This is a genomic window from Duganella aquatilis (assembly GCF_009674565.1).
Classification (GTDB): Bacteria; Pseudomonadota; Gammaproteobacteria; order Burkholderiales; family Burkholderiaceae_D; genus Rugamonas; species Rugamonas aquatilis.
Window position 1 is genome coordinate 55,352 of the sequence record NZ_WKJL01000017.1, and the last position, 56,999, is coordinate 112,350.

50 protein-coding genes (2 of these 50 running past the window's edge) are annotated in these 56,999 nt (G+C 64.1%); 31 read left to right on the forward strand and 19 right to left on the reverse strand.

The features are described from left to right. On the reverse strand, positions 1 to 1,045 hold the 5' portion of the coding sequence (gene argA, locus GJ698_RS20795; RefSeq protein ID WP_154359772.1) for an amino-acid N-acetyltransferase. It extends 266 nt beyond the left edge of the window; the window shows 1,045 of its 1,311 coding nt (coding positions 1–1,045); the start codon lies at positions 1,043 to 1,045; the stop codon falls past the left edge of the window. A gap of 55 nt (positions 1,046 to 1,100) precedes the next feature. Between argA and hrpA the strand changes: the two genes are divergently transcribed. Together hrpA and GJ698_RS20805 are read left to right on the forward strand one after the other, a co-directional pair. Beyond that, complete coding sequence (gene hrpA / locus GJ698_RS20800) at positions 1,101 to 5,141, forward strand: ATP-dependent RNA helicase HrpA (protein WP_154359773.1); 4,041 nt, start codon at positions 1,101 to 1,103, stop codon at positions 5,139 to 5,141. A 45-nt stretch (positions 5,142 to 5,186) separates the two neighbouring features. Further along, the gene (locus tag GJ698_RS20805; RefSeq protein WP_229260098.1) at positions 5,187 to 6,266 is read left to right on the forward strand and encodes an extracellular catalytic domain type 1 short-chain-length polyhydroxyalkanoate depolymerase; all 1,080 of its coding nucleotides are present in this window, start codon (positions 5,187 to 5,189) and stop codon (positions 6,264 to 6,266) included. Here GJ698_RS20805 and GJ698_RS20810 read toward each other — a convergent pair whose 3' ends face one another. Together GJ698_RS20810 and GJ698_RS20815 are read right to left on the reverse strand one after the other, a co-directional pair. Further along, positions 6,267 to 7,193, reverse strand: coding sequence for a TlpA disulfide reductase family protein (locus GJ698_RS20810; RefSeq protein WP_166454916.1), 927 nt, complete (start codon positions 7,191 to 7,193; stop codon positions 6,267 to 6,269). Between the two features lie 145 nt (positions 7,194 to 7,338). Next, positions 7,339 to 8,592 (reverse strand): putative Na+/H+ antiporter, encoded by a 1,254-nt coding sequence (locus GJ698_RS20815; protein ID WP_154359775.1) that lies wholly within the window; start codon positions 8,590 to 8,592, stop codon positions 7,339 to 7,341. Positions 8,593 to 8,779: 187 nt separating this feature from the next. Between GJ698_RS20815 and dctA the strand changes: the two genes are divergently transcribed. Beyond that, positions 8,780 to 10,075, forward strand: coding sequence for a C4-dicarboxylate transporter DctA (gene dctA, locus GJ698_RS20820; protein ID WP_154359776.1), 1,296 nt, complete (start codon positions 8,780 to 8,782; stop codon positions 10,073 to 10,075). 62 nt (positions 10,076 to 10,137) lie between these two features. After that, positions 10,138 to 11,163 carry a porin gene (locus tag GJ698_RS20825; RefSeq protein ID WP_166454917.1) on the forward strand — a complete coding sequence of 342 codons (1,026 nt, stop codon included), beginning with the start codon at positions 10,138 to 10,140 and terminating at the stop codon, positions 11,161 to 11,163. On the opposite strand, the gene GJ698_RS20830 is transcribed toward GJ698_RS20825, so the two are convergent. Further along, positions 11,164 to 12,087: a LysR family transcriptional regulator gene (locus GJ698_RS20830; RefSeq protein WP_154359778.1), complete on the reverse strand. Its 924-nt coding sequence runs from the start codon at positions 12,085 to 12,087 to the stop codon at positions 11,164 to 11,166. It lies immediately after the preceding gene. 110 nt (positions 12,088 to 12,197) lie between these two features. Between GJ698_RS20830 and GJ698_RS20835 the strand changes: the two genes are divergently transcribed. Genes GJ698_RS20835 through GJ698_RS20860 form a run of 6 tightly spaced genes read left to right on the forward strand, consistent with a single transcriptional unit; the run spans position 12,198 to position 17,466 of the window. Further along, positions 12,198 to 13,079, forward strand: coding sequence for an amidohydrolase family protein (locus GJ698_RS20835; protein ID WP_154359779.1), 882 nt, complete (start codon positions 12,198 to 12,200; stop codon positions 13,077 to 13,079). A gap of 2 nt (positions 13,080 to 13,081) precedes the next feature. Beyond that, entirely contained in the window at positions 13,082 to 13,645 is a 564-nt protein-coding gene (locus GJ698_RS20840; protein ID WP_154359780.1) for a LysR family transcriptional regulator, read from the forward strand. 45 nt (positions 13,646 to 13,690) lie between these two features. Beyond that, a complete protein-coding gene (gene imuA / locus GJ698_RS20845; protein ID WP_154359781.1) occupies positions 13,691 to 14,383 on the forward strand; it encodes a translesion DNA synthesis-associated protein ImuA in 693 nt (230 codons plus the stop codon). Next, a complete protein-coding gene (locus tag GJ698_RS20850; RefSeq protein ID WP_154359782.1) occupies positions 14,313 to 15,785 on the forward strand; it encodes a Y-family DNA polymerase in 1,473 nt (490 codons plus the stop codon). The genes imuA and GJ698_RS20850 overlap by 71 nt, the downstream gene beginning before the upstream one ends. Positions 15,786 to 15,845: 60 nt before the next feature. Next, complete coding sequence (locus tag GJ698_RS20855; protein WP_154359783.1) at positions 15,846 to 16,682, forward strand: TlpA disulfide reductase family protein; 837 nt, start codon at positions 15,846 to 15,848, stop codon at positions 16,680 to 16,682. A gap of 25 nt (positions 16,683 to 16,707) precedes the next feature. Then, positions 16,708 to 17,466 (forward strand): alpha/beta hydrolase family protein, encoded by a 759-nt coding sequence (locus GJ698_RS20860; protein ID WP_154359784.1) that lies wholly within the window; start codon positions 16,708 to 16,710, stop codon positions 17,464 to 17,466. On the opposite strand, the gene GJ698_RS20865 is transcribed toward GJ698_RS20860, so the two are convergent. The 3 genes from GJ698_RS20865 to GJ698_RS20875 all read right to left on the reverse strand — a co-directional run bounded on the left by GJ698_RS20865 (position 17,463) and on the right by GJ698_RS20875 (position 20,500). After that, positions 17,463 to 17,801 carry a hypothetical protein gene (locus GJ698_RS20865; protein ID WP_154359785.1) on the reverse strand — a complete coding sequence of 113 codons (339 nt, stop codon included), beginning with the start codon at positions 17,799 to 17,801 and terminating at the stop codon, positions 17,463 to 17,465. The two genes, GJ698_RS20860 and GJ698_RS20865, sit on opposite strands and share 4 nt — an antisense overlap. Before the next feature lie 27 nt (positions 17,802 to 17,828). Continuing rightward, positions 17,829 to 18,467 carry a glutathione S-transferase family protein gene (locus GJ698_RS20870; RefSeq protein ID WP_154359786.1) on the reverse strand — a complete coding sequence of 213 codons (639 nt, stop codon included), beginning with the start codon at positions 18,465 to 18,467 and terminating at the stop codon, positions 17,829 to 17,831. Between the two features lie 161 nt (positions 18,468 to 18,628). Next, positions 18,629 to 20,500, reverse strand: a complete 1,872-nt coding sequence (locus GJ698_RS20875; RefSeq protein ID WP_154359787.1) for a M61 family metallopeptidase — start codon at positions 20,498 to 20,500, stop codon at positions 18,629 to 18,631. Positions 20,501 to 20,722: 222 nt separating this feature from the next. Between GJ698_RS20875 and GJ698_RS20880 the strand changes: the two genes are divergently transcribed. The 5 genes from GJ698_RS20880 (at position 20,723) to coaD (ending at position 26,113) form a co-directional block, all read left to right on the forward strand. Then, on the forward strand, positions 20,723 to 21,181 hold the full coding sequence (locus GJ698_RS20880; protein WP_154359788.1) for an Hsp20 family protein: 459 nt from the start codon (positions 20,723 to 20,725) through the stop codon (positions 21,179 to 21,181). 152 nt (positions 21,182 to 21,333) lie between these two features. Then, entirely contained in the window at positions 21,334 to 22,830 is a 1,497-nt protein-coding gene (locus GJ698_RS20885; protein ID WP_154359789.1) for a Do family serine endopeptidase, read from the forward strand. A 57-nt stretch (positions 22,831 to 22,887) separates the two neighbouring features. Next, complete coding sequence (locus tag GJ698_RS20890; protein ID WP_154359790.1) at positions 22,888 to 23,547, forward strand: response regulator; 660 nt, start codon at positions 22,888 to 22,890, stop codon at positions 23,545 to 23,547. A gap of 8 nt (positions 23,548 to 23,555) precedes the next feature. Then, complete coding sequence (locus tag GJ698_RS20895; RefSeq protein ID WP_229260099.1) at positions 23,556 to 24,932, forward strand: ATP-binding protein; 1,377 nt, start codon at positions 23,556 to 23,558, stop codon at positions 24,930 to 24,932. Between the two features lie 32 nt (positions 24,933 to 24,964). Then, positions 24,965 to 26,113: a pantetheine-phosphate adenylyltransferase gene (gene coaD, locus GJ698_RS20900; RefSeq protein ID WP_154359792.1), complete on the forward strand. Its 1,149-nt coding sequence runs from the start codon at positions 24,965 to 24,967 to the stop codon at positions 26,111 to 26,113. Between the two features lie 91 nt (positions 26,114 to 26,204). Here coaD and GJ698_RS20905 read toward each other — a convergent pair whose 3' ends face one another. The 8 genes from GJ698_RS20905 to GJ698_RS20940 all read right to left on the reverse strand — a co-directional run bounded on the left by GJ698_RS20905 (position 26,205) and on the right by GJ698_RS20940 (position 35,684). After that, positions 26,205 to 26,711 (reverse strand): hemerythrin domain-containing protein, encoded by a 507-nt coding sequence (locus GJ698_RS20905; protein ID WP_154359793.1) that lies wholly within the window; start codon positions 26,709 to 26,711, stop codon positions 26,205 to 26,207. Between the two features lie 103 nt (positions 26,712 to 26,814). Further along, on the reverse strand, positions 26,815 to 27,540 hold the full coding sequence (locus tag GJ698_RS20910; RefSeq protein ID WP_154359794.1) for a tetratricopeptide repeat protein: 726 nt from the start codon (positions 27,538 to 27,540) through the stop codon (positions 26,815 to 26,817). A 1-nt stretch (position 27,541) separates the two neighbouring features. After that, complete coding sequence (locus GJ698_RS20915) at positions 27,542 to 29,659, reverse strand: bifunctional 2',3'-cyclic-nucleotide 2'-phosphodiesterase/3'-nucleotidase (RefSeq protein WP_154359795.1); 2,118 nt, start codon at positions 29,657 to 29,659, stop codon at positions 27,542 to 27,544. Between the two features lie 76 nt (positions 29,660 to 29,735). Further along, positions 29,736 to 31,445 (reverse strand): DUF3443 family protein, encoded by a 1,710-nt coding sequence (locus GJ698_RS20920; RefSeq protein WP_154359796.1) that lies wholly within the window; start codon positions 31,443 to 31,445, stop codon positions 29,736 to 29,738. Between the two features lie 12 nt (positions 31,446 to 31,457). Then, complete coding sequence (locus GJ698_RS20925; protein WP_154359797.1) at positions 31,458 to 31,931, reverse strand: DUF2844 domain-containing protein; 474 nt, start codon at positions 31,929 to 31,931, stop codon at positions 31,458 to 31,460. Between the two features lie 84 nt (positions 31,932 to 32,015). Continuing rightward, positions 32,016 to 32,324 carry a hypothetical protein gene (locus GJ698_RS20930; RefSeq protein WP_154359798.1) on the reverse strand — a complete coding sequence of 103 codons (309 nt, stop codon included), beginning with the start codon at positions 32,322 to 32,324 and terminating at the stop codon, positions 32,016 to 32,018. 55 nt (positions 32,325 to 32,379) lie between these two features. Next, positions 32,380 to 34,764, reverse strand: coding sequence for a TonB-dependent receptor plug domain-containing protein (locus GJ698_RS20935; RefSeq protein ID WP_371865400.1), 2,385 nt, complete (start codon positions 34,762 to 34,764; stop codon positions 32,380 to 32,382). Between the two features lie 122 nt (positions 34,765 to 34,886). Beyond that, entirely contained in the window at positions 34,887 to 35,684 is a 798-nt protein-coding gene (locus GJ698_RS20940) for a PhzF family phenazine biosynthesis protein (RefSeq protein ID WP_154359799.1), read from the reverse strand. Positions 35,685 to 35,941: 257 nt separating this feature from the next. On the opposite strand from GJ698_RS20940, the gene GJ698_RS20945 reads away from it, so the two are divergent. Further along, on the forward strand, positions 35,942 to 39,109 hold the full coding sequence (locus GJ698_RS20945; RefSeq protein WP_154359800.1) for an error-prone DNA polymerase: 3,168 nt from the start codon (positions 35,942 to 35,944) through the stop codon (positions 39,107 to 39,109). A gap of 12 nt (positions 39,110 to 39,121) precedes the next feature. On the opposite strand, the gene GJ698_RS20950 is transcribed toward GJ698_RS20945, so the two are convergent. Further along, entirely contained in the window at positions 39,122 to 39,298 is a 177-nt protein-coding gene (locus GJ698_RS20950) for a hypothetical protein (RefSeq protein WP_154359801.1), read from the reverse strand. Next, on the reverse strand, positions 39,298 to 39,717 hold the full coding sequence (locus GJ698_RS20955) for a PRC-barrel domain-containing protein (protein ID WP_154359802.1): 420 nt from the start codon (positions 39,715 to 39,717) through the stop codon (positions 39,298 to 39,300). Before GJ698_RS20955 ends, GJ698_RS20950 begins: the two co-directional genes overlap by 1 nt. A 168-nt stretch (positions 39,718 to 39,885) precedes the next feature. Between GJ698_RS20955 and pyrG the strand changes: the two genes are divergently transcribed. The 13 genes from pyrG (at position 39,886) to GJ698_RS21020 (ending at position 52,734) form a co-directional block, all read left to right on the forward strand. Continuing rightward, positions 39,886 to 41,556, forward strand: a complete 1,671-nt coding sequence (gene pyrG, locus GJ698_RS20960; protein WP_154359803.1) for a CTP synthase — start codon at positions 39,886 to 39,888, stop codon at positions 41,554 to 41,556. Next, a complete protein-coding gene (gene kdsA, locus GJ698_RS20965; RefSeq protein ID WP_154359804.1) occupies positions 41,553 to 42,407 on the forward strand; it encodes a 3-deoxy-8-phosphooctulonate synthase in 855 nt (284 codons plus the stop codon). Before pyrG ends, kdsA begins: the two co-directional genes overlap by 4 nt. Positions 42,408 to 42,532: 125 nt before the next feature. Next, entirely contained in the window at positions 42,533 to 43,816 is a 1,284-nt protein-coding gene (gene eno / locus GJ698_RS20970; protein ID WP_154359805.1) for a phosphopyruvate hydratase, read from the forward strand. A gap of 42 nt (positions 43,817 to 43,858) precedes the next feature. Next, entirely contained in the window at positions 43,859 to 44,191 is a 333-nt protein-coding gene (gene ftsB, locus GJ698_RS20975) for a cell division protein FtsB (RefSeq protein ID WP_154359806.1), read from the forward strand. An 8-nt stretch (positions 44,192 to 44,199) separates the two neighbouring features. Further along, on the forward strand, positions 44,200 to 45,000 hold the full coding sequence (locus GJ698_RS20980) for a transporter substrate-binding domain-containing protein (protein ID WP_154359807.1): 801 nt from the start codon (positions 44,200 to 44,202) through the stop codon (positions 44,998 to 45,000). A 3-nt stretch (positions 45,001 to 45,003) separates the two neighbouring features. Further along, positions 45,004 to 45,396 (forward strand): VOC family protein, encoded by a 393-nt coding sequence (locus GJ698_RS20985; protein WP_154359808.1) that lies wholly within the window; start codon positions 45,004 to 45,006, stop codon positions 45,394 to 45,396. A 91-nt stretch (positions 45,397 to 45,487) separates the two neighbouring features. Beyond that, entirely contained in the window at positions 45,488 to 46,429 is a 942-nt protein-coding gene (locus tag GJ698_RS20990; RefSeq protein ID WP_154359809.1) for a L,D-transpeptidase family protein, read from the forward strand. Between the two features lie 20 nt (positions 46,430 to 46,449). Beyond that, entirely contained in the window at positions 46,450 to 47,139 is a 690-nt protein-coding gene (locus tag GJ698_RS20995; protein ID WP_154359810.1) for an aspartate/glutamate racemase family protein, read from the forward strand. Positions 47,140 to 47,148: 9 nt separating this feature from the next. Beyond that, positions 47,149 to 47,781 carry a glutathione S-transferase gene (locus tag GJ698_RS21000; RefSeq protein WP_154359811.1) on the forward strand — a complete coding sequence of 211 codons (633 nt, stop codon included), beginning with the start codon at positions 47,149 to 47,151 and terminating at the stop codon, positions 47,779 to 47,781. Positions 47,782 to 47,830: 49 nt separating this feature from the next. Next, the gene (locus tag GJ698_RS21005; protein ID WP_154359812.1) at positions 47,831 to 48,616 is read left to right on the forward strand and encodes a substrate-binding periplasmic protein; all 786 of its coding nucleotides are present in this window, start codon (positions 47,831 to 47,833) and stop codon (positions 48,614 to 48,616) included. 9 nt (positions 48,617 to 48,625) lie between these two features. Beyond that, entirely contained in the window at positions 48,626 to 49,162 is a 537-nt protein-coding gene (locus tag GJ698_RS21010) for a gamma carbonic anhydrase family protein (protein WP_154359813.1), read from the forward strand. 130 nt (positions 49,163 to 49,292) lie between these two features. Beyond that, entirely contained in the window at positions 49,293 to 51,566 is a 2,274-nt protein-coding gene (locus tag GJ698_RS21015; protein ID WP_229260100.1) for a TonB-dependent hemoglobin/transferrin/lactoferrin family receptor, read from the forward strand. Positions 51,567 to 51,576: 10 nt separating this feature from the next. After that, entirely contained in the window at positions 51,577 to 52,734 is a 1,158-nt protein-coding gene (locus tag GJ698_RS21020) for a hemin-degrading factor (protein WP_154359815.1), read from the forward strand. Between the two features lie 105 nt (positions 52,735 to 52,839). Here the strand turns inward: GJ698_RS21020 and GJ698_RS21025 are convergent, their stop codons facing one another. Together GJ698_RS21025 and GJ698_RS21030 are read right to left on the reverse strand one after the other, a co-directional pair. Next, complete coding sequence (locus GJ698_RS21025; RefSeq protein WP_154359816.1) at positions 52,840 to 54,033, reverse strand: glycerophosphodiester phosphodiesterase; 1,194 nt, start codon at positions 54,031 to 54,033, stop codon at positions 52,840 to 52,842. Beyond that, on the reverse strand, positions 54,033 to 56,423 hold the full coding sequence (locus tag GJ698_RS21030; protein WP_154359817.1) for a TonB-dependent receptor: 2,391 nt from the start codon (positions 56,421 to 56,423) through the stop codon (positions 54,033 to 54,035). The genes GJ698_RS21025 and GJ698_RS21030 overlap by 1 nt, the downstream gene beginning before the upstream one ends. Positions 56,424 to 56,542: 119 nt before the next feature. Here GJ698_RS21030 and GJ698_RS21035 point away from each other — a divergent pair, with 119 nt between their 5' ends. Next, positions 56,543 to 56,860, forward strand: coding sequence for a hypothetical protein (locus tag GJ698_RS21035; RefSeq protein WP_154359818.1), 318 nt, complete (start codon positions 56,543 to 56,545; stop codon positions 56,858 to 56,860). Beyond that, positions 56,860 to 56,999: the start of a bile acid:sodium symporter family protein gene (locus GJ698_RS21040; protein WP_154359849.1), read on the forward strand. The gene runs 826 nt beyond the window's last position; the window shows 140 of its 966 coding nt (coding positions 1–140); its start codon is at positions 56,860 to 56,862; the stop codon falls past the right edge of the window. Before GJ698_RS21035 ends, GJ698_RS21040 begins: the two co-directional genes overlap by 1 nt.

Genomic DNA, 56,999 nt, shown 5'->3' on the forward strand with positions numbered 1-56,999 from the left:
ACGGATACAGCGCCGCACAGCCGAAGATCACGCCATCGTGCTCGATGACCGAGAACATTTCGATTTCGCGTTCGATCAGTTCGCGGCCGCGCTTGACCAGCGTGCCGTCGGCTTCCAGCGGTTCGATCAGCTTGATAATCCCGCCAACGTCCTCAATTGTGGCGGTGCGCAGCGATTCCAGGTTCTCGTGCGAGATCATGGTGCCCACGCCATCGTGGGTGAACAGTTCCAGCAGCGCCGAGCCGTCCATGTTGAACGAGACGATGTGCGAGCGCTCCACGCCGTTGTCGCAGGCCTTGATGCAGTGCTTCAGGTAGAAGGCGGTGGCGTCGGGCAGGAAGCCCGCCTGCAGCACTGCTTCCGCCTGGTGCGACGACAGTTCGCGGATTTCGGTGCCGCCGGCGTCGGTCATCATCTCGGTTTCGGTGATGAAGATCAGCTTGTCGGCGTGCAGGGCGATGGCGGTGGAGCAGGCCACGTCTTCCATGGTCAGGTTGAACGCCTCGCCGGTCGGCGAGAAGCCCAGCGGCGACAGCAGCACCAGGCCGTCCGAACCGAGGATGGAGTGGATGGTCTCGGCGTCGACCTTGCGGGTGACGCCGGTCAGTTCCAGGTCCACGCCATCGATCACGCCGAGCGGCTTGGCGGTGATGAAGTTGCCAGAAATGATACGGATGGCCGCGTTGGACATCGGCGTGTTCGGCAAGCCCTGGCTGAACGCGGCCTCGATGTCGAGGCGCAGTTCGCCGGCGGCTTCCTTGGCACACTCCATGGCGGCGGTGTCGGTGATGCGCACGCCGTTGTGGAAGCGGCCTTCGACGTTACGCAGGGCCAGTTGTTCTGCCACCTGCGGCCGCGAGCCGTAGATGACGGTAACGTTGATATCGAGCGCGTGCAGCAGCGAGAGGTCGTGGGCCAGCACCGGCAGGGCGCCGGCGGCCACCAGTTCACCAGGGAAGGCAACCACGAAGGTCTTGCCGCGGAAGGCGTGGATGTATGGCGCGACGGAACGCAGCCATTGGACGAATTGGGTAGGGTTTTCCATTAGCCGCATTATAATTCGGTGCGCGACGTCCGCGCCAAAACCTTTGTAAAAAACAATGTCAGAAGCCAGCAACAAGCCAAAAAGTCAGCCTAGCCGTCCGCAAAACGCTACTCCTCGCCCGCCGCAAGCGCAGAATGCCCGCTCCGGGCAGAAGCCGCCGCGTCCACGTCTGACGCCGGAGCAGCTGGCGGCGCGCGAGGCCGAGCGCAATTTCCGCAATCCGCTGCCGCCAATTACGTATCCGGAAGACCTGCCGGTGTCCGGCCGCCGCGAGGAAATCGCCGAGGCGCTGCGCAACCACCAGGTCATCATCGTCTCGGGCGAAACCGGCTCGGGCAAGACCACGCAGCTGCCGAAGATCTGCCTGGAGTTGGGACGCGGCCAGAAAGGCCTGATCGGCCACACGCAGCCGCGCCGTATCGCGGCCTCGTCGACCGCCAAGCGCATCGCCGTGGAACTGGGCTCGCCGCTGGGCGAACACGTGGGCTTCAAGGTGCGCTTTGCCGACACGCTGCAAAAGGGCGCGTCGATCAAGCTGATGACCGACGGTATCCTGCTGACCGAAACCCAGAGCGATCCGCTGCTCAAGGGCTATGACACCATCATCATCGATGAAGCGCACGAGCGCAGCCTGAACATCGACTTCCTGCTCGGCTACCTGAAACAGCTGCTGCCGCGTCGCCCGGACCTGAAGGTCATCATCACCTCGGCGACCATCGATGCCGACCGCTTCGCGCGCCACTTCGGCACGCCGGAGAAACCGGCGCCGGTGATTGAAGTCTCCGGCCGCCTGTACAAGGTGGAGGTGCGCTATCGCCCGATCGAAAGCGACGTGGTCAATCCGGCCGTCGCCAACGCCGAAGGCAAGGGGGCGCGCACCGCCGCCGCGCGCGAAAAACGCGACCTGATGGACGCCGTGATCGACGGCGTCGATGAAGTGGCGCGCATTGGCTCGGGCGACATCCTGGTGTTCCTGCCGGGCGAACGCGAAATCCGCGACGCCGCCGAGGCGCTGCGCAAGCACCATCCGCCGCACGTGGAAATCCTGCCGCTGTTCGCCCGCCTGTCGGCCGAAGAGCAGGAGCGCGTGTTCAAGACCACCAACGCGCGCCGCATCGTCCTGTCCACCAACGTGGCCGAGACCTCGCTGACCGTGCCGGGCATCCGCTACGTGGTGGACGCCGGCCTGGCGCGGGTAAAGCGCTACAGCTATCGCAACAAGGTCGAACAGCTGCAGATCGAGCCGATCGCGCAATCGGCCGCCAACCAGCGCGCCGGCCGCTGCGGCCGTGTGGCCGATGGCGTCTGTATCCGCCTGTACGACGAGCAGGATTTCATCCAGCGGCCGAAGTTCACCGAACCGGAGATTCTGCGTTCGTCGCTGGCCTCCGTCATCCTGCGCATGAAAACGCTGCACCTGGCGGACGTGGAGACCTTCCCGTTCATCGAACCGCCGCTGGCGCGCGCGATTGCGGACGGCTACCAGCTGCTGCAGGAACTGGGCGCGGTCGATGAATACAATCAGATCACGCCATTGGGCGCCAAGCTGGCCAAGCTGCCGCTGGACCCGCGCGTCGGCCGCATGATCCTGGCTGCGCTGGACAACGTCTGCCTGAACGAAGTGCTGATCATCGCTTCCGCCTTGTCGGTGCAGGACCCGCGCGACCGGCCGATGGAGCACCAGCAGGCCGCCGACGAAGCGCACAAGAAGTTCGCCGACGAGAAATCCGAATTCCTCAGCTATCTGAAAATCTGGCGCTGGTTCGAAAACGCGATTGAGCACAAGAAGACCAACCGCCAGTTGCAGGACAACTGCCGCACCAACTTCCTGTCGCAACTGCGCCTGCGCGAGTGGCGCGACGTGCATTCGCAGCTGCTGACGATCGTCAAAGAGCAGGGCTGGCGTCTGAACGAAGCGCCGGCCACGTATGAAAACCTGCACATGGCGCTGTTGACTGGCTTGCTGGGCAACGTCGGCTTCAAGCAGGAAGACGATCCGGGCTTCCTCGGCGCGCGCGGCATCAAGTTCAATATCTGGCCGGGTTCTTCGCTGAGCAAGAAGCCGGGCAAGTGGATCATGGCGGCGGAGCTGGTGGACACCACGCGCCTGTACGCGCGCTGCATCGCGCAGATCCAGCCGGAGTGGCTGGAAAAGGTCGGCGGCCACCTGCTGAAAAAATCGTGGGGCGAGCCGCGCTGGGAAAAACGTTCGGCGCAGGTCACCGCCTCCGAACGCGCCACCTTGTACGGCCTGGTGGTGTACAGCCAGCGCCGCATCAACTACGGCTTGTTCAATCCGGCCGAAGCGCGCGAAATCTTCATCCGCGATGCGCTGGTTGGTGGCGACTACGACACGCGCGCGCCGTTCTTTGCGCACAACCACAAGCTGATTAAAGAGATCGAGAACCTCGAACACAAGTCGCGCCGCCAGGACGTGCTGGTGGACGATGAGCTGATCGCCGCCTTCTACGACAAGCTGCTGCCGGCCGACGTGGTCAACGGCGCGGGCTTCGAGAAGTGGCACAAGGATGTGGCGGCGCAGGAGCCGAAGCTGCTGTTCCTGAACCGCGATGAGCTGATGCGCCACGAAGCGGCCGGCGTCACCACCGATTTGTTCCCGAAGAAGATGAACGTCTCCGGCCTGGAGCTGGCGCTGACTTATCACTTCGAGCCGGGCAGCGTGCGCGATGGCGTGACGCTGGCGGTGCCGCTGTATGCGCTGAACCAGCTGTCGCGCGAGCGCTGCGAATGGCTGGTGCCGGGCATGCTGAAGGAGAAGGTGCATCTGTTGCTGAAGTCCCTGCCGCAGAAGCTGCGCCGTCATTGTGTGCCGCTGCCGGAGTATGCGGCCAGGTTCTGCGAGCGCGTGGAGGAGAAGCACGCCTTCGGCCGTGGTGAGCTGATCGATGCGATCATCGCCGATATCCGCAAGGAGATCACGGTGACGCCGCTGACCACCGACTTCAAGCCGGAGACGCTGCCTGCGCACCACTTCATGAACTTCAAGGTGATCGACGAGCATGGCCGCCAGCTGGACATGGGCCGCAACCTCGCCACCTTGCAAGCCGAATACGGCATGCAGGCGCGCGAGAGCTTCCAGAAGATGGCGGAAGCTTCCGGCCCGCAGTCGACTGTCGCCGCCCGGCCCGTCGTTCCCGCGCAGGCGGGACGGTCCGGCGCCCCGGCCCATGCTGCACCGGCCAAAGCCGCTGCATCGGGCGCCGCTGCGCCAACCAGCAACATCACGCTGACCAACCTGACCTCGTGGACCTTCGGCGAACTGCCGGAACTGCTGGAAATCGCCCAGGGCAAACTGACGCTGATTGGCTTCCCGGCGCTGGTGGACAAAGGCACGCACTGCGACCTGGAAGTCTTCGACGACCCGACGGTTGCCGCGCGCACGCACCGCATCGGCCTGCGCCGCCTGTTCGCCTTGCAGATGAAGGATCAGATCAAGTTCATCGAAAAGAGCATCCCCAACCTGCAGCAAATGGGCATGCAGTTCATGAGCATGGGCACGCAGGAAGAACTGCGCGAGCAGATCATCAACAAGGCGCTGGACATCGCGTGCCTGCAAGACCCGCTGCCGATCGACGCCGCCAGCTTCGCCAAGCGCAAGGATGAAGGCAAGTCGCGCCTGGTGCTGCTGGTGAACGAAATCGCGCGCCTGTTGTCGCAGGTGCTGACCGAGTTCCACGGCCTGCCGAAGCGCCTGCAAGGCTTGCCGCAGCAGACCGCGCAGGACATGCAGCAGCAGCTGCAAGGCCTGGTGCATAAGCGCTTCCTGCTGGAGAACGACTACAGCCAGCTGTCGCACTTCCCGCGCTATCTGAAGGCGATGAACGTGCGGATGGAAAAACTGCGCGGCGATCCGTCCCGCGATGCGAAACTGATGGCCGAGTGGCAGCAGGCCGCCGCAGCCTATCTGCGCGCGACGCGTGAAAAATCGGCCGGCAAGAACACCGATCCGAAGATGGTCGAGTTCCGCTGGATGCTGGAAGAGTTGCGCGTGTCCCTGTTCGCACAGGAGCTGCGCACGCCAATGCCGGTATCGGCCAAGCGCCTGCTGAAAGTATGGGAGTCGATGCAGCGCTAAACGCGGCGGCTTTCAGGTAGACTGTCGTGACTGGGAGGCGTTTCGATGGTCAAGACCGGAAAGCTGCTGCGTAGTCTGATCCGCGCCGGCACGCGCACGGCGAAACTGTTCGCAGCCGCCGCAACGCCGCCAAAGCCGAAGCGCGCCGCCGCCAGGCCGCGTGCCAGGCCGGCCGCCGCGAAACCTGCCACCAGGCGTGCCGCCACGCCGTCCGCCGTCGCCTCGTCCGCCGTGGCGCCCGGCAAATGGCTATCCGGCCATGCGCCAGCGGCGAGCGGCCAGCGCATGAGCTACTGGCTCTACCTGCCGAACAATCTTCCCGAACGCGCGCAGCGCCAGGGCATGCCGCTGGTCGTCATGCTGCATGGCTGCCACCAGACCGCCACGCAACTGGCGCAAGGCACGCGCATGAACCTGTGGGCGGAAAAAATGGGCTTCGCGGTCCTGTATCCGCAACAGCTGGTCAGCATCCAGCCGCAGCGCTGCTGGAAGTGGTACGACCGCGCCACCCAGGATGGCGGCGGCGACGTGCCCACCATCGTCGGCATCATCCACAAGGTGCTGACGCATTACGCCATCGACCGCACGCGCATTTACGTGGCAGGCATCTCCGCCGGCGCAGGCATGGCGAATATCCTCGCGCTGAATCATCCACGACTGTTTGCCGCTGTCGGCCTGCATTCCGGTCCCGTGTTCGGCGCAGGCCACAGCACACTGGGTGCGCTCGGCGTCATGAAACACGGCGCCGGCCTGCGCGCCGACATGGCCGCGCACGCGGTGCTGCAACGCCATCCGCAGTTCCCCGGCATGCCCGCGATCCTGCTGCAAGGCGAAGGCGATAACGTCGTCCGCCCGATCAACCAGATCCAGCTGGCGCGCCAAAGCCTGCTGCTGAACCGCCTGGCCGGGCCGGCGAAAATCACGCACAAGCCCAAGGGGCGCCATAACGCCCACCAACTGCACGATTTCTACGCCGGCCGCAAACTGATGCTGCGCGTCGCCCAGATCGAGCAACTGGAGCATGCCTGGAGCGGCGGCGATTCGTCACTGGCCTTCAACGCCAAGGCCGGCCCCGACGCCAGCAAGATGATGCTGGACTTCTTCTCCCGCCATCAGCGCATCTGATCACGGCTGCGCAAGCACCTTGCTGACGCGTCCCTGCGCATCCAGCATCACAATCACCGGAATATCGCGCACGCCGAAAGCGCGGAAGATCGCGCCGTCTTCGTCGAGCGCCAAGGGAATGCTGGTGTGCTTTTCCTTCGCATACGCAGCCAGGTCGGCGCGCGAAGTCCATAGCGGTGACGCAATGGCGATCCACTCGGTGCCGCGATCCCTGGCCATTTTCTCGGATTCGATGCGAACGCGTTCGCAGGCGGCGGAAGTGGCGGGGCGTGTCTCGCGCAGATAGGATTCGCACCACGGCGAGAAGAACACCAGTGCGCGCGGCTTGCCGGCAGCCGGCGTGATGGTCTTGCCAGCGAGAGTCTTGATGCTGATGCCGGTCACCAGATCGCCGATCTTGAAGCTTGCCGGCGCGGTGGCTTGCGGCGCCAGGGCGATGCTGCCTGCTGCCGGCCTGGTATTGGCCACGCGCTCCAGTACCGCATGCAGTTCCTGGTCGTCCAGATGACCCACGTGCACGATGCGGCCACTGGAATCGATCACGATATGCTGCGGCGTGACGCGCAGATGCAGCTTGGCCGCGAGGCTGCCGTCATCGATCACGGTGGGCATCTGCAGCTTGTATTTGGCGATGAAGGCGCGCACGTCGGCGCTGGTTTCGCTGTAGCCGGCGTTGACCGACACCACCGCGATGCGCTTGCCGTACTGCTCATAGATTTTCTCGAACCCCGGCGCCTGCTGGTTGCAAGGCGTGCACCAGCTGGCCCAGAACTTCAGATACACCGGCTGCTTGCCGTACAGCGCCGCCAGATCGATGTGCTGGCCGTCGATCGACGTCAACGCCGCCGCAGGCCCCGGCTGCCCGATCAGCCCCTTGCCCGCGCTCTGCGCCCGCTGCTGACCATCCTGCGCGGTCGCCGCACCCATCAATCCACACAACAAAAGAAACACCGCACCCCATTTCATACCAACGCCCTCGATGAGTTAACCATCAAGCTATCCTACCCGGCGCGCGGCATACAAAACAGATGCAAGAACCGTCTAAACGACTAGGCCATGATTGGGCAGTTCACTACAGCAGCAGGAAAGCCGCCGCCGCCACTGCGGTGGGCGCCAGTGCGCCGGCCAGCAGGCCGAGGGTGCCAATGGATTCGTCGCGGAAGCCGCGGCGCAGCAGCGAGACGCCGGCCGGATTGGGGGCGTTGGCGATGACCGTCAGGCCGCCGCCGGTGACCGCGCCGGCCATCAGCATGTACTGCGCAGCGGGCGAAATGCCGTCGATGAGCGAACCGAGGTAGGTGAGGGCGGCGTTGTCGGTGATCGCGGTCAGGCTCATCGCGCCGAAGAACAGCGCCAGCGGCGACAGGCTTTCGACGATCGGTTGCAGCCACCATTGCTGCATCCCGCCCAGCACCACCAGCCCGGCCAGGAAGAAGCCGACCAGCAGGCCTTCCTTGATGATCAGCGGGCTTTGGTAGCGCTGGTACGCGGTGGTGAAGCCGAGGAACAGCATGAAGATGCCCAGGAACAGTTCCGGATGGTGGCCCAGCACCACCACCGCGGCCAGGAAGCCGAGGTGTATCAGCGTCACCGCCAGCGGCACCGCCGGTGCGGTGCGCGTATCGCTGGCGCCGGCCGGCGCGCGCAGGTGCTTGCGCAGCACGAAGCTGATCGCGGTGGCGTTGACGATGACGGCGATCACCGCCTTCCAGCCGAACTGCGACGCCATGTAGGCGGTATCCCAATTCCACGTGGCGGCCACCATCAGCACCGGCGGCGCGGCGTAGGAAGTCAGCATGCCGCCGATGGAGATGTTCACGAACAGCACGCCCAGCGCCGCATACTTCAGCCACTCCGGCATGCCGTCGCGGAAGATCAGCGGCGCCAGCATCAGCGCGGCCAGCGTCATCGCGGCCGGCTCGGTGATCAATGAGCCGGTCAGCGGCACCAGCGCCAGGCCGAACCACACCAGCGCCAGTTCCGTCTTCACCGGCATGCGGCTGGCAAACCCCATCAGCACGCGCTGCACGATATCCATCACCGGCCGCGACGCGGCCACCACCATCACCACAAACACAAACAGCGGCTCGGTGTACTGGCGCGATTCGGCGTAGGCAATGGCGGCCTGGCCGCCGTTGAGCAAGGCTAGCGCGATCATCAGGATAAACGCCCAGAAGCCGAACACCACCTCGACCTCGCCCAGCAGATGGAACAGCCCGGCATGCTGCGGATGACGATGGGCCAGCTTCTCGAACGACTTGGCGGCGAAGGTATGCAGCAAGGCCAGGCCGAACAGGATGGCGCCGACCAGTTGGATGGTTTGCAAAGTTTGTCCTTTTTATCAGTCAGTGACTGCATGGTAACGCAAAAGCGCATGCCGGTCAGTGGCGGTATTGATATTTCACATAACAGCTAGCGTGGTATGGGTATTGTATGTTTTTGATGCTGTGACACAATGATTATGAAGTCCGGCGTCCCTTAAAATACCGGGCCAAAACATAACAGGAGACCTCATGCTCACAAGCATCCCCCAGAACGTCGCGACGGCGAAACCAGCAGCGCGGCAGTGGTATAAACAACTCTGGATTCAGGTGCTGATCGCCATGGCCCTTGGTATTCTGATTGGCCATTATTTCCCTGACATGGGCGTCAAACTGCAACCGCTGGGCGATGGCTTCATCAAGCTGATCCGCATGCTGATCGCACCCATCATCTTTTGCACCGTGGTGCTCGGCATCGCCAAGATGGACGATATGTCGCGCGTCGGGCGGGTGGCCCTCAAGGGCCTGTTTTACTTCGAAGTGATGACCACCATTGCGCTGGTGGTGGGCCTGGTGGTGGTCAACCTGTGGCAGCCTGGCGTGGGCATGAATGTCAACGCGTCCAACCTGGATACCGCCTCCATCAAGAACTACGTGGCGCAGGGCCATGATGCCGGCATCATCCCCTTCGTCATGAACATCATCCCCAGCACCATGGTCGGCTCGCTGTCGGAAGGGCACATCCTGCAGGTGTTGCTGGTGTCGGTGCTGCTGGGCTGTGCGCTGGTGCGCGCCGGCGCCATCGGCAAGCCCGTCATCGAAGTGCTGGAAGGCTTTTCCAAGGTGTTCTTTGGCATGGTCGGCATCGTCATGTGGGCCGCGCCGCTGGGCGCGTTTGGCGCCATCGCTTTCACGGTCGGCAAATATGGCGCCACTGCGCTGCTGTCGCTCGGCAATCTGCTGCTGTGCTTTTACGTCACCTGCCTGATTTTCATTTTCTTCATCCTGGGACCGATTGCCCGCCTGTGCGGTTTCAGCCTGTTCAAGCTGATGCGCTACCTGCGTGAGGAAATCCTGGTGTGCCTGGCCACCACCTCGTCGGAAAGCGTGATGCCGCGCATGCTGAGCAAGATGGAACAGCTGGGCTGCAAGCCCAGCGTCGTCGGCCTGATTATTCCGACCGGCTATTCCTTCAACCTGGACGGCACCTGCCTGTACCTGGCCAGCGTGACCGTGTTCCTGGCCCAGGCCACCAATACGCCGCTGGACCTGACCCAGCAGATCGTGCTGCTCAGCGTGCTGCTGTTGACTTCCAAGGGCGCGGCAGGTGTGGCCGGCGCGGCGTTTGTGGTGCTGGCCGCCACCTTGTCAACGGTGGGTTCGATTCCGGTCGCCAGCGTGGCGCTGATCCTGGGCGTGCACCGCCTGCTGTCCGAGGGCCTGACGCCCACCAACCTGATCGGCAATGCCGTGGCCACCATCGTTATCTCGAAATGGGAGAACGCGCTGGACACCGAACAGATGCATCGCGTCCTCAACCGCGAATAATTTTTTGTCCTTGCCAGGCGGACCGTCAGAGTCCGTCGGCGTTCCTCCTGGAGAACTTCACCATGCGCCACCCACAACGCGCGGCAGTCGGCCGCCTGTTTGCCTTGTTTCTTATCAGCGCCGGCCTGGCGCACGCCGAGGATGGCGTACAAGTCTATGGACTGATCGGCAGCTACGCCGGCAGCATCAAACGCAGCGACAATGTGGAGCGCACCGCGGTGGTGGGCTCGGGCGGCCTGACCACCTCCTGGTGGGGCATCCGCGGCAGCGAAGACCTGGGCGATGGCACCAAGGGCATCTTCCAGGTCGAGCAGTTCTTCCAGCCCGATACCGGTGGCGCCGGCCGCAGCACCGCCGATCCCGCCGGCTTTTCGCGCAGCGGCTGGGTCGGGCTGTCGGGCGCCTACGGCCAGCTGACCATCGGCCGCCACACATCGCCGTATTACGTCTCCATGCAGATGGTCAATCCCTTCGGTTCCTCGGTGGTGTTTTCGCCGCTGGTGGTGCAGAGCTATGTGGCCGCGTTCAGCAATACCGTGATCGGCGATACCGTGTGGAACAACGTGATCCAGTACGTGGCGCCGACGGTGGGCGGCTTGAGCACCACGGTGGTGTATGCGCCCGGCGAGGTGGCCGGCAACAGCAGCGTGAACAATGCCGGCATCCACCTGCGCTATGTGCAGGGCAAGCTGAGCGCCGTGTTCTCGGCGCAGCGCGTGCGCACGGCGGCGGTGGCGCCGTCGACCGGCCAGAATGCCGAGCTGGCCGGCGTGGCGTATGACGCCGGCTGGGCCAAGCTGTACGCGTCGGCGCAGGCCACCGATAACAAGGTCACCAACATCACCTCGCGCACCTGGCAGCTGGGCACGTCGGTGCCGGTGACCAAGAGCGGATCGATTCTGGCGTCGTGGGCACGCAGCACCATCGATAATCCGGCGGCGGTTGTCGGCGACCACAATACCGCCGGGCTGGGCTACGACTATTACTTCTCGCGCCGCACCGATGTGTACGTGACCTATCTGTACGACCACATCGACGGCAAGGCCAAGGGCAACAGCTACGCCCTCGGCATCCGTCACCTGTTCTGATCAGCCCAGGTAGGCGTCGATATTCTTTTGACGTGCCTCGTACAGGGGCATGATCTCGCTTTCCAGCATGGCCACCGCGCGCGTGGCCAGCCGCGACATCGGATGCTGGTTGCTGGTGGCGATCGCCATCCGTCCCTGGATGCCGGGCTCGGTGATGCGCGTGCAGCGGAAACGGCGCTGGCGCGGATCGGCCAGGATGGCGTTCAGCGGCAGCGCGGCGTGGCCGAAACCTTCCTCCACCAGGTCCAGCAGCGGCGGCACGGCGTCGATTTCCAGCGCGATGTTCAGCTGCACGCCGCGCTCGGCCGCATACATTTCCACCAGGGTGCGGATCGCGTGCAGGCGTCCCGGAATGATCAGCGGATAGTGCTTCAGGTGCGGCAGCGGGATGCTGGACGGCACGTCGGCGCCCGGGCGGCTGATCAGGAAAATCTCTTCGCTGAACAGCATGCGCTTGTTGACCAGCGGCGTTTCGCCGGTGTCGTACATGATGGCCGCATCGATCCTGCCCATCGCCAGCCACTCGGCCAGATAACTCGACAAGCCCTCCGATACCGTGATGCTTGCTTGCGGAAATTGTTGGCGGAAGCCGTGCACCAGGGCCAGCGTGGCGAAGCGCGCCACGCTCGGCGCCAGGCCGATCTTGAAATTGCCGTCCAGCGTGCCCTGCAGATTTTGCAGGGCGTGCCTGGCGCCGTCGATCTGGTGCAGGATGCCCTTGCTGTGTTCCAGCAACACCCTGCCAGCCTCGGTCAGCACCACGCCGCGCCCGTTGCGGCGCAGGAGGTTCTGGCGCAGGTCCACTTCCAGCTGGCGCACCAGCCGGCTCAGCGCCGGTTGCGTGCGGCCGAGGATGGCTGCCGCGCGCGTAAAACTGCTGAGTTCCGCCACGTGGACAAAGGCTTCGAGCTGGTCGAGATTCATGGTTGGACGGTATGTGAAATGTGCATAGTAGCTAGTCTGGTATTGACATTGTATAGGTTGGGTGCGCTCGGCACAATGCATGAACCTTGTCTTTACCTGGAACCATGCCCATGAAATCCTGCCTTCCTCCCGACCCGCATCCCGTCAAGCCCGCGCACCGTTTGCCGCCGGGCGCCTGCGATGCCCACTGCCATGTGTTCGGCCCGGCCGCGACCTTCCCCTATGCGCCGGACCGCAGTTACACGCCGCCGGATGCGCCGGTTGCCGCCTTGCGCGCGCTGCACGATCGCCTGGGCATTTCGCGTGCCGTGATCGTCCACGCCAGCTGCCACGGCACCGACAACACGGTGACGCTGGACGCCATCAAGTCCAGCAACGGCGCCTACCGCGGCGTGGCCAATGTGCGGCCCGACATCACCGACAACGAACTGGCCGATCTGCATGCCGGCGGCATCCGCGGCATCCGCTTCAACTTCGTCAAGCACCTGGGCGGCGTGCCCGATGTGTCGGTGATCGAGACCATGGTGCAGCGCATCGCCCCGCTGGGCTGGCACATCGTGCTGCATTTCGATGCCGAAAATATCCCGGAGCAGCAGGACATGCTGCGCAAGATCACGGTGCCGTTTGTGATCGACCACATGGGCCGGGTACGCGCCGAGCAAGGCCTGGCGCAGCGGCCGTTCCAGCTGCTGCTGCAACTGATGCGGGAGAATCCGCTGGCGTGGGTGAAGATCTGCGGCGCCGAGCGCGTGTCCGCCGGCAAGCGGCCGTTCGCCGATGCGATTCCTTTCGCGCAGGAACTGATCGCCATCGCGCCCGAGCGTTTGCTGTGGGGCACCGACTGGCCGCATCCGAACATTTCGCAAGACATGCCGAATGATGGCGAACTGGTCGATCTGTTCTACCAGTTCACCAGCGATGCGCGCATCCAGCAGCAGATCCTGGTGGATAACCCGGCGCGGCTGTACGGCTTTCCGCCACTGACCGCCTGAGCATGGCGGCCGACCTGCTGCGCCATCTGCACGTGTTCGACGTGGTGGCCGAATGCGGCGGCATCCGCCCATCCAGCGGCGCCATGGTGCGCACGCCGGCCACCGTGACGCGCGCGATCGCCAAGCTGGAGCGCATGCTGGAGGTGCCGCTGTTTGAGCGTTCCAGTCATGGCTTGCGGCTGACGGCGGCCGGCGGCGTGACCTGGGCGCGGGCGCGCCGCATCCGCGCGGAGCTGGCGCAGGTGCACCGCCAGGCGTCGGCCTACGGGCCGGTGGCCGGGCTGCCGGCCTTGTACAACGAACGGCGGCTGGCGCTGGCGGTATCGCTGGCGCAGCTGGGCCGCATGCCGCAGGTGGCGCGCAACGCGCAGATCTCGCAGCCGGCGGTCAGCCAGGGCATCACCCATCTTGAAGCTGACCTGGGCCAGCAGATATTCGTGCGCGGCGTGGCGCGCATGGCGCCGACCGAGCAGGGCGGTCGCTGGGTACAGCGCTTCGCGCGCGTGCTGGAGGAGCTGGAGGGTTTGCGGCAGGATCTCGGCAAGTTCGCCTTGCCAAAATGGTGATGAGAGAGTACTGTGTATTTATACAGTATTTTGCGGTACAATCTCATGACACATCCGGAAACCCTGCATCCGTCGCTCTGGCGCGCGGACCAACTGGCGCATAGCGCCACGCGCTGCATGGACACGGGCTTTGCCGCCTTGTCCGCGCAGCTGCCGGGTGGCGGCTGGCCGCTGGGCACGCTGATCGATCTGCTGGTGCAGCAGCACGGCATCGGCGAGTTGCGCCTGTTACAGCCGGCGCTGGCCGCGCTGGACAAGCGGCCCGTCGTGCTGCTGCAACCGCCCCATGAACCGCAGGCGCTGGCGCTGGCGGCCTTGGGCATCGAGCCGTCGCAACTGCTGTGGGTGCGCAGCGGCGCCAAGGCCAGCGATGCGCTGTGGGCCGCCGAGCAGACCCTGCGCAGCGGCTGTTGCGGCGCGCTGCTGCTGTGGCAAAAACATGCGCGCGGCGAAACCTTGCGGCGCCTGCATCTGGCGGCGCAAAGCGGCGAAACCTTGTTCTGCATGGTGCGGCCGCTGGCGGCCGCGCAGGATGCATCGCCGGCGCCGTTGCGGCTGTCGCTCAAGCCGGCGGCGGGCGGCATCGACATCGGTTTTGTCAAGCGACGCGGACCGCAGCGCGACGCGCCGTTGTTCTTACCTTTAACACCTGCCTTGCTTCAACGCCATGCGCCTCTGGATCGCCATACACCTGCCACAGCTCCCGCTCGAAGTATTCTGCCCGCGCTGGTCGGCTGACCATTGTACGGCGGTGCTGGAGCAGGAGCGCGTCGTGGCGCTGTCGGATGCCGCGTACGAGGCCGGCGTGCGCATCGGACTGCGGCGCGGCGGCGCGATCATGCTGGCGCCGCACACGCAGTTCCAGCAGCGCTCGCTGCCGCTGGAAGCGGAAGCGCTGCAGGCAGCCGCCATGGCGCTGCTGCAGTTCACGCCGCAACTGGCGGAGGCGGAGGAGGCCACGCTGCTGCTGGACGTCGGCGCCAGCCTGCGCCTGTTCGGCGGCATCCGCGCGCTGTGCCGCAAGGTGGCGGACAGCGTGCAGGCGCTGGGCTTCACCGGCACGCTGAGCTGCGCGCCGACCGCGCGCGGCGCCTGGCTGCTGGCGCGCAGCAACGCCGGCCGCTCGCTGAAGATGGACACGCTGGAACGGCGTCTGGACGTGCTGCCGGTGGGGCTGCTGCCGCCCGCCCGCGCCTATCTGGGCTGGCTGGAAGGCATCGGCTGCATGAGCCTGGGCGAGCTGCGGCGCCTGCCCCGTCCCGGCTTGCAGCGGCGCTGCGGCCGCGCCGTGCTCGACATGCTGGACGACGCCCACGGCGCGCGTCCCGAGATGCACGAGTGGCTGGAAGCGCCGGCCAGCTTCCGCGCCAAGCTGGAACTGTTCGACCGCGTGGAGAACGCCGAGGCCTTGCTGTTCGGCGCGCATCGCCTGCTGCTGCAGCTGACCGGCTGGCTCAGCGCGCGCCAGCTGGCTGTCGAGCGCATCCACCTGTTGCTGGAACACGAGCGCGGCCGCACCGCCTGTCCGCCGACGGTGATCGAAATCATGCTGGCCGAACCGACGTGGAAAGACGCGCACCTGGTGCGCCTGCTGAAGGAGCGGCTGGCCAAACAGGAGCTGGTGGCGCCGGTGATCGGCCTGTGCCTCGAAGCGCCGCAGGTGCAGCCGATGGCGCCGCCGAGCGAATCGCTGTTCCCCGAGCCGGGCGGCAGCAAGGAAGACTGGCAGCGCCTGCTGGAATTGCTGGCCGCGCGCCTGGGGCCGGAGAACGTGCTGCAAGCCGTTCCCAGCAGCGACTACCGGCCCGAGTACGCCAACACCTGGGTCAGCATCCAGACCAAGATCCGTCCCGCCGACGCCCGCGCCCAGCTGCCGCCGGACCTCACCAGCCTGCCGCGTCCGACCTGGCTGCTGCCCAAGCCGGTGCCGCTGCTGATGCGCGACCATCGCCCCTACTACGGCTCGCCGCTGCGCATCCGTTCCACCGGCGAACGCATCGAGGCCGGCTGGTGGAGCACGCTGCAAACCCGCGACTATTTCATCGCGGAAGGGGAGGACAGCGCGTATTACTGGCTGTACCAGGACCGGCGCGCCGGCGAACAGGCGCCGCGCTGGTATCTGCAAGGCTTGTTCGGATAGATTAAGATTATTCTAACAAGCAACAACTATCATGCGTTTTTGCATGAATATCATCCCATCATGAAGATCGGCCCCCTGCTGTTGCCGTACACTGCGCTGTTGCTGCTGGTCGTGGTAACGATCAGTTTTGCGCTCGCCCGCTATTTTGACCGGCGCAACGAACGCAAGATCGAGTCATCGATCACCCTGATGTTCATGGTGGCGCTGGTCGTGGCGCGCCTGGCGTTCATCCTGCGCTACCCGTCCCTGTACCTGAACAGCCCGCTGACCATGCTCGACATCCGCGATGGCGGCTGGGATGAGCAAAGCGGCATCATCGCTGCCTGGGTGTATGCGCTGATCCTGTGGCAGCGCGGCCGCGCCATCCGCAAGGCGCTGGCGGTGACGGTCGGCGTTGCCAGCGTGCTGTGGCTGGCCGGCACGGTGCTGATGATGGCCCACACGTCGGTGCAGGGCGCCATCCCCGCCAACGCGCTGCGCAGCCTGAGCGGTGAGCAGGTGGTGCTGTCTGACTTCCATGGCAAGCCCACCGTCATCAACTTCTGGGCGACGTGGTGTCCGCCGTGTCAAAAGGAAATGCCGGCCATGGCGCAGGTCCAGGCACAACGGCCCGATGTGAACTTTGTGTTCGTCAACCAGGGCGAGTCGCCGCAGGTGATCCAGCAATTCCTGCGTGCCGGCCGGCTGGCGTTGCACAACGTCCTGCTGGATCCGACGCAAGCGACCGCGCGCGGCTTTTCGGTGATGGGCTATCCCACCACGCTGTTCTTCGATGCCTCCGGCAAGCTGGTGTATCAGCACATGGGGCCGCTGTCGGAAGCCGCGCTGCTCCATCATCTGGACCAGGCGCGCTTGCCGAGGGCGCCTACCCAAGCCGGCGGAAGTTTGGTTAAATAGTCTTATCTTCTTTTCAGGACACGCGATGCGATCACAGCGACAGGAATTTATTGGCGCGCACGGCCACAAGCTGGCGGCGCGGCTGGATGGGCCGGACGGCGAGGTGAAGGCCTACGCGCTGTTCGCGCATTGCTTCACCTGCGGCAAGGACGTGTTTGCCGCCAGCCGCGTGGCGCAGGCGCTGACCGAACATGGCATCGCCGTGCTGCGCTTCGACTTTACCGGCCTGGGCGCCAGCGAGGGCGAGTTCGCCAACACCAATTTTTCATCCAACCTGGACGACCTGGTGGCGGCGGCCGATTTCATGCGCCAGACCTATCAGGCGCCGCAGCTGCTGATCGGCCACAGCCTGGGCGGCGCGGCGGTGCTGGCGGCGGCCTCGCAGATGCCGGAAGTCAAGGCGGTGGTGACGATCGCCGCGCCCAGCGATCCCGGCTCCATCGTCAACATGTTCAGCCAGCATCTGGACGAGATCGCGCGCGAAGGCGAGGCGCAGGTGCAACTGGCGGGGCGGCCGTTCCGCATCAAGCAGCAATTCGTGGAAGATGCGGGCGGGCACAATTTGAAGGTGAAGATCGCGGCCCTGAGACGGGCCTTGCTGGTGATGCACGCGCCGGGCGACGACACGGTGGGCCTGAGCAACGCGATGGAAATATTCACCGCCGCCAAGCACCCGAAAAGTTTCATCTCGCTCGACAGCGCCGACCATCTGCTGACGCGGCGCGAGGATGCGGTCTACGTGGCCAACCTGATCGCGGTCTGGGCCGACCGCTATCTGTTTTAGAAGTCTTCCGACAGGTCTTTCCAGCCCTTGCTGGCGGCAAAGGTGCTGAATTCGTCCGGCGATTCCAGCACCAGCAGGCGGCCTTCCTGCAGCACCGGGTCGCCGGCGCTCAGGTCCGGGCCCTTGTAGCCGACGGTGCGCAGCTGCGCCGCCACGGCGTTAATCAGCGCCTTGTCCTTGTGCAGGCCGCTGATGGGCGCCTTGAAATCCACGTAGACGTCGATGGCGCCATAGCCTTCGTCAAAGATGCGGATGGCGGTGGCGTCGTGGGTACGGCCGGAGCCGTCGGTGGCCTTGAAGGGGCCGCTCAGTTGGATGTCGGTGTCATTGTTCATGGCTTCAGCATACACAAAAGGTTGTGGTCAGTCCACTTTTGGCAGGGCCATGCCGCGCTGCACGGCCGGGCGGGCGCCGATCATATTGAGCCAGCGTTGCAGGTGGGGCTTGGTCTCCAGCTTGTCGCCGAGCGCCGGTTTCAGCTTGTCGAGGATGCCCACGGTCCACGGATAGCAGGCGATGTCGGCGATGCTGTAGGCCGCGCCGGCGATGTAGGCGTGCTTCGATAATTGCTTGTCCATCACGCCCAGCAGGCGGTCCGCCTCATCGATGAAGTGCTGGATGGCCAGTGCCGATTTTTCCTCCGCGCGGATGGCGAAGAAGCCGACCTGGCCCAGCATCGGACCGAGGCCGCCGATCTGCCAGTGCAGCCATTCCAGCACCTCGTAGCGTTCCGGGCCGGAGGCGGGCAGCAGCTTGCCGGTTTTCTCGGCCAGGTAGGTGAGGATGGCGCCGCTCTCGAAAATGCTGACGCTGTTGCCGTCGGCATCGGTATCGACAATCGCGGGGATTTTATTGTTGGGGGAGATGGCCAGGAATTCGGGCTGGAACTGTTCGCCCTTGCCGATGTTCACGGTCTTGATGGTGTACTGCAGGCCCAGTTCCTCCAGCATGATGGGGATCTTGCGGCCGTTGGGCGTGGTCCAGGTGTGCAGGGTCAGCATGGCGGTCCTCGAATGGATTTTCTGTAACGATAATCCATCCGGCCGCGAAGCCGCGCCCGTTATAAACCCGGGGTCAGGTCCCTCATTTCTACACGAGCTGTACCGTAGCGCACGCTACGGTACAGCTCGTGTAGAAATGAGGGACCTGACCCCGGAGTTGCTTACTTCAGCGGTTGCAGGATCGCTTCCAGGCGGTCCGGCGTGCCGTCGATGCGTTCCAGGCGTGGGTACTTCAGGCCGCCGTGGTAGTCGAGCGCGACGGTCTGGTACAGGGCGCCTTTTTTCACCAGCAGGTTGATCGGCTCTTTCGACGTTTTGGCCGCCGTCACCGCCGCGCGCAGCAGCTCAGGCTTGTAGGCGCGGCCGTTCACCGCCAGCAGCGTGGTGTTGCCCGACAGGCCGGCCTTGAAGCCGACGCCTTCCCACTGGAAGGCTTCCAGCTTGCCGTCGGCACCCACCGAGAAGCCCAGCGAGTACTGGAAGTTGGCCGATTTGCTCAGGTCTTCCTGCGCCTTGAGGAAGTCGGTCGGTTTCTCGGCGTACACCAGTTTCCAGCCGGCGCGGGCCAGGCCGTCCAGCGGCGCGCCCGGGCCGTGGCCGTCCAGGCGGGTGCGCAGGAACTTGGCCCATTCGTACGGCTGCACCGCGTTCAGCGCCTTGACCACGTCGTCGAAGGTGTAGGGCTTGGCGACGTTGACGCCGTCATCCACGCCAAAGAAGGTTTTGGCGAAATCGTTCAGCGATTTTTTCTCGCCCGACAGTTCGCGGATCTTGGTGTCGGCGTCCAGCCAGATCAACTCGCCTTCCGAGTAGTAATCCTCGGAACGCTGCCAGTTGTTCCAGCCTTGCGGACGGCGGGCGTTGATGATCGGGTCGTTGACCGTGTCCTGCACCGCGCGCCAGTCGCGGCCCTTGACGTTGTCGTAGCGGGCGGCGGTGGCGGCGATCATGTCGCGGGTGTTTTCAGGCTTGATCAGGCCGGCGCGCGCGGCCAGCACAGCGCCCCAGTACTGGGTCTGGCCTTCGTATACCCACAGCAGTTCGTTCTGCAGCGGCGTGTTGAAGTCGGCCACGGCCTGGCCGGCGGGGCGGCGGAACTTGCCGTTCCACGAGTGGGTGAATTCGTGCGACAGCAGTTCGCGGCGCGCTTCGTATTTCTTCCATTCGGCGAAGTAGCCCAGCTTGACGCCGTTCTCGCTCGACTGGTGGTGCTCGCGGCCGATGCCGCCGAATTCATCGCTGATGGCGAACAGGAAGTCGTAGTGCTTGTAGTGCTGCGAGTTGAACAGCTTGTAGGCCTGCTGCACCATTTCGCGGTGCGGGGCGATCTGTTCCGGCGTCGCCTCCAGCTGGTCGGCCGAGTCGGCCACCACGTTCAGGTGCACGGGAATTTTCGCGCCCGGATCGAGGTCGATGCGGCGGAAGTAGCGGCCGGCGAACAGCGGCGAATCGACCAGCGTTTCCAGGTCCAGCGGCTTGAAGGCGACGTCGTCGCCGGTGCGCGCCTGCTGCTCCAGCGCACTGCCGTACTGCCAGCCGGCCGGCACGGTCAGGTTCGGCTGCACGGTGATCTTGTTGGTGGCGTAGCCGGCCGGGTACAGCGCCACCGATTGCCATTGCACGCCGAGGATGTCGTTGGTCATGGTGGTGCGGCCCTGGTTGGCTTCCACCGGCGACAGGTATTCGAACTCGACTTCGACGCCGCTGGCGCCCTTCGGCACGGTCAGGTGGAAGGCGAAGATGTTGACCGGATCGCGCGTCCATTCCAGCGGCTGGCCGTTGGCGCTGACCTTGAAGCCGGCGAACTGGTTGATCGCGCCGCTCGGGCCGTGATTGCCCGGAATCCATTGCGGATACAGCAGCGTCAGCTTGCCCGGCTTGGCCGGAATGCTTTCGCGCACGCGGAAGATCTGCTGCGCGGTGTTGCTGGCGTCTACTTTCAGAACGATGGTGCCCGGATAGGGCTGGTCGGAAGCCTGGGCGCTGAAGGCGGTAGCCAGCACGGCGGCGAGTACGGCACGGGTCAAGGTCATGGTATGCACTAATCGGTTGAACAAGAGAACGAGTGTAGCACGTGGGTAACTTGCAAATCTCGCAAAATGCATGACGCGGTGCAGCGAAAATTTTTTGAGGAAAACTCTTGAAAGGCGGGTGGGGCGACTTATATGGGAATCAGCGGTTGCCCAGATGGGGACCGCGAGAAGGGGATGCTCCCCGTTTTAACCATATCGCTTATTTTGACAAGGATATCTACCATGCGTACTTTTGACCTGGCACCACTGTATCGTTCCGCTATCGGCTTTGATCGTCTGGCACAACTGCTGAACGACGCCCAACGCAACGACGCCACCCCAAGCTATCCTCCCTACAACATCGAGCTGGTCTCGGAAGACCAGTACCGCATCGTGATGGCGTTGGCCGGCTTCAACCGCTCGGAAATCGACATCACCTTCGAACGCGACTCGCTGCAAGTGGTCGGCCGCAAACAGAAAGACGGTGTGGAGCGCACCTATCTGCACCGCGGCATCGCAGCCCGCGACTTCGAACAGCGTTTCCAGCTGGCCAATCACGTCAAGGTGACCGGCGCCAGCTTCGACAACGGCATGCTCACCATCGAACTGGTGCGTGAGATTCCGGAAGCGCTGAAACCACGTAAAATCATCATCGATGGCGGCGAAAACGTCACCGCGCTGGAGCAACGCCAGGCAGCTTAAGCGCCGGCTTAATCCAGCTTTAATGTAGCATTTGCAACTGGCCGGGTAACCGGCCAGTTTTGCGTTGTAAGCCCGCATTTTGGTTAAGTAGGGCCTAAGTTTTTAGCGTCATATTGGATACATCTAAAGTCTTCACCCATAGGAGAACCGTTATGTCCAACTCTACTCTCAAACGCGCAGCCGTCGCAGTCGCCGTACTGGGCGTGGTCGGCGTCGGCGGTGCAGTCGCTGTCAAACAGAATGCCGCCGTTGCCGCCGCCACCGTACCTGCCGCCACCGTGTCCCAGGCCGGCATCCCGGCGCCGGTCGCCGCGCCGCCCATCGCGCTGCCCGATTTCAGCGTCATCGTCGCCCAGAACGGCCCGGCCGTGGTCAACATCAACGTCACCGGCAGCACCAAGACCGCCTTCGATCCGGACGCCCAGCAGGGCCGCAACGATCCGTATGCGGACGATCCCTTCTATGAGTTCTTCCGCCGCTTCCAGGGCCAGCAGCGCGGCCCGCAACAACGCCAGACGCCGACGCACGGCCTCGGTTCCGGCTTCATCATCAGCCCGGACGGCATCATCCTGACCAATGCCCACGTGGTGCGCGACGCCAGCGAAGTGGTGGTCAAGCTGACCGACCGCCGCGAATTCCGCGCCAAGGTGCTGGGTTCCGATCCGCAGAGCGACGTCGCGGTGCTGAAGATCGACGCCAAGAACCTGCCGGTGGTGCCGCTGGCCAAGGGCAACGACCTGAAAGTAGGCGAATGGGTGCTGGCGATCGGCTCGCCATACGGCCTCGATAACACCGTGACCGCCGGCGTGGTCAGCGCCAAGGGCCGTTCGCTGCCGGATGGTAACGTGCCGTTCATCCAGACCGACGTCGCCGTCAATCCGGGCAACTCGGGCGGTCCGCTGTTCAACACGCGCGGCGAAGTGGTCGGCATCAACTCGCAGATCTACAGCCAGACCGGCGGCTACCAGGGCCTGTCGTTTGCCATCCCGATCGATGTGGCCAGCAAGATCAAGAACCAGATCGTCTCCACCGGCAAGGTGGTGCACGCCAAGCTGGGCGTGGAAGTGCAGGAAGTGAACCAGGGCTTCGCCGATTCCTTCGAACTGGCCACGCCGGAAGGCGCGCTGATCGCCAATGTCGAACGCGGCGGTCCGGCCGACAAGGCCGGCCTGAAGGCGGGCGATGTGATCCGTTCGGTCAACGGCCAGAAGATCGTCAGTTCGGTCGACCTGCCGTCCATGGTTGGCCTGTCGACGCCGGGCGAGAAGATCACGCTGGACGTCTGGCGCCAGGGCAAGCCGGTGCGCATCGTCGCCACGCTGGGCAACGCCACCGACAAGGTCGCCAAGGGCGATGCGCCGGCGGCCGACCAGGCCAGCGCCAAGCTGCGCCTGGGCCTGTCGCTGCGCCAGCTGGACCCGTCGGAGCGCCGTGAATCCGGCATCGCCAGCGGCCTGCTGATCCAGGACGCCGGCGGCGCCGCGGCCGATGCCGGCGTGCAGGCGGGCGACGTGCTGCTGTCGGTGAATGGCCGTCCGGTCAACAGTGTGGACCAGGTGCGCGAGGTGGTGGGCAAATCGTCCAAGTCGGTGGCATTGCTGATCCAGCGCGGCGACGATAAAATCTTCATACCGGTGCGCTTAGGCTAAGGTTACACTGCGGCTACGGGCCGGCAGAACGCTCAACAAAAATAGAAAGGAAATAACATGCGACTTCTGCTGGTAGAAGACGACACAATGATCGGCGAGGTAGTGCTGGACCTGTTACGGGCCGAGCACTACGCCGTCGACTGGGTCAAGGACGGCGCCATGGCCGACACCGCGCTGCAAACCCAGACCTACGATCTGGTGCTGCTGGACCTGGGCCTGCCGCGCAAGGACGGCCTCGACGTGCTGCGCTCGATGCGCCTGCGCAAGGAGCTGACCCCGGTGCTGATCGCCACCGCGCGCGACGCCAAGGAACAGCGCATCGCCGGCCTCGACGCCGGCGCCGACGACTACGTCCTCAAACCCTACGACCTCGACGAGCTGCTGGCCCGCATCCGCGCGCTGCTGCGCCGTTCGGCCGGCCGCGCCGAGCCGGTGTTCGAGCACGGCAACGTCACGGTCAATCCGCAAACCCGCGAAGTCATCGCCGACGGCAAGCCGGTCAGCCTGTCGGCGCGCGAATGGGCGGTGCTGGAAGCGCTGATCGCGCGGCCGGGCATCGTGCTGTCGCGCCACCAGCTGGAGGAAAAGCTGTACAGCTGGAAGGATGAAGTCAACAGCAACGCGGTGGAAGTCTATATTCACGGCCTGCGCAAGAAGCTCGGCGCGGAACTGATTCAGAACGTGCGCGGCCTGGGATACATGGTGCCGAAACTATGAAGGTAAGGATGCCGCCGCTGCCGCGCGTGCCGGTGGTCACCCACTCGCTGCGCGGCCGTCTGCTGTGGTTCCTGCTGGCCGCCATCACCATGGCGGCCTTTGCACAAGCGATGATCGCCTACCGCAGCGCGCTGAGCGACGCCGACCAGATCTTCGACTACCACATGCAGCAGATGGCGATGTCGCTGCGTTCCAGCGCCACGCTGACCAACAAGGCGGCCGACACGGCGGCCGATCCCGAGAACGACGACCTGGTGGTACAGGTGTGGACGCCGGACGGCGCGCAGGTGTTCCGTTCGCTGTCGCGCGCGGCCTTGCCGCAGCGGGCCGTGCTGGGCTTTTCCAACGTCCGCGTCAACAACACGACCTACCGCGTGTTCTCGGTGCAGACATCCAACCAGACGGTGCAGATCGCCCAGGACATGGCGGTGCGCCAGCGCATGGCCGGCACGCTGGCCTTGCGCACGGTCGGGCCGATCGCCGTCATGGCGCCGGTGCTGATGCTGGTGGTGTGGTGGGTAGTGTCCGGCTCGCTGGCGCCGGTGTCGCGCGTCAAGCGCCAGGTGGCGGCGCGCCAGGCCGAGGATCTGTCGCCGGTGTCGGAAAATGACTTGCCGGATGAAGTGCTGCCGCTGGTGCAGGAGCTGAACCTGCTGTTTGTGCGCGTGCGCACGGCGTTCGAGGCGCAGCAGCACTTTGTGGCCGACGCCGCGCATGAACTGCGCACGCCGCTGGCGGCGCTGAAGTTGCAGGTGCTGAGCCTGGAGCGGGCGCCGGACGAGGCGGCGCGCAAGGTGGCGGTGTCGCGCGTGACGGCCGGCATCGAGCGCGCCACGCGGCTGGTGGAGCAATTGCTGGTGCTGGCGCGGCAGGAGGGCGGCAGCGAGGAAGTCAAGCCGGAGACGGTCAACCTGGCCGACGTGGTCAAGCGCGTGCTGGGCGATATGAACGGCCTGGCGCAGGCGCGCCAGATCGACCTCGGTCTACACCATGCCGATGATGTGGTGGTGGCCGGCCATCCGGACGCGCTGCTGATCCTGCTGCGCAACCTGATCGACAACGCCATCAAGTACACGCCGGCCGGCGGCACGGTCGATATCGACCTGCGGCGTAGCGTGGCCGCCACAAAAAACGCCAAGCCGCGCATTCTGCTGAGCGTCGAGGATTCCGGTCCCGGCATCCCGGCGGACGAGCGCGAGCGGGTGTTCAGCCGCTTCTACCGCGTGCCCGGCAGCCCGGCCGGCGGCAGCGGCCTGGGCATGGCGATCGTGCAGTCGATTGCCGAGCGCCACGGCGCCGTGCTGTCGCTGGACCAGTCCGAGCGTTTGGGCGGGCTGAAGGTAAAAGTCGATTTTCCTGAGACTGTCAGGGCCACTCCGGTCTAAAATGCCGTTTTGACACGGTGTTGGAGTGGCGCATGAAGAAAATCGGATTTTCGGGAACCCTGGACCCGATCACCAACGGTCACATGTGGGTGATCAACGAAGCCCGTTCGCTGGCGGACGAGGTGGTGGTGTTCCTGTCTGAAAATCCGGCCAAGAAGCCCAAGTTCACGGCCGAGGAGCGCAAGAGCATCATCGCGCTCAGCTGCGCCGAGCAGGGCTGGGACAATGTCTCGGTGGTCATCGTGCGCGGCGACTACACGGCGCGCGCGGCCAAGAAGCAGGGCGTCGAATGCCTGATCCGCGGCATCCGCACCACCGCCGACTTCGATTACGAAAATCTGATCCAGCAAACCAACGTCGACGTGCTGCAAGGCGCCAAGACCGTGTTCGTCATGCCGCCGCGCGATCTGGGCTCGGTCAGCTCGTCGTTCGTCAAGGCGCTGGAAGGGCCGATCGGCTGGAACTGGATCATGAAGAAATTCGTGCCCGGCCCGGCCTACCACGCCTGGGTGCTGAGCTGGCTGCGCAAGGAGTGGGAAACGCTGTGGGACTATGAACACCGCGACGCCACCGCCATCGCCCATGCGGACGACTGGTTTGCGCGGCTGACCGGGGCCGGCTGCTACGGCGGCGCGGCGCGGCACTATCACAACCTCGACCACCTGGTGCACGGCCTGAGCGAGATCCGCGTGTGGGCCTCCAATACGCGTCCGGACCCGGCGGACGTGGACATCATCAAGCAGGCGTTCTGGTTCCACGATGCCGAGTATGGCCATGGCGGCGATCCGGCGGCGCCAAGCAACGAGGAAGCCAGCGCGCAGATGTGGCTGGGCAGCTACCTGGGACAGGAGATGGGCGATGCGGCCGAACTGATACGCGCCACCGATCACTTCCAGGAAGCGTCGATCACGCACCGGCTGAAGGACGTGCTGCTGAGCGTGGACCTGGCGATCCTGGGGCAGGATGACGAGGTCTACCAGAACTATGCGCGGGCGATCCGGCAGGAGTACATCCACCTGCCGGACGCCAAGTACCGCGAACAGCGCGGCGCGGCGCTGGCGCACCTGAGCCGCAAGGCCCAGCAGGGCCAGCTGTTCGGCAATGCTTATTTCTCCGACCAGTACAACCAGCGCGCCATCGAGAACATGCAGCGCGAAATGGAGCGGCTGGCGGTCAAATAATCCGGGGTCAGTTCTGCCAATCGCACACGGGCTCTACCGTAGCGGCTGCTACGGTAGAGCCCGTGTGCGATTGGCAGAACTGACCCCGGTTTTAGGCCGGCGGCAGTTCGATCTGTTCCTTGCGGATGGCGATGGCTTCGCCCAGCGCCATCAGGTCCAGCTTGGCCTTGCGCGCTTTCGGGAACATTTCCTCTTCTTCTTCCTTGACGTGGTGGTCGATCAGCTCGCCCAGTACCTTGACCTTGGCGTCGAACAGGTCCTCGGTCGGTTCCATGCTGATGATCTGCGCGATCAAGTCCTTGGCCGACGCGTGCTCGACCACGGCTTCATCCACCATGTCTTCATCCTTGGTGGCTTTGCGTACGGCCGGGTAGAAGATCTCTTCTTCCGCCGTGGCGTGCTTGGTCAGTTCTTCGCAGATTTGCAGTGCCAGCTTGTGCTTGCTGACGTGTGCGCGGTCGCCCAGTTCTTCATACTGTTCGAACAGCGATTTGACGTGCTCGTGGTCTTCGGTCAGCAGCGTGATCGCATCCTGCGGCTCGGTGGCGGTGGGGATGGGCTTGGGCAGCTTGCTGTGCGAGTGGGAAGTGGTTCTCATGTCGGCTCCTTGCGTGGCTAATGAACTGGCGGGGGACTACCAATTCAGTCTAGGAGCCGACATCTACTGCGTCTGTGCGCTGTTCAACGCATTGCTGGAGCGCTCAGAAGCGGTTCCAGTTGTTACGGCGGTGCTCGCTGGCTTCCTTCATCAGGTGGCTGGCGCGTAGCTCATCCTTGGGCGACAGGGCGTCGCCCAGCTGGACCGTCATGGCCAGTTCCTGGATAGCCGGCGGATATTCGTGCTCGGCCGCTTCCTCCAGCATCGCGCGCGCCTTGGCGCTGTCTTGCGCAACGCCCAGTCCTTCACGGTAGATGTTGGAGAGCAGGAACATCGCATGCGCGTTGCCAAGACTGCTGGCCTGAGTCAGCAGGCGCGCCGCCCTGGCATCGTCGCGCGGCACACCGTTGCCGTTCTTGACCATCAGCGCCAGGGCCAGGGCGGCCTTGGCGTGCTGGTGCTCGGCGGCCATGGCGTACCACGGCGCGGCGGCGGCCGGCGCTGGCTGCACGCCCAGCACGCCGACGCGCAGCATTTCACCCAGCTGGAACGCCGCTTCGACGTCGCCGCCGCGCGCCGCCTGCTCGAACAGCTTGAGCGCGTCGGCGCGTTGCTCGGGACGCGTCTGGTACAAGATGGCCAGCTCGCGCTGGGCCACCGGCATGCGTTGCGCCGACCACGCCATCAGCTTGCGCTCGGCCTGGGCGTCGGCTTCCTGCTTGGCTTTCATGCCGATCACTTCGATTTGCGCCGAGGTCGGTTTTTCCTGCTGGATCTGGCATCCGAACAGGAACACCGAACTCACGATGGCGGTGGTCAGGGCGCGCATCTTATTTGCTCAGGTCGATGGTGTACTTACCGAAGCCGCTGGCGTCCAGGCCGCCTTCAGCCGTCACCGCCGTCAGGCCGCTGCTCTTGGCCAGCGCCAGGTGGCCCGGCGCCGAACGCAGGATCACCGGACCGGCCGTCGCCACCTTGACGAAGCTCCAGCTGCGCGCGCTGCCGTTGCTGGCCAGCGTGACCTTGCCGGTGGCCGTGCCTTGCGCCGTCAGGTAGTTGCTGACCACGGTCTGGTTGGCGTCCGGCGACTTGATGATGGTCTTGCTGCCGTCGATGCCAGGCACGGCGCCGCCGCCGCCCGCGCGGTAGTCGTTGGTGGCGACGATGAAGTCATCGGTATCCGCCACGGCCTTGCCCAGGTAAGTCAGGTTGACGATGCGGCTGCCGCCTGGCTTGGTGACGTCGATCTGGTAGGTCAGCGCATTGTTTTCGGCGTAGAACACGTCGTAGTTGTAGATCGTGCCATACGACGGCACCAGGTCCTGCTCGGCGGTCTTGGTCGGATCGATCTGGCCGAACTGCTTGGCGGCCGTTTCCAGCCAGGCCTTGAGGTCGGAACCCTTGATCTTCACCGCTTGCAGGTTGTTGTTCGAGTACAGGTACAGGTCGCCCGGATTGCGCACCTGCAGGCCGATCGGCGCGGCCGCGCTGGCGCCCGGCGCGACGTCGGTGAAGTCGCTGGCGCCATTGCGGCCGGCCTTGAACGGCGCGCTGCACGAGATCACCGGAATGTTCTTGTAGCTGGCGATGGTGGCGTCGGTGCTGGTGGCGATGAAGTTCTTCACGTACGCCAGCTGGGCCTGGTTGACCAGCTGGATCGCGGTGACGTCGCCGGCCAGCGAGAAGTAGGAGGACATCTCGAAGTCGGTGGTCACGCCCAGCGGCTGCTTGGCGTAGGCGATGGTGGCGGCGTGCTCGGTGGCGATCAGCGGCGCGACGGTGCTGTCGGCGGCGACGTTGGTGGTGCCGTCGGTGTACTTGAAGCCGCGCGACTCCACGGTGGTCTTGGCCGGCTGCACCACCCACTTGCCGCTGGTGTAGGCCAGCGTCATCTTGATGATGCCCAGGCGGCGGCCCCAGCTTTGCGCCATCACGGTCGGCACGCCGTTGACGAAGCCGTTGACGGCGTCGATGTTGGCGCTGGCCGGGAAGGCGGCGAACGATGGGTCCAGTGCGGCGGCGCCGGTCTCTTTGCCTTTCGGGAAGATCAGGTGCGAGTGGCCGATCAGCAGCGCGTCGATGCCGGTGCTGGTCAGGTGGTAGGAACCGTTTTCCATTTTCGGGCTGTAGGTGCTTGGATCCAGGCCGCCGTGCGACAGCGCCACCACCAGGTCGGCGCCCTTGGTGCGCATTTCAGGCACGTATTGCTTGGCCGCTTCCTGCACGCCGGTGATGGCGACCTTGCCGGCCAGGTTTTTCTGGTCCCATTCCAGGATCTGCGGCGGCACGAAGCTCATGATGCCGATGTTCATCTTCACGTCCAGCTTGGTGCCGTCCGGCTTGGTGGCCGAGAAGGTGCGCGCCAGCAGCGAATACGGCTGCACGATCGGCTTGCCGCTGGCCACGCCGGTGACGTTGGTCAGCACCAGCGGGAAGGTCGGCGCGCCGCAGGTGCCGGTCGGCTTGGTGACGCCCGGAATGCCGAAGTCGGTATTGGTGATCTGGCTCAGCAGTGGCAGGCCGTAGTTGAATTCGTGGTTGCCGAAGCCGCCGCCATCGTACTTCATGGCGTTCATGACTTTGTGCACGGCCATGGTGTCGGAGCAGGCGATTGGCTTGGTGACGGCCTGCATGTCGCCCAGCAGCGTGCCCTGGATGACGTCGCCGTCGTCGAGCAGCAGGTTGTTCGGGTTTTCAGCGCGCGCGGCCTTGACCAGCGTCGAGGTGCGCTCCAGGCCCAGGCTGGTGTCCTCGGCCAGCGAGTAGTAGTTGTAGCTCATCACGTTGGCGTGGATGTCGGTGGTTTCCATCAGCGCCAGGGTGACCGTCGTGCCTTCCGGGATCGCCGGCGTGGCTGGTGGAGTCACTGCAACAGGATTGTTATCGCCGCCGCATGCTACCAGGCCGGCCGCAGTCATGGCGGCCAGCATCACCAAATTCAATTTCATCGCTACCTCGAAGAGTGGGAAAATTCAAGGTTGCGACTTTAGCTAGTTATCGTGACATCACGATGACATTCCTCAATCAATAGGCCCAGTACGGTCCGGTCTTGCCGGCCACGGTATTGTTTTCCATCACCACGAACACGCGGCGGCCGTAGAAGAAGGGCATGCCCCAGTCGAAGTAGTTGCCGGCCGAGCTGCCGCTGCCCACCGTGCCGCCGACCTGGGCCGCGTTGATGGTCGAAGCCAGGTTGACCAGGTTGACGACATTGAAGTTGACGGCGCCGCTGGCGCTGTTGTCGGACGCGGTGTTGGTGGCGCTCAGCGACAAGGTCGAGGCCGGGCAGTAGAAGTCGCCGCCCGAGCACTGGCGGATGCTGCTGTCGCTGAAGAAGTAGCCGTTCGAGCCGCTGTCGATGAAGCTGGCGGTGTAGTTGCGGCCGTTGTAGGTGGTGGTGAAGTCGCCGCTGCTGTTGGCCTTGAAGATGGTCTCGCTGGCGATGGTGTTGTTGCTCTGCGTGTTGACGCCGAACACCAGCGTGCCGCTGACCGAGGTCAGGCCGGCGGCGCCGACGCTGGGCATGGTGATCAGCAGGCCGTTGTTGTTGACGGCGAACGAACTCACCGGGTTGCTGATCTGCTTGGCCAGCGGCATGGCGCTGGCGCTGCAGCTGCCGTTGGCGCAGGCGTAGTAGATGCCGCTGATGGCGGCGCTGACGCACGAGCTGCCGCAATCCTGCTTGAACATGCCGACGCCGAGGATGCCCTTGGCGCCGATGGCCGACAGCGTGCCCAGGTTGGAACCGGCGCTGCTGCAGCTCGATGGCGTGCTGCTGTAGCTGCTGCCGGTGTCACCGATGACCTGGATCGAGATGGCGGACGCCACTTCATCGGCCATCTTGACGTCGGCCTGGCGTACCGCACCCCAGGTGTAGCCGCTGATGAACTTGCCGCATTCGCCGGCGTCGGCGCCGGAGGCGGTGGTGACCGCCGGCAGGGCCAGCGTCGAGCTGAGCTGGCTGGCCAGCAGGCGCAGGCCGTAGGAGCCGGTGTCGAGCAGCACGTGGTCGATGGTCTGGCAGGTGCTGGTGCCGGGACGGCAGACGGTGACGCTGACATACGGCACATTGATCACGCCGCTGACGCCGCTCGGGCCGCTGTCGACCAGGATCGCGGTGCTGTTGCTGAGTGCGGCCGTAACGCTGAGCACGCTGCTGGCGTTGGCCGTGCCGCCGTCGCCGCTGCAGGCCAGGCTGTAGGTGAAGCTGCCGCTCGCGGTCGGCGTGATGGTGACCGAGCCGGCGGTGGCCTTGCTGCCGCTCCAGGCGCCGCTGGCGGTGCAACTGGTGGTGTTGGCCGACGACCAGCTCAGCACGGTGCTCTGGGCGGTGGTGATGTTGGCCGGCGCCAGCGTCAGGCTGACGCTCGGCGACGGCGGCGGCGTGGCGACGGTGACCACGGCGGTGTTGCTGGCGCTGCCGCAGGTGAGGGTGTAGCTGGCGGTGCCGGCGTCGCCGGCGGTGACGGTCTGGGTGCCGCTGGTGGCCACCGTGCCGTTCCAGGCGCCGGAGGCGGTGCAGGTGCTGCCGCTGGCGTTGCTGACGCTCCAGGTCAGCGTCACCACCTGGCCGCTGGTGGTGGCGGTGGGCGTCGCGCTGATGCTGACCACCGGTGTAACGGCGGCCATCGATTCGGTGGTGCCGGTGGCGGTGCTGGCGGACGACGAACCGCCGCCGCCGCACGCCGCCAGTGCCAGGCACAGCAGGGCGCCTGCAAGGTGAAGGTATTTCATGCAGACTTCCTTTTATTCGATGGTGGAGGTGTCGAAACCGGCCGGCAGCGCGCTGGGGATCCAAGCCTGGCCGGCAAACGCGCGCATGTGGCCGTTGGAGACGATGACCACGTCCGACTGGTTGACGGCCAGTTGCGAATGGCCGGCTTTCGGGCGCTTTTCGGCGTTGCTGGTCATGGCGGTGAACTTGTCGCCCAGCAGGGTGCGCAGGTCGGGCAGGGTCGGGCCGTTCCAGCTGACGGCGAACACCACGCCGTTGGCGTCGGTGTATTCGCGCACGATGGTGCCGCTGTCGAGCGTGCTTTGGCTGACGGTGTAGACGGCGGTGGTGGCGTTGGCCGTGGCGGCCGCCAGGCTGCGCGCGGCCATTTTGGTCTGGGTGGTGGTGGCGCCGTCGAAATTGGACGGCGCGCTGCCCAGTGCGGCCCAGGCGAGCGCGCCTTGCAGCAGGGACAGGAATAACATCAGGGTGATTGCGCGGCGCATCGCACGCTCCATTGCCGAAAATAAAGACAATGCGAGTTTAGAACGGTCGCGCGTTGGGTTAAGTTAGCGAGATGTAAGCAAACGTTACATCTTGGGCAGGGCTGCTGGCGCCGGCTGCGTGTAGATCACGACCGGCGGCAAAGGCGCGGGCGGCGGCGCCTTCGGCACGGCGTTGTTCGGTACAAAGGTCATGACAACGATCCCGGTACCGCTCATGACAATCGCCGTGCCGACGATCCACTTGATCATTTCGGAAAAGCCTTTGTGCATTTCAGCTCTTAAAGCTTCGAGGTCGGTTTTTGTGGCGCATTGTTCCAGACGTTCCTCGATCCTCACCAAACGCTCGCGGGTGTCGGTCATCAATTCTTCGAGTTTTGCGATCCTGGTTTCCATACCAGGATCGTATTCCTCGTCACAGCCGACGTCAAACGCGCGGCCTTGAGCCAGATCAGAACTTCACGTAGAGCCTGCCGAAGTAGGAGGCGCCGTTCAGGCCGAACTGCACCGACTCGTATTTGAAGCCATTGTCGGTCTCATCCGGATTCTGCGTGCTCGGATGCACGTTGAAGATGTTGTTGCCGCCAAACGAGAACTTCATGTTCTTGTTGATGGTGTACGTAAAGCTCAGATCGGCCGATGCCTTGGCGTCGTAGTGCTGGTTCGGCACGCCGGCGGCGGTGCCGCTGTAGGTGCCCAAGGTCTGCGGGCCGAAGTAGATCAGCTTCAGGTCGGTTTCCCAGGCGCTGTGGGTGTAGTCGAAGCCCAGCGTGGCCTTGGAGCGTGGCGCGCCCTGCTCGATGTACAGGCGTTCCTTCTCCGACAGCAGCACATCCTCGTAGCCCTTCAGCGAGGCCGGCGCGTGGATGCCGGTCACCTCGGTCTTGCTGACGTTGAGCGCCAGGAAGGTGGTCAGCTTGTCGGCGCCGAAATTGGCCTTGTGCGACGCGGTCAGGTCCAGGCCCTTGGTCTTGGTGTCGACCGAGTTGACGAAGAATTGCGCCTGGCCTACGCCCAGCGTCGCCAGCTTGGCTGCCAGGTCAGGGTAGTTGCTGTCGTCAAAGCGGCCGGACAGCACGATGCGGTCCTTGATCTTGATCTGGTACAGGTCGGCGGTGACGGACACGGCTTGCGTTGGCGTCCAGGTCGAACCCAGCGTGAAGCTGGTGGATTTCTCTTCCTTCAGCTTCGGAATGCCGGCCAGGTTGGTGACCGCGCTGTTGTTCGGCGCCAGCACCACGTCGGTCGGCACGCCGCCGATGAAGTCGGTAAAGGTCGACGAGAAATACATCTGCTGCAGCGACGGCGCGCGGAAGCCGGTCGAGGCCGAACCGCGCAGCAGCACGGTCGGCGCCACGCGCCAGCTGCCGGCCAGCTTGCCGGTGGTGGTCGAGCCGAAGTCGCTGTACTTCTCGTAGCGCACCGCGCCCTGGGCCTTGACGGTGTCGGTCAGGTCCGCTTCCAGATCGAGGTAGGCGGCAACGTTGTGGCGGTTGGCGTTGACCTGGTCGGCTGGCTGGAAGCCGGGGAAGCCCTGGCTGCCGGCCGCGCCGCCGATACCAACGCCGTCGGCGTCGATGTAGGAACCCGGCTCGCCGGCGTAGATCTTGTAGTTCTCGTGGCGGTATTCGGCGCCGAAGGCGACGTTCAGGCCACGGCCCAGCACGCCGTCAAAGTAGCGATTGAAGTCGAGGTTGGTGGTCAGCTGCTCGAACGAGAAGCCGCCGGCGTTGAAATTGGTCGGGCTGATGCCCTTGCCGCCGGCCAACAGGTCCTTGTTGGCGATCGACGCGTTCAGCGTGTTGCTGATGTCGTAGATCATCTTGTTGTAGCCGTAGGTCTGCGACAGGTCCATATTCCATTCGCCCACCTGGTTGCGGTGGCCGATGGTGGCGTAGCGGTCGTCGATCTTGGCGTTGATGAACGGGACGAAGCCGTTCGGGTACATGGCGGCCGAGTTGCGCGACGGGATGTCGTCGCTGTCGATGCCGCCGCGCGCCCAGGCGCCGGAGGACGCATCGCGGCTTTGCGCGCCGGCGGTCAGGTACAGGCGGCCGCTGGCGACGGTCGGCAGTTCGCCGTTCAGGTACAGGGTCTGGTTCTTGGTCTTGCTGTCGCCGATGGTGCGCGGATTGCCGTCTTCGGCGCGGTTGGAGCGGCCGCGATCGAGGTATTCGCCGGTGATGCCGAGCACGCCGCCGTTGCCGATGTCGACGCCGCAATAGGCCGACGCCAGGTAGTTCTTGCCGTCGCGGCGCGAGTACTCGCTGAAGCCGGCGACCGCTTCGCAGCCCTTGGATTTTTTCAGGCCGATATCCATCACGCCGGCGATCGCGTCCGAGCCGTACTGGGCGGCGGCGCCGTCACGCAGCACCTGCACGTCCTTGATGGCCAGCATCGGGATGGCGTTCATGTCGGTGCCGGTGTTGCCGCGGTTGCGCGCACCGAACAGGTTGACCAGCGCCGTGGTGTGGCGGCGCTTGCCGTTGACCAGCACCAGGGTCTGGTCTGAACCGAGGCCGCGCAGGGCGGCGGAGTCGACCAGGTCGGCGCCGTCGGAGCCGGTCTGGCGGGTCGAGTTGAACGATGGGGAAATATAGGTCAACGTTTGCGCCAGGTCGAACTGGCCGCCGGATTCGCTGACTTTGCTCAGCGGGATGACATCGACCGGCACCACGGTGTCGGTGGCGGAACTGGTCGCGCGGCGCGAACCGACCACGCTGACCGATTGCATGGAAGTATCCGTTTGCGCGTAGACGTCTGGCGTCACGGCGACTGCGCTGGCGCCATACAGGCTGACCAAGACGGCTTTACGTAGAGTTTTTGTTTTGAACACGTGTGGTCTCCCATGAAAAATTTGATTTTATGCAAATAGTTCATATAGATAGCTGTTTTTGTAGCAATTTCTGGTGCAAACATTATTTTGTGTTGTATGCACGCGCCACTCATGTCTTCACTCTACGTAGCACTACGCACTACGGTTTTTCCTCCGATTAAAATACTTTCATCACGGAACTCCGTACGCAGCCGGCAGGGCGTGCCGACGTTGGCGCCCTGGTACAAGATCAGGCCGGTTTTCAGCACGACGGTGAGGGCGCCGGCCGCCACGCCGGTGGCGGCGTCCTCCGCTGCCGGATCGAGGTGATTGAAGTTGCGGCCCTCCAGCGCGCCGTCCGGACGGCGGCACCAGGCGTAGCAGCCGCTGACGCCGTGCTGTCTGCCCCAGTCGGTGATGCGCGCCAGATCGGGCGTCAACCCTTGCAGCGTGGCGCTGTCGGCGACTTCCAGCAGCAGCTTGGGGCTGCCGACCGAGGCGATCACCGGCGGCGAAGCCAGCGCGCGGCCGGGTGCGGTCAGCAGTTGCGCCGCCAGTTCCTGTGTGACCGCTACGTCGGGCGCCGCTTGCGGCGTCAGCTGGATGAATACTTCGCCGTCTTGCAGGATCAGGCTCAATGGCTGATCGTGCATGGCGGTGCGCACTTCCAGCTGCGGCCGCTGGGCCGACAGCAGCATGTGCGCCGCCGCCAGTGTGGCGTGCAGGCACAGTGGGCTGCGCTTGTGCGGGTAGAAATAGTCCAGCACGATGCGGCCATCGTCCGCCGTGTCGATGAACACGCAGGCCGGCTTGTTGCGTTCCGTGGCGAACTGCTGGCGCTGCTCGGCCCGGGCCGGACCATGCTGCACCACCAGCGCGGCATTGCCGCCGCCCGCTGCGATGCCGAAGCAGAGCAGTTCCTGTACTTGTATTTTTTGCATTCCGATCCTTTGAATCTGTGCTTCATCGCATCCTGACCCTCCGCGCGCATGGCGTATGGAAGAATGCAATTTTCGTCAAGGAAGGCATTATGACAAAGCGTATCGCGCCGTGCCTGGCGGGCCTGCTGTTTGCCGCCATCCGTGCGTGGCCGAAATCATTTGCGCCCGGTGGCAAAAAGGGGAATTTCGGATTGTCTCACCTTGAGTCCTGAGGGAAAGAGGGTGTAATATGCTGTATAAAAACACAGTATAATGCAATGACCTCTCCAACACTCTCCGCCGGACTGCCGGAATATGCCGAGCTGTTCTGCCTGTCCAATTTTTCGTTCCTGCAAGGCGCTTCGCATGCCGAGGAACTGGTGGCGCGCGCGGTGCAGCTGGACTATGCGGCGCTGGCCATCACCGATGAATGCTCGCTGGCCGGCGTAGTGCGCGCTCACGGCGAGGCCAAGGAGGCGAAGTTTCCGCTGATTATCGGCAGCTATTTCCGTCTGACCAATCCGGATGGCAGCCCGGGCCTGTCGTTCGTGGCGCTGGCGCAGAACCGTGAAGGTTATGGCAATCTTTGCGAACTGATCACCATCGCCCGCAATCGCGTGGCCAAGGGCAGCTATCTGTTGACGCCGGCCGATCTGGCCGCGCCGCCGCCCGAGTTCAAGCACTTGAAAGGCTTGCCGGATTGCCTGCTGATTCTGCTGCCGCATTATCCGGCGCACATGCCCAGGGATGTCGATCAACTACATGCACAGGCGGCGTGGATGGAGGCGACCTTTTCCGGCCGCGTCTGGATGGGCTTGAACCTGCTGCTGCGTTCGTTTGACGAAGCGCACCGGCTGAGTATTGCCGAGGTGGCGTCGCAGCACCGGATGGCGGTGGTGGCGGTCGGCCATGTGTGCATGCACGTGCGCTCGCGCAAGCCGCTGCAGGATACGCTGACGGCGATCCGCGTCGGCAAGGCTGTGGGCGAATGCGGCTACGAACTGGCGCAGAACGCCGAGCAGCATCTGCGGCCGCGCGTGCAACTGGCCAATCTCTACCCACTGGCGGCGCTGGCGGAATCGGTGAAGATTGCCAAGGCATGCACCTTCAACCTGGAGGAACTGCGCTACGAATATCCGCACGAACTGATCCCGCCCGGCTACACACCGGCCAGCTACTTGCGGCAGGAAGTCTATGCGGGCAGCTTGCGGCGCTGGCCCAACGGTCCGCCCGACAATGTGCGCGCGCAAATCGAGAAAGAGCTGGAACTAATTGCTGATCTGGCGTACGAACCGTACTTCCTGACGGTGTACGACATCGTGCGCTTCGCGCGCTCGAAGGACATTCTGTGTCAGGGTAGGGGATCGGCGGCCAACTCGGTGGTCTGCTACTGCTTGCATGTGACGGAGGTTAATCCCGAACACAGCAAGATGCTGACCGGCCGTTTCATCTCGAAGGAGCGCAACGAGCCGCCGGACATCGATGTGGACTTCGAGCACCAGCGGCGTGAGGAAGTGATTCAATACATCTACAAAAAGTACGGCCATGACCGCGCGGCGCTGGCCGCCGTCGTGATCAGCTACCGGCCGAAGAGCGCGCTACGCGACAGCGGCAAGGCGTTGGGCGTGGATCTGGCCGTCGTGGAGAAGGTCTGCAAGTCGCAGCGCTGGTTTGACAGCCGTCACGATCTGGTGGGACGGTTGGCTGAGTGCGGTCTTGATCCGGAGTCCCAACTGGCGCAGCAGTGGGCGGCGCTGGCGTTTGCGCTGCTGAGTTTTCCACGTCATCTGTCGCAGCATCCGGGCGGTTTCGTGATCTCGCACGACAAGCTGACGCGGCTGGTGCCGATTGAAGCGGCGACCATGGAAGGGCGCCGCGTTATACAGTGGGACAAGGACGATCTGGAAGAGCTGAAACTGATGAAGGTGGACGTGCTGGCGCTGGGCATGCTGTCCGCATTGCGTCGCGCGCTCGACTTGTTGGGCGCGCGGCGCGGCCAGCCCTTCGTCATGCAGGATATCCCGACCGAAGACCGCGATACCTATGACATGATCTGCGAAGCCGAAACCATCGGCGTGTTCCAGATCGAATCGCGCGCGCAGATGAGCATGCTGCCGCGTCTGCGGCCGAAGACGTTTTACGATCTGGTGGTCGAGGTAGCCATCGTGCGGCCGGGGCCGATAGAAGGCGGCATGGTGCATCCTTACCTGAGGCGGCGCATGGGGATCGAAAAAGTGGTCTACCCGCCGCGCCTGGAGGAGGCGCTGGGCCGCACGCTTGGCGTGCCGATCTTCCAGGAGCAGGTGATGCAGATTGCCCAGATCGCGGCTGGATTCAGCGAGGGGAAGGCGGACCAGTTGCGGCGCGCCATGGCTGCCTGGAAGCGAAAAGGCGGCGTGGACAAGTATGAGGCGGATATCAAGGCCGGCATGAAAGAGCGCGGCTATGATGACGATTTTGCCCAGGCGATCTGCAAGCAGATCCAGGGCTTCGGCGAATACGGTTTCCCGGAATCGCACTCGGCCAGCTTCGCGCTGCTGAGCTATGCCAGCTCCTGGATCAAATGCCATGAACCGGCGGTCTTCCTGTGTGCGCTGCTGAACAGCCAGCCGATGGGGTTCTACAGCCCGTCGCAGCTGGTGCAGGACGCCAAGCGGCATGGCGTGGTGGTGCGCGAGATCGATGTGCTGGTCAGTGGCTGGGAGTCGTCGCTGGAAGAGCCGGCCGGCAAGCGCGGGCAGCCGGCGGTGCGGCTGGGCCTGCACATGCTGAGCGGCATGCGCCAGCCGGCGGCGGACCGCATCGAAGCAGCCCGCGCCGACGGCCCGTTCGCCAGCGTCGCCGACCTGGCGCGGCGCGCCGACCTCGACCGTCACGATTTGCAGGTGCTGGCCGGCGGCAACGCGCTGCGCCATCTGGCGGGCCATCGGCGGCAAGCCTTGTGGCAGGCGGTCGGCGCCGTGCCGGACAAGGATCTGCTGCGCCCGACCATGCCGGACGAAACCACGCCGACGCTGCGCGCGCCATCGGAAGGGGAAGACATCCTCGGCGACTACCGCTCGCACGGCCTGACCCTGGGCCGCCATCCGCTGGCGCTGCTGCGCGCGACCTTGTTCCAGCACCGCTTCATGCCGGCCGCCACGCTCAACACCTACACCAGCGGCATGGTGGCGCGCGCCTGCGGCATGGTCACGGTGCGGCAGCGTCCCGGCACCGCCAAGGGCGTGATCTTCATGACACTGGAGGATGAAACCGGCAACGTCAACGTCATCATCTGGCCGGCGCTGCTGGAGCAGCAACGGCGCGAAGTGCTGAGCGCGCCGTTGCTGGGGGTATATGGCGTGTGGCAACAGGAAGGCATGGTGCGCCACTTGGTTGCCAAGCGGCTGGTCGACATGTCCCACCTGCTGGGCAGGCTGCCGACGGTCAGCCGCGATTTTTGCTGAGATGTTGCTGACTTAACGCGAACGACGCCGCAAGTGCACCGCCACCATGGATTCCTGCCCGTCGTCCCAACTGCTGAGCATGACGGGCATGCCATTCTGCAGCCGCCGTGGGCGACGCAGATAGTTGCGGTACAGCCAGTGGCCGGCCACACCGGCCACGCCGGCGAACACCAGGATGGCGGCAAACATTATCGTGCCCCGGTGGTGAAGTCGCGGCCGGTGCCGTAGTAGTTGTGGACCTGGCTGGCCCAGGTCTGGTTGGCCATGTCCGGCCAGTCGTCCTTGTCGAAGCCCGGCGCCGCTTCGATGCGGTCCTTGTCCAGGTTCAGCGTGAAGCGCTTGTTGACGGTGTCCAGCGTCAGCGCTTCCCAGGGCACGGCGAACAGTTTTTCGCCGATGGTCAGCACGCCGCCCGAGGCCATCACCGCGTAGGCGATTTTGCCGGTGCGCATGTCGAGCATGATTTCCTTGATCTCACCCAGGTGCTCGTTTTGCAGGTTGTGGACGTGGTCGCCGATCAGCGTGTCCGCGCCCATCAGTTCCGGGCCTGGGCCTTTGTGGCCGTTGTCGACATACATGCCATATTGATCACGATCTTCGTAGCTCATGATGGATCTCCCTTTCATAATTGAGTTGTCATTTTGGCCTTCCCGGGACGCCGGGTCTGTACGGTGATGCACGGTCGCTGGCGGAATTTTGGCGGGCGGAAGGTGAAGAATCGGGGGTTTTGGTGTATAATTTCAATTTCCCGCATGTGCCGTTCGGCACCATCCGCAATGACCAAATTTGTCTTCGTCACCGGTGGCGTTGTGTCTTCCCTTGGTAAAGGGATTGCCGCCGCCTCCCTCGCCGCGATCCTCGAATCGCGCGGCCTCAAAGTCACCATGCTCAAGCTTGATCCGTACATCAACGTCGATCCTGGCACCATGTCGCCTATGCAACACGGCGAAGTGTTTGTCACCGACGATGGCGCCGAGACCGACCTGGATCTGGGCCACTACGAGCGTTTCATCTCGACCCGCATGAAAAAGGTGAACAACTTCACCACCGGCCAGATCTACGAATCGGTGATCCGCAAGGAACGCCGCGGCGAGTACCTGGGCAAGACCGTGCAGGTGATCCCGCACATCACCAATGAAATCCAGGACTACATCCGTCGCGGCGCCGAAGGCTACGACGTGGCCCTGTGCGAAATCGGCGGCACCGTCGGCGATATCGAATCGCTGCCGTTCCTGGAAGCCGCGCGCCAGCTGAGCCTGCGCGCCGGCCGCAAGAACACCGCCTTCGTGCACCTGACGCTGGTGCCGTTCATCGCCTCCGCCGGCGAGCTGAAAACCAAGCCGACCCAGCACTCGGTACAGAAGCTGCGCGAAATCGGCATCTCGCCGAATGCGCTGCTGTGCCGCGCCGACCGCCGCATTCCGGAAGACGAACGCGCCAAGATCTCGCTGTTCTCGAACATCGAAGAGCAGGCCGTCATCTCCGTGTGGGACGTCGACACCATCTACAAAGTGCCGCAGATGCTGCACGACCAGGGCCTGGACGCCATCATCTGCGAAGCGCTGGACCTGAACCCGGCGCCGGCCGACCTGTCGGTCTGGAGCAAGCTGATCTACACGCTGGAACATCCGAAGACCGAAGTGTCGATCGGCATGGTCGGCAAGTACGTGGAACTGACCGAGTCGTACAAGTCGCTGACCGAAGCGCTGCGCCACGCTGGCATCCACAACGAATCGAAGGTCAACATCGAGTACATCGATTCGGAAGAGATCGAAACCACCGGTTGCGCCAACCTGGCCAAGTACGACGCCATCCTGGTGCCGGGCGGCTTCGGCAAGCGCGGCGTGGAAGGCAAGATCATGGCGGCCCAGTTCGCCCGTGAAAACAAGATCCCCTACCTGGGCATCTGCCTCGGCATGCAAGTGGCGCTGATCGAATACGCGCGCCACAAAGCCGGCCTGACCGAAGCGAACTCGACCGAGTTCGACCTCGACACCGCCCAGCCGGTCGTCGCCCTGATCGACGAATGGCAAGGTCAGGACGGCAAAGTCGAGAAACGCGACGAGAACTCCGACCTGGGCGGCACCATGCGCCTGGGCGCGCAGACCTGCGCCATCAAGCCGGGTACGCTGGCGTCGGAAATCTACGGCGCGGTGGTGACCGAGCGTCACCGTCACCGCTACGAAGCCAACAACCACTACCTGCCGCGCGTGGAAGCGGCCGGCCTGGTGGTGGCGGCCCGTACGCCGACCGAAGACCTGTGCGAAATCATGGAACTGCCGCGCAGCGGCGACAATTCGCACCCATGGTATATGGGCGTGCAGTACCACCCAGAATTCAAATCGACCCCGCGTGACGGCCACCCGCTGTTCACATCGTACATCAAGGCAGCGCTGGCCCACAAGGCTGCCGGCACCGCTGTTGACCTGCAAGGAGAGGCAGCATGAAACTGTGCGGATTCGACGTCGGCCTGGACAAGCCGTTCTTCCTGATCTCCGGTAACTGTGTCGTCGAATCGCGCCAGATGGCGTTCGACACCGCCGGCGCACTGAAGGAAATGACCACCGAGCTGGGCATTCCCTTCATCTTCAAGGCCTCGTTCGACAAGGCCAACCGTTCGTCGGGCAAATCCTACCGCGGTCCTGGCCGCGAGCAGGGCCTGGAGATCCTGGCCGCCGTCAAGCGCGAGCTGGGCGTGCCGGTGCTGACCGACGTGCACTCGATCGAAGACATCGAAGTGGCCTCGAAAGTGGTGGACGTGCTGCAAACGCCGGCCTTCCTGTGCCGCCAGACCGACTTCATCGTCGCCTGCGCGCAGTCCGGCCTGCCGGTCAACATCAAGAAGGGCCAGTTCCTGGCCCCGCACGACATGAAGAACGTCATCGACAAAGCCCGCGCCGCCGCCAAGGAAGCCGGTCTGAACGAAGACAACTTCATGGCCTGCGAACGCGGCGCCTCGTTCGGCTACAACAACCTGGTGTCCGACATGCGCTCGCTGTCCATCATGCGCGAAACCGGCGCGCCGGTCGTGTTCGACGCCACCCACTCGGTGCAGCTGCCAGGCGGCAACGGCACTTCGTCGGGCGGCATGCGCGAAATGGTGCCGGTGCTGTCGCGCGCGGCGGTTGCCGTGGGCGTCGACGGCCTGTTCATGGAAACCCACCCCAATCCTGCAGAAGCCCTGTCGGACGGCCCCAACGCCGTGCCGCTGGGCCGCATGAAGGACTTGCTGTCCGTTCTGATCGAACTGGACCGCGTCACCAAAAAAGCTGGCTTCCTGGAGAACAGCTTCAACTAAGCAGCCTGCCCGGTGTGGAAACTTTAACAATGTTCCCGCACCGGGTACAATTCCCGTTATCCTTGACCTCGCAACGCGCGTAAAGACGCGGCGCGACTTCGTATCGCCTAACTTTGGAGAATGACATGAGTGCTATTGTTGACATTATCGGCCGTGAAGTAATCGACTCGCGCGGCAATCCAACCGTCGAATGCGACGTGCTGCTGGAATCCGGCGTGATGGGCCGCGCGGCGGTGCCGTCGGGCGCCTCGACCGGCTCGCGCGAAGCGATCGAACTGCGTGACGGCGATCCGAAGCGTTACTTCGGCAAGGGCGTGCTGAAAGCCTGCGAAAATATCAACACCGAAATCTCGGAAGCCATCATGGGCCTGGACGCCAATGAGCAAGCCTTCCTGGACCGCACTCTGATCGACCTGGACGGCACCGAAAACAAGGCCCGCCTGGGCGCCAACGCCATGCTGGCGGTGTCGATGGCGGTGGCCAAGGCTGCCGCCGAAGAAGCCGGCCTGCCGCTGTACCGCTACTTCGGCGGTTCGGGCGCGATGCAGCTGCCAGTGCCGATGATGAACGTGATCAACGGCGGCGCGCACGCCGACAACAACCTGGACATCCAGGAATTCATGATCATTCCAGTCGGCGCACCGTCGTTCAAGGAAGCCGTGCGTTACGGCGCGGAAGTGTTCCACACGCTGAAAAAAATCCTGCACAAGAAGGGCCTGAACACCGCCGTCGGCGATGAAGGCGGCTTTGCCCCTTCGCTGGCCAACCACGAAGAAGCGATCAAGCTGATCATTGAAGCGATCGAGCAGGCCGGCTACGAGCCAGGCACCCAGATCGCCATCGGCCTGGACTGCGCTGCCTCGGAGTTCTACAAGGACGGCAAGTACGAGCTGGAAGGCGAAGGCCTGTCGCTGACCGCGACCGAGTTCACCAACCTGCTGGCGACCTGGTGCGACAAGTACCCGATCATCTCGATCGAAGACGCGATGCACGAAGGCGACTGGGACGGCTGGGCGATCCTGACCAAGGAACTGGGCAAGAAAGTCCAGCTGGTGGGCGACGACCTGTACGTCACCAACACCAAGATCCTGAAAGAAGGCATCCAGAAGGGCATCGCCAACTCGATCCTGATCAAGATCAACCAGATCGGCACCCTGACCGAAACCTTCGCCGCCATCGAAATGGCCAAGCGCGCCGGCTACACCGCCGTGATCTCGCACCGTTCGGGCGAAACCGAAGATTCGACCATCGCCGATATCGCCGTGGGCCTGAACGCCCTGCAAATCAAGACCGGCTCGATGTCGCGTTCGGACCGCATGGCGAAATACAACCAGCTGCTGCGTATCGAGGAAGATCTGGGCGATATCGCTTCCTACCCAGGCCGCGATGCGTTCTATAATCTGAAGTAATTAAGCAAGCGCGGCCGGAGCAAATCCGGCCGCATTCACCTCATGCGCCTGATTACGCTCGGACTGGCTTTCCTGCTGCTGTTGATCCAGTACCCGTTGTGGCTGGGGAAGGGCGGCTGGCTGCGCGTGAAAGACTTCGAGTCGCAGGTGGATGTGGCGCACAAGAAGAATGCGGAGCTGATCGCCCGCAACGCCAAGCTCGACTCCGAAGTGCGCGACCTCAAGGACGGCACCGGCGCGGTCGAGGAGCGTGCCCGCTACGAACTCAGCATGATCAAGCAGAACGAGATCTTCGTTCAGATCGTCGGCAAAGGCCAGAGTGCCGCGCTGGCGCCGCTGGCTCCCAAGCCGGCCGAACAACCACCCCGTCCCTAAGATTCCCCATGAAGCTGCGCGCTGGCATTTTGCTCCTGTTGGCCGTCGCCGCTTCCCACGCCGTGTCCGCGCTGGCTGCGGGCTGCATCCCGGTGCGCGTCGGCTATACCGACCAGAACCGTCCGCCGTACTGGCTGGGCGACGGCGACAAGGTACCCGATCCGCCCGGCGCGGCGGTGGACCTGATCCGCGACGCCGTGCTGGGCGCCGGCTTCGGTTGCGCGCCGGTGTGGGTGCGCCTGCCGCCGCCGCGCATCCGGCTGGCGCTGGCAAACGGCGATGTCGACCTGGCGCCGCTGGGCGAGATGAGTTTCTATCCGGCCGAGATCGCCATCCCGCGCGACAAGGCCGGCAATATCGACCTGAACCGCGCCTTGCACAACCAGGTGCTGGTGCTGGTGCGCACCCGGGACAAGGTGCCGGCCAACACCAATCCCATGCTGTACTTCCGGGACAAGGTGCTCGGCATCCCGATGGGTAACAGCTACGCCGCCAAGCTGCGCGAATCCGGCCTGACGCTGGACGAAGGTGCGCGCGACCTCGACCGCAACATCGAAAAGCTCAAGCTGGGCCGGGTCGACGGCGTGGTGGTGGCGGCCGTGGCGCCGGCCCACCTGAAGGAAGTGCTGGCCAAGCACAAGGGCGAAATCGAACAGATGCCGCAACCGCTGCTGAACGTGCGCCTGTGGCTGGCTTTCAACGAGAATTTCTACCACGCGCATCCCAAGCAGTCGGAGGCGCTGTGGACCTGGCTCGATACCCATCGCGGCCAGCTCGGCTACGTCATGCAACGCTATCGCAAGGACTAGGGTATGGAACTCAAACACATCAGCGCCATCAGCCTGTTCGTTGAAGACCTGGCGGCGGCCAGGGCGTTTTATGTGGATGTGTTTGGCGTGCCGGTGGTGTACGAAGATCCCAATTCGGCGGTGGTGCAATTCGACGGCGTGCTGATCAATCTGCTGCAGATCACCCATGCGCCGGAGATTGTCGCGCCGGGCGCGGTGGCGCCGCGCGATGCCGGCTGCCGTTTCCAGTTCAGCATCTGGATCGACGATGTGGATGCGATGTGCGCGCAGCTGCGGCAGCGCGGCGTCACCATCCTGAACGGACCGGTCGACCGTCCGTGGGGCATGCGCACGATTAATTTTGTCGATCCGGCCGGACACAGCTGGGAAGTCGCGCAGAAAATCACCGGCGTGTGAAGGGCGTGGCAGGGGAGCCGCGAACAAGGATAGAATGCGGCTCCGTTGTCGAGAGTCCGAGTCTGGTTTGAGAGCTTTATTCCTTGTCCTAATGCTGGCCGCATTCAGCGCTTCTGCCGCCGAGCCGGCCATATCCGCAGCCGATACCCTGAACGCCGCCCAACGCGCCAGATCCGTTACGCCGAAAACCAGCGGTCCCAATGTGCTGCGCGCGCAGGTGCTGCTGGACCGCGCCCACTTTTCACCCGGCGAAATGGATGCATCGTATGGCAGCAATATGCATCAGGCCATCCGCGGTTTCCAGAAACTGCACCAGTTGCCGGTGAACGGCAATATCGATGCCGCCACCTGGAAGGAGCTGGAGCGCGACGAGGCGCCGGTGCTGGCGGTCTACACCCTCACCGCCAGGGATGTGGCCGGGCCGTACGCGCCGGTGCCGTCCGACATGGCGGGCAAGGCCAGGCTGGCCACGCTTGGCTACGCCAACATCGCCGAAGCGCTGGGCGAGCGTTTCCATTGCAGCCCCGAGCTGCTGCACCGCCTGAATCCCGGCAGGAAGCTGAACAAGGTCGGCGAGCAGCTGCTGGTGCCGAACGTGGCCGCCATCAGGCCGCTGCCGAAAGCGGCGTCCATCCTGGTCGACGCGAAAGAGGGCACGCTGACGCTGCTGGACGCGGGCGGCATGCCGTTCGCGCAATTCCCGGCCAGCACCGGCAGCAAGCACGATCCGCTGCCGGAAGGCCGCTGGCTGGTGCGCGGCGTCGCCACCAATCCCGAATACCGCTACAACCCGAAACTGTTCTGGGACGCCAAGGCCGGCGACACCAAGGCGCGCATCGCCGGCGGTCCCAACAACCCGGTCGGCCTGGCGTGGATCGACCTCAGCATCGAACACTACGGCATCCACGGCACGCCCGAGCCGGGCAAAATCGGCAAGACCCAGTCGCACGGCTGCATCCGTTTGACCAACTGGGACGTGATGCAGGTCGTCCATGCCGTCGCCCGTGGCGTCAACGTGCTGTTGCAAGGGTAGAATGGGCACGGGAGGTGCACATGAAAGTCATAGGACTGATAGGCGGGATGAGCTGGGAATCGACGGTGCCGTACTACCGTCAGGTCAACGAGACCATCAAGCAGCAACTGGGCGGCCTGCATTCGGCCAAGGTGGTGCTGTACAGCGTGGATTTCCACGAGGTTGAGCGTTTGCAGCATGCCGGCGACTGGCAAGCGGCCGGCGCCATGATGGCCGAGGCGGCGCGCGCGCTGCAGGCGGCCGGCGCCGACTTCATCGTGCTGTGCACGAACACCATGCACAAGGTGGCGGCGGATATCGAGGCGGCGGTGCGGATTCCGCTGTTTCACATCGCCGACCCCACGGCGCGGGAAATCAAGCGTGCCGGGCTGCACAAGGTCGGCCTGCTGGGCACGCGCTTCACCATGGAGCAGGCGTTCTACACGGACCGCCTGCGCGGGCACGGCCTGGAGGTGGTGGCGCCGGCGCCGGCCGACCGCGACATCGTGCACCGGATTATCTACGAAGAGCTGTGCCTGGGCCGCATCAACGACGCCTCGCGCGACGAGTATCGCCGCATCATGGCGGAGCTGGCCGCGCAGGGCGCGCAGGCCATCATCCTCGGCTGTACCGAAATCTCGCTGCTGGTGACGCAGGCCGACGCCGCCGTGCCGCTGTTCGACACCACCGCCATTCACGCCCACAGCGCGGCGTTGTTCTCACTTGAATAAGGAGTTGTAATGAAACTGATCGGCATGCTCGATTCCCCGTATGTCCGCCGCGTGGCGGTGTCTCTGCAATTGCTGGGCGTGAAGTTCGAGCACCAGTCGCTGTCGGTGTTCAGCACCTTCGATCAGTTCAGCAAGATCAATCCGGTGGTCAAGGCGCCGACGCTGGTGGATGAGGAAGGGGCGGCGCTGATGGACTCCACGCTGATCCTGCAATACGCCGAATTCATCGCCCGTCCGTCCGCGCGCCGCACGCCCACCATGCCGACCGAACTGTTCCGCTCGCAGCGTCTGCTGAGTCTGGCGCTGGCGGCCTGCGACAAGGCGGTGCAGCTGGTCTATGAGCGCGAACTGCGTCCGGCGGAAAAACTGCATCGGCCGTGGGCCGACCGCGTCGTGCTGCAAATGCGCGCCGCGCTGGACGTGCTGGAAGCCGAGCAATTGCGGCAGCCGCTGGAGGCCACCAGCGAGGCGATGCCGCCGCCCGGCGTCATGATGGCCGTCACCTGGCACTTCATCCGCCAAATGCTGCCGGATGTGGTGGCCGATGCCGACTACCCGGCCCTGGCCGAGTACTCGCACCTGGCCGAAGCGCTGCCGGAATTCCGCGCCGCGCCGCACGGCGATGGCACTTACCAGGGATGATTTGCCAAGCTTATAATGACGCTTTAGTCATTAAATCTTGCGATTGTTTATGTTTCGTTTTGTCCTGTTAGCCCTTGCCCTGTTCAGCGTCGCCAGCACGCATGCCGCGTGCCCCGCGGTACGCATCGGCTATATGGACCAGGACCGTCCGCCGTACTGGCTGGGCGCCGGTGCCGAGGTGGCGGAACCGCCCGGCGTGGCGGTCGATTACCTGCGCGCGGCAGCGGCCGCCAGCATCCCTTGTCCGGTGCAGTTCGTGCGCATGCCGGGCGGCCGCCTGCGCCTGGCGTTGAAGAACGGGGCGATCGACTACCTGCCGATCGAAGAGCGGGCCGACATGCCGGCCGGGATCGTGCTGCCGCTTGACCGCAATGGCGCGCTGGACCGCAGCCGCGCCATCCATACCAGCATCATCGTGCTGGTGCGCGCCGGCGACCAGTTGCCGGTCGATCTCGTCACGCCGCGTTATTTCCAGGGCCGCGTGATGGGCGTGCCGTTCGGCGCGCCGTATGTCGCCGCGCTGCGCGACGCCGGCATCAAGGTCGACGAGGGCGGCCGCGACCTGGACAGCAATATCGGCAAGCTGCGCCTCAAGCGCGTTGACGGCGTGGCGATGACGGTGGGCGCGGTGGGCGATATGGACAGCGCGATTGCCGAGCGCTACGGCAACGAGATCGTGCGCCTGCGCGTGCCGCTGTTCAGCAGTAATATCTGGCTGGCCACCAATCCGGATTACTATGCCGCGCACCGCGATCAGGTCGAGTCCCTGTGGACCTGGATGGTCACGCACCAGAACGAGCTGGGCGGCATGCTGGCCAAATACTCCCGCAAATAAGGACACCGAATGCCTGTCTCTTCCTACCTGAACACCACGCCGCAGCTGGGCGAGGGCCTGTACCTGCATCCGTCAGCGCAAGTGATCGGCGACGTCACCGTCGGCGCCGATTGCTCGATCTGGTGCAACACCGTGCTGCGCGGCGACGTCAACCGCATCGTCATCGGCAACTGCACCAATGTGCAGGACTTCGCCATGGGCCACGTCTCGCACAGGAACGACAAGAAGCCGGACGGCTCGCCGCTGATCATCGGCGACTACGTCACCATCGGCCACCAGGCCATGCTGCACGGCTGCACCATCGGCAACGAATGCCTGATCGGCATGGCCGCCATCATCATGGACGATGTGGTGGTGCAGGACCAGGTGATGGTCGGCGCCGGCAGCCTGGTGCCGCCGGGGAAGGTGCTGGAAAGCGGCCACCTGTACGTCGGCCGCCCGGCTGTGAAGGTGAGGGCGCTGACGCCGGAAGAAATCGCCTACCTCAAATACTCCGCCGAGCACTATGTGCGCGTGAAGAACAACTACCTCAAAGATCACTTGTAAATAAGAATCATTATTGTTAAGATGATTCTTTGCCAGCAATCGTCCTATCTCCGAGAGCCAGCGTTTAACTCCTCTCTCTTGGAATATTATGGTTGCTACCCTCCCGGGCGCACGGCACCAGGCCGCGCCTTTGTCCCTTCACGTCCGATCCGCCCTGCTGGTCATGCTGGGCGCGGTTGCCATGCCGTCCTTCGCGCAGGACGCGCCGGCCACGCCTTCCACTGAACTGTCGGAAATCCTGGTCAAGGCCAGGCGCGATCTCGACGCCTCCACCAAAAACGGCAGTACCACGGTGCTGAGCACGCGTCAGCTGGAGCAGAACAACGCCATCGACATGGCCAATATCGCGCGCTACTCGCCGCTGGTGTCCGTGCCGGCCGCGGCCAGCGGCGGCGGCAATATCTGGGATGGCGCCGGCAACACCGGCATCAACATCCGCGGCGTCGAAGGCAACCGCATCAGCCTGCAGCTGGACGGCATCGCGCTGCCGGATGCGGCCTCGCGCCCGGACGGCACCTCGAACAACTCCTTCGGCATCGGCCGCGACTACTTCGATCCGGAAATCTTCCGTGAAGTGATCATCGGTTCCGGCGCCAGCCCGACCGGCGGCGGCTCGCCGGGCCTGGGTGGTTCGGTGTCCTTCATCACCAAGGCGCCGGAAGACTACCTGGACGGCACGCGCAAGGTCTACGCCGACTACAAGTTCGGCTACACCTCGGATCACGGCATGCGCCTGCACGCGGTCACCGCCGCCGCCGAAATCAGCCCGAGCCTGAAAGCGCTGATCGTCGCCGCGCACCGTACCGGCGACGCCTCGAAAATCAACAGCAGCGCGCCGGTGAATCCGGATGAATGGGATTCGAACGCCATCCTGGCCAAGCTGAACTGGTCTATTGCCAGGGACCAGAAGCTGAACTTCACCATCGACAGTTACAGGGCCGAGCACAACCGCGAGTTCGACAACAAGGTCGGCAGCTCGTATCCGGACGGCGCCACGCAGGACTCCAACACCAAGCGCACCCGCTTCAGCGTCGAACACCAGTGGACGCCCACCGGCGTGGCGCTGTTCGACACGCTGGACACCAAGGCCTACACGCAGAAATCCGAAGTGGTCGACCTGACCCATGCCGACTACATCACCGGCGCGCAGCCCTATATCCGCGACATCAATACCGGCTTCTACAACGACAACAAGGGCCTGTCGCTGGACGCCACCAAGCAGCTGTCGGGCAATCTGCTGAGCTACGGCGTCAGCTATGAACAGCAGGAAAGCCGCCGCCCTTGGAGCGAAGACCGCGTGGTGGTAAAAACCGGCGCGCACCAGTTCACGCTGAAGAACCGCATGGCCGACATGGATACCGAAAAATTCGTCGCCTATGTGCGCGACGAGATCGGCTTCTCGCTGGGCGGCCTGCCGTCCACGCTGACGCCGGGCCTGCGCGGCGAACAGCGCAAACTGTCGCCGAAGAACCTGCAAAACTACGTGGTCGCCGTGCCGAGCGCGGCCAAGGAGATCAAGGACGAAACCGATTCCTTCTTCACGCCGTCGCTGAACCTGTCGGTGGAACTGACACCCAAGCTGAACGCCTTTGCGCAGTACTCGCGCGGCACGCGCCTGCCGACGGCGGCCGAGCGCACCGGCACCTACGACTCGTTCAGCTACACCGGCGCCGGCAACGGCTACGCGGTGCTGGGCAATCCTGACCTGAAAAAAGAAACCAGCAACGCCTTTGAAGTGGGCCTGAAAGGCGCGCCGACACCGGGCGTGGAATTCAGCGCCTCGGTGTTCGACACCCGCTACAGCAACTTCATCGAATACGCGACGCAGCCGGCCGATCCGGTCAACTACCCGACCATCACCTTCGGCCTGTACCGTCCGGAAAACGTCGGCAAGGCCAATATCTACGGCGTGGAATTCAGTTCGCGCTTCGAGCTGGGCCAGTGGATGAACACCATGAAAGGCTACAGCGTCAACCTGGCGGCCGGCGCCTCGAAAGGTACGTCGGAAAACACCAGCACCGGCAAGAAAGCCGACCTGCCGTCGGTGCAGCCGTACAAGGCCAACGCCACCTTCGCCTATGACGATCCGGGCCTGCGCGGCGGTGCGGCGCTGACCGCCAGCGCTGCGCGCGGCAAGCAGGCCGCCGGCGACGTGCTGACCGGCACCACGACCACCATGTTCAAGGTGCCCGGTTACGGCGTGCTGGACCTGACCGCCTACTGGAACATCAACAAGCACGTCACCCTCAGCGGCGGCGTCTACAACCTGAACGACAAGAAGTACTGGGACTACGCCTCGTCGCGCAGCCTGCCTGCCGGCGCCACGGCCGCCACCCTGGCCGACATCGAACGCCAGACGCGTCCGGGCCGCAACTACGCCTTTAACCTCAAAGTGATTTACTAAGGAGCTCGCCATGAAACCTCACCATCGATTCGCCCTGGCGCTGACCGGCGCCTTGCTGATCTCTGCATCGGCCGGTGCCGCCAGCCTGACGGAACGCTACGACGCCCTGCGCGCTGAGCAGCCGAAACTGCCGCTGCGCGACGCCGCCGCCAAACTGAATGTGTCGGAAGCCGAACTGCTGGCCACCACCGGCCTCGGCAAGACCGTAACGCGCTTGCAGGAGGGCGACAATGTGCCGCGCGAAATCATGCGCCGCGCGCTGGACCTCGGCAAAGTCATGGCGCTGACGCGCAATGAAAACGGCGTGCTGGAACGCACCGGCGTCGCCACCCGCCTGAAGCCGCAGGAAGAAGTGGCCGGCCTCGACGCGGACAAGGAAAAGGAACGCGAAGCGCGCCTGCGCAACATCGCCGGCGGCTACCTGGGCGGCGAGATCGACCTGCGCTTCACCTTTAAAAACTGGAAGTACGCGTTTGCCGTGGTGCAGCCGGGCAAGGACGGCGTGGTGACGCGCAGCCTGCAATTCTTCGACCAGAGCGGCAACGCAGGGCACAAGCTGTACGTCAAGAGCGATGAAGGCGTGGCCGTGTTTGACAAGATCGTCGCCGACTTCCGCAACCCGGTGCAGAGCGCGGATCTGAAAGTGGCGGCAGCGCCGCTGAAACCGGCCGAGAAACCGGACAGCGCGATCGACGTCAAGGAATACCAGATGGCGTGGAACGAGCTGAACGATGTGCACCAGTTCAATCGCCTGCTGACCGAGTTCGGCATGTCGCGCGAGCAGGCGCTGCGGCTGGGGCCGGTGGACAAGGTGCAGCGGGTGACGCCGCAGGCGGTGCGTCAGTTGCTGGAGGAGTCAGCCAAGCAGAAGATCGACATCATGGCCTTCCTGGGCAATGATGCGGCGATTCAGATTTACAGCGGCAAGATCAGCAAGGTGCAGGAGGCGGGCGGGTACTTCAACGTGCTCGATCCGGAGTTCAATTTGCACCTGCGCGATAGCGCTTTCCACAGTGGCTACGTGATCAAGCGTGCCGGGGTGACGTCGGTGGAGTTCTTCGACAGGAATGGGGATCTGGTGGTGAGCTTCTTCGGCGTCCGCGAGCGCAACAAGCCGCAGCCGCAGAGCTGGGTTGATATGACCGCAGCCCTGCCGAAAGCAGGTTAAAAAATCCGGGGTCAGGTCCCCCATTTCTACACGACCTCAACTGTAGCAACTGCTACGGTTGAGGTCGTGTAGAAATGGGGGACCTGACCCCGGAGTTTAGGCGCGTCAGCTGATGGCGGCGCGGCCCAGGGCTGGGTCGTCGGTGAAGAAGCCGTCAATGCCGGTGGCAACGTAGCGCTTGATTTCGGCGATGGAGCCGGCCTCATTACGCGCAGCATCGCCGGCGTTATTACGGAAGTCGGCAGCCAGGAAATGATTCTCCGGACGGAAGGTCCATGGCTCCACGCGCAGGCCAACTTTATGCGCATCCTCTACCAGCGACGACGGCGCATCCAGCGAACCATCCTTCTTCAGCGGAATGATCGAACGCGTCGGCGGCGCCACCACATCCGCATACTGCGCGATATCGCGCAAGCCAGCCGGCGTGCACATCTGCGCGAACGTCAGCGTGCCACCCGCCGCCGCCACATCCATCGGACGCACGTTCTCACCAATCACCAGCTGCATCAAGCGCAGATTGGCGCGATGGCCCAGCTTGCCGCGCAGGTATTTCAGATTCGCCACTTCAAACGACTGAATCTCCACCGGATTGCGACGGGTGTAGTCATGCGCGCCCAGGATCGCCAGGAAACGGTCCTCCAGCGGCAAACCAACGCTGGCGAAATAGGTCGAATGCTTCAGCTCCGGCACAATCCCGACGATACGCCCGCGCGCCGCCGACTCGGCCGCGACGAAGTCGATGATCTCTTCAAACGTCAGCACCTGGAACATGCCGTTGTACTGCGCGCTGCCCGGACGGAATTGCGGAATCCGCTCCACCGCGCGCAGCGTTTTCAGTTCCAGCAGCGTGAAGTCATCGACAAACCAGCCTTCATGCGTTTCGCCGTCGATGGTTTTGCGCGTCTTGCGGCTGGCAAATTCCGGATGGCTGGCGACGTCGGTGGTCTCGCTCAAGAACGCTTCGTGGCGCGCGACCAGCACGCCATCCTTGGTGCTGACCAGGTCCGGTTCGACATAGTCGGCGCCATCGGCAATCGCCTTGGCATACGAACCCAGCGTGTGCTCCGGACGCAGCGCGCTGGAACCGCGGTGGCCGAAGATCAGCGGACGCGGCTGCGCCACGCCCACCGGACCGACGCCCGGCATGCCGGACAGGTCCGGCGTGGCGAACGCGCCCGGCGTCAGCATGCTGGCCGCCTGCGCCATGCCCGGCAGCAGCAGGGCCGCGCCGGTGGCGGCCGCCGCCGTCTGGATGAAGCCGCGACGCGAGAGTCGCTTGGGCAAATAAAGTGTGGTCATCAGAAGTCCGCCATCAAAGTCAGGAAGCCCTGACGAGGTGCAATTGGGAAGGTATTGTACGTGCCGCTGGCCGCGCCGACCACCACGTTCAGATCACCCTCGCGATTGGCCAGGTTGGTCACGTTCAGACGATAGCGCGCATTCTTCACCCAGCCGCCATTCAGGAATGGCAGCTTGCCCGATACGGCCAGGCTCGTCAGGAAATAATTGCTGACCGACAGGTCGTTGGTGTAGGTCGCGTAGCGCTTGCCGACGTAGTCGCCGATCAGCTGGAACTCGGTGTCGGCCACGTTCAGCGTGGCGACGGTCTTGTTCATCCACTCCGGGCTGCCCGGCACTTTTTTGCCGGCGGTCAGCACGGTGTCCTTGCCGTTCAGGTAGTTGTCATCGTATTTCGACTGGTTGTACGACAGCGCGTTGTACAGCGAGAAGGTACGGCCGAAGTGGGCGGTGGCCGACAGGTCGACGCCGTTGGTCTTGACGCTGCCGACGTTGGTCAGCACCGCCAGGTTGCCGCCGATGATGGACGAGATCACCGAGGTCGGGCTGATCTGCAGCAGGCGGTCCTTGAAGTCGACGTGGTAGACGTTGATCTGGCCGTCGATCGCGCTCAGCGCACCCCAGTTCAGCTGGTGGCTGCTGCGCAGGCCGGCTTCGTAGGTGATCGAGGTTTCAGGCTTGGCGGTGGTCTTGAACAGGTCGAACGCGGCCTGGCTTGACAGGCTCCATGGCGAAGCACCGCCGCCGCCGTAGGTGACGAACTGGCGCATGTTCTTCTGCACGTTGAAGAAAGCCTGGTCCTGGGCGGTGATATCCCAGCGGCCGCCGATCTGCGGCAGGAACCATTTCTTGGTGTCGATATTACCGACCGGCAGCGCGGTCGAACCGGCGATGGCGCCGTTCTTCGGCTGCACCGGGAACTGGCCGTCGGCAAATTGCAGGCTCGACTTGAAGCCGGCCTGCAGCGACAGGTCAGGGCGCACGCGCCATTCGTCCTGCAGGCTCAGCTGGGCGACCTTGTTGTCGATCTCGCTGCCGTACTGGGTGATCAGCGGATTGCTTGGACGGTCGTATGGCGAGCTTGGATTGTTCACGTCCAGCGCATACCAGCGGCGGTAGGCCGACGAGCGGTTATGTTCCAGCCACAGGCCGGCTTGCAGGTTGTGGTTGCCGATTTCGGTCTTGAAGTTCGACAGCCAGCCGTTGCGGTTGATCGTGTATTCGGTGGTGCGGGTGGCGTAGCCGGAGTTGCCGAACACCTGTTTCAGGTTCTGGCCAGGGAAGTAGACGGCGAACAGTGCCGGCAGGCCGGCCACGCCGATCGGACCGGCCACCACGCCGACGCCGTCGTCGTTGTGGTAGTAGATCTGGTTCGACCAGGTGGTGGTGTCGTTGATGTTCCAGTCGTACTTGGCGTAGGTCAGGTAGTCGGTACGCTGCGCATCGCTGTAGTAGTTGCGGTAGTTATTGCCTTCCGCCGCAGGCGTGCCGCCGGTGGCCGACAGGTAGCCCACCGCCTGCTGGAAGTTCGGGTACATGAACGGACGGGTGTATGGCTGGTATTTCTCGGTGGCCGAGCGCACGGTGCTGTCTTCGTTCGGTTCGATCTTGTCCGAGTACGCGAAGTACAGCGTCAGCTTGCCGTTGTTGCCGTTGTTGATGAACTTGGCGTTGACCTGGTCGCCGCCCTGGCGGCCGTTGAAGTCCCAGGCTTTCTGCTCGTGGTGCACGGCCGAGATGTAGGCGCTGTTGCCATCGCCGAAGTTGCCGGTGTCGTAACGCACGAAGGTGCGCGAGGTGGTGTAGCTGCCGACGGTCTGCTGCACGGCCACGTTGCGGTTAGGCAGCGGGTTGCTGGAGAAGGTCTCGATGGTGCCGCCCAGGTTGCTGGTCGAGGCGGTCGACAGGTCGCCGGCGCCCGACGACAGGATCACGCTGCCGACGTTTTCGCTGGTGATGGCGCGCTGCGGCGACAGGCCGTTGTAGTTGCCGTATTGCTGGTCGCCCAGCGGCACGCCGTCCAGCGTGTAGCCCAGCTGCGAGCCGCTGAAACCGTGGATGAACAGCGACAGGTTTTGTTCGTTATTGCCCCATGGGTCGGCGGTCTGGAAGCTGACGCCCGGCAGGGTTTGCAGCGCTTTCAGCGGGTTGATACCCGGCAGCATTTTCTGCATGTCGTTCTTGCCCAGTTCCACCGACGAGCGCGATTTGCGGGTGGCGACTTCCACCGTGGCGATCGGTTCGGCTGCGGCGGCTTCGGCTTCCGTAGCGGTTTCGACGGCGGCTGGGGTGTCGGCCATGTCGGCGACAGCGGCGGCAACGTTGGCGGCCATGGCCAGCATCGGGAAGCTCAGCGCGGCGAAGCACACTGCGGATAATTTCTTGTTCATGTTTACCTTGGATACAAGTTGGAAGGAATTGCAACGCTGCGGAATGATAGGGACTGAGTGTTACCGGATGATGACCAGGCTGGGGTACACTGCTGTCTGGAAATAAGAGGGGAGTTGCAATGCGCAGAATCTTGTTGCTGGCGATGCCGCTGGCGATGGCAGTGACCGGCTGTTCGATCGATCAATCGCGGCTGGGGAATTTCGTCAACCAGACCGTACAGCCCGGCATGCCGATGGAGCAGGCGCTGGTGCGCATGCAGGCCGAAGGCTTTTATTGCAACGCCGGCAGCGGCGCCGATGCGGTCATTGCCTGCACGCGAACTTACACGCGGCTGGTGCAGAAGAATTGCGTCGAGCGTGTCGACCTGGTTCGCAGCGCCACTTCGGCGAAGACGCTCGGCGCCATCGATGTGCTGGAAGTAAAGTGTCCCAAATAATGAAGCGTCCGCGTTTTCTGCCTGATAACTTCACGCTGGCGATGATCGTCACGGTGATCGCCGCCAGCCTCTTCCCATGCCACGGCGAAGGCGCCGTCATCTTCAACAATGTGACCCACGTCGCGGTGTCGCTGCTGTT

Excerpts from the sequence above, each read along its gene's own strand:
- hrpA (WP_154359773.1), top strand. The coding sequence starts at position 1,101 with ATGTCAGAAGCCAGCAACAAGCCAAAAAGTCAGCCTAGCCGTCCGCAA.
- GJ698_RS20805 (WP_229260098.1), top strand. The coding sequence starts at position 5,187 with ATGGTCAAGACCGGAAAGCTGCTGCGTAGTCTGATCCGCGCCGGCACG.
- GJ698_RS20810 (WP_166454916.1), bottom strand. The coding sequence starts at position 7,193 with ATGGGTGCGGCGACCGCGCAGGATGGTCAGCAGCGGGCGCAGAGCGCG.
- dctA (WP_154359776.1), top strand. The coding sequence starts at position 8,780 with ATGCTCACAAGCATCCCCCAGAACGTCGCGACGGCGAAACCAGCAGCG.
- GJ698_RS20825 (WP_166454917.1), top strand. The coding sequence starts at position 10,138 with ATGCGCCACCCACAACGCGCGGCAGTCGGCCGCCTGTTTGCCTTGTTT.
- GJ698_RS20830 (WP_154359778.1), bottom strand. The coding sequence starts at position 12,087 with ATGAATCTCGACCAGCTCGAAGCCTTTGTCCACGTGGCGGAACTCAGC.
- GJ698_RS20835 (WP_154359779.1), top strand. The coding sequence starts at position 12,198 with ATGAAATCCTGCCTTCCTCCCGACCCGCATCCCGTCAAGCCCGCGCAC.
- GJ698_RS20840 (WP_154359780.1), top strand. The coding sequence starts at position 13,082 with ATGGCGGCCGACCTGCTGCGCCATCTGCACGTGTTCGACGTGGTGGCC.
- imuA (WP_154359781.1), top strand. The coding sequence starts at position 13,691 with ATGACACATCCGGAAACCCTGCATCCGTCGCTCTGGCGCGCGGACCAA.
- GJ698_RS20850 (WP_154359782.1), top strand. The coding sequence starts at position 14,313 with ATGCGCCTCTGGATCGCCATACACCTGCCACAGCTCCCGCTCGAAGTA.
- GJ698_RS20855 (WP_154359783.1), top strand. The coding sequence starts at position 15,846 with ATGAAGATCGGCCCCCTGCTGTTGCCGTACACTGCGCTGTTGCTGCTG.
- GJ698_RS20860 (WP_154359784.1), top strand. The coding sequence starts at position 16,708 with ATGCGATCACAGCGACAGGAATTTATTGGCGCGCACGGCCACAAGCTG.
- GJ698_RS20865 (WP_154359785.1), bottom strand. The coding sequence starts at position 17,801 with ATGAACAATGACACCGACATCCAACTGAGCGGCCCCTTCAAGGCCACC.
- GJ698_RS20870 (WP_154359786.1), bottom strand. The coding sequence starts at position 18,467 with ATGCTGACCCTGCACACCTGGACCACGCCCAACGGCCGCAAGATCCCC.
- GJ698_RS20875 (WP_154359787.1), bottom strand. The coding sequence starts at position 20,500 with ATGACCTTGACCCGTGCCGTACTCGCCGCCGTGCTGGCTACCGCCTTC.
- GJ698_RS20880 (WP_154359788.1), top strand. The coding sequence starts at position 20,723 with ATGCGTACTTTTGACCTGGCACCACTGTATCGTTCCGCTATCGGCTTT.
- GJ698_RS20885 (WP_154359789.1), top strand. The coding sequence starts at position 21,334 with ATGTCCAACTCTACTCTCAAACGCGCAGCCGTCGCAGTCGCCGTACTG.
- GJ698_RS20890 (WP_154359790.1), top strand. The coding sequence starts at position 22,888 with ATGCGACTTCTGCTGGTAGAAGACGACACAATGATCGGCGAGGTAGTG.
- GJ698_RS20895 (WP_229260099.1), top strand. The coding sequence starts at position 23,556 with ATGCCGCCGCTGCCGCGCGTGCCGGTGGTCACCCACTCGCTGCGCGGC.
- coaD (WP_154359792.1), top strand. The coding sequence starts at position 24,965 with ATGAAGAAAATCGGATTTTCGGGAACCCTGGACCCGATCACCAACGGT.
- GJ698_RS20905 (WP_154359793.1), bottom strand. The coding sequence starts at position 26,711 with ATGAGAACCACTTCCCACTCGCACAGCAAGCTGCCCAAGCCCATCCCC.
- GJ698_RS20910 (WP_154359794.1), bottom strand. The coding sequence starts at position 27,540 with ATGCGCGCCCTGACCACCGCCATCGTGAGTTCGGTGTTCCTGTTCGGA.
- GJ698_RS20915 (WP_154359795.1), bottom strand. The coding sequence starts at position 29,659 with ATGAAATTGAATTTGGTGATGCTGGCCGCCATGACTGCGGCCGGCCTG.
- GJ698_RS20920 (WP_154359796.1), bottom strand. The coding sequence starts at position 31,445 with ATGAAATACCTTCACCTTGCAGGCGCCCTGCTGTGCCTGGCACTGGCG.
- GJ698_RS20925 (WP_154359797.1), bottom strand. The coding sequence starts at position 31,931 with ATGCGCCGCGCAATCACCCTGATGTTATTCCTGTCCCTGCTGCAAGGC.
- GJ698_RS20930 (WP_154359798.1), bottom strand. The coding sequence starts at position 32,324 with ATGGAAACCAGGATCGCAAAACTCGAAGAATTGATGACCGACACCCGC.
- GJ698_RS20940 (WP_154359799.1), bottom strand. The coding sequence starts at position 35,684 with ATGCAAAAAATACAAGTACAGGAACTGCTCTGCTTCGGCATCGCAGCG.
- GJ698_RS20945 (WP_154359800.1), top strand. The coding sequence starts at position 35,942 with ATGACCTCTCCAACACTCTCCGCCGGACTGCCGGAATATGCCGAGCTG.
- GJ698_RS20950 (WP_154359801.1), bottom strand. The coding sequence starts at position 39,298 with ATGTTTGCCGCCATCCTGGTGTTCGCCGGCGTGGCCGGTGTGGCCGGC.
- GJ698_RS20955 (WP_154359802.1), bottom strand. The coding sequence starts at position 39,717 with ATGAGCTACGAAGATCGTGATCAATATGGCATGTATGTCGACAACGGC.
- pyrG (WP_154359803.1), top strand. The coding sequence starts at position 39,886 with ATGACCAAATTTGTCTTCGTCACCGGTGGCGTTGTGTCTTCCCTTGGT.
- kdsA (WP_154359804.1), top strand. The coding sequence starts at position 41,553 with ATGAAACTGTGCGGATTCGACGTCGGCCTGGACAAGCCGTTCTTCCTG.
- eno (WP_154359805.1), top strand. The coding sequence starts at position 42,533 with ATGAGTGCTATTGTTGACATTATCGGCCGTGAAGTAATCGACTCGCGC.
- ftsB (WP_154359806.1), top strand. The coding sequence starts at position 43,859 with ATGCGCCTGATTACGCTCGGACTGGCTTTCCTGCTGCTGTTGATCCAG.
- GJ698_RS20980 (WP_154359807.1), top strand. The coding sequence starts at position 44,200 with ATGAAGCTGCGCGCTGGCATTTTGCTCCTGTTGGCCGTCGCCGCTTCC.
- GJ698_RS20985 (WP_154359808.1), top strand. The coding sequence starts at position 45,004 with ATGGAACTCAAACACATCAGCGCCATCAGCCTGTTCGTTGAAGACCTG.
- GJ698_RS20990 (WP_154359809.1), top strand. The coding sequence starts at position 45,488 with ATGCTGGCCGCATTCAGCGCTTCTGCCGCCGAGCCGGCCATATCCGCA.
- GJ698_RS20995 (WP_154359810.1), top strand. The coding sequence starts at position 46,450 with ATGAAAGTCATAGGACTGATAGGCGGGATGAGCTGGGAATCGACGGTG.
- GJ698_RS21000 (WP_154359811.1), top strand. The coding sequence starts at position 47,149 with ATGAAACTGATCGGCATGCTCGATTCCCCGTATGTCCGCCGCGTGGCG.
- GJ698_RS21005 (WP_154359812.1), top strand. The coding sequence starts at position 47,831 with ATGTTTCGTTTTGTCCTGTTAGCCCTTGCCCTGTTCAGCGTCGCCAGC.
- GJ698_RS21010 (WP_154359813.1), top strand. The coding sequence starts at position 48,626 with ATGCCTGTCTCTTCCTACCTGAACACCACGCCGCAGCTGGGCGAGGGC.
- GJ698_RS21020 (WP_154359815.1), top strand. The coding sequence starts at position 51,577 with ATGAAACCTCACCATCGATTCGCCCTGGCGCTGACCGGCGCCTTGCTG.
- GJ698_RS21025 (WP_154359816.1), bottom strand. The coding sequence starts at position 54,033 with ATGACCACACTTTATTTGCCCAAGCGACTCTCGCGTCGCGGCTTCATC.
- GJ698_RS21030 (WP_154359817.1), bottom strand. The coding sequence starts at position 56,423 with ATGAACAAGAAATTATCCGCAGTGTGCTTCGCCGCGCTGAGCTTCCCG.
- GJ698_RS21035 (WP_154359818.1), top strand. The coding sequence starts at position 56,543 with ATGCGCAGAATCTTGTTGCTGGCGATGCCGCTGGCGATGGCAGTGACC.